General features: G+C 57.4%; 50 protein-coding genes and 1 tRNA gene (1 of these 51 only partly in view). 34 read left to right on the top strand and 17 right to left on the bottom strand.

Features of this window, described 5'->3' with window-relative positions; all coding sequences use genetic code 11:
• Positions 1 to 24: 24 nt before the first annotated feature.
• The 8 genes from VLM75_01475 (at position 25) to VLM75_01440 (ending at position 9350) form a co-directional block, all read left to right on the top strand.
• Positions 25 to 345: a hypothetical protein gene (locus VLM75_01475; protein HSV95583.1), complete on the top strand. Its 321-nt coding sequence runs from the start codon at positions 25 to 27 to the stop codon at positions 343 to 345.
• Between the two features lie 36 nt (positions 346 to 381).
• Entirely contained in the window at positions 382 to 1740 is a 1359-nt protein-coding gene (locus VLM75_01470; GenBank protein HSV95582.1) for a tetratricopeptide repeat protein, read from the top strand.
• A 15-nt stretch (positions 1741 to 1755) separates the two neighbouring features.
• Positions 1756 to 3582, top strand: a complete 1827-nt coding sequence (locus tag VLM75_01465) for a hypothetical protein (protein ID HSV95581.1) — start codon at positions 1756 to 1758, stop codon at positions 3580 to 3582.
• A 66-nt stretch (positions 3583 to 3648) separates the two neighbouring features.
• The gene (locus VLM75_01460; protein ID HSV95580.1) at positions 3649 to 4095 is read left to right on the top strand and encodes a hypothetical protein; all 447 of its coding nucleotides are present in this window, start codon (positions 3649 to 3651) and stop codon (positions 4093 to 4095) included.
• A 111-nt stretch (positions 4096 to 4206) separates the two neighbouring features.
• The gene (locus tag VLM75_01455; GenBank protein HSV95579.1) at positions 4207 to 4542 is read left to right on the top strand and encodes an STAS domain-containing protein; all 336 of its coding nucleotides are present in this window, start codon (positions 4207 to 4209) and stop codon (positions 4540 to 4542) included.
• A gap of 16 nt (positions 4543 to 4558) precedes the next feature.
• Positions 4559 to 6814, top strand: a complete 2256-nt coding sequence (locus VLM75_01450; GenBank protein ID HSV95578.1) for a hypothetical protein — start codon at positions 4559 to 4561, stop codon at positions 6812 to 6814.
• A gap of 26 nt (positions 6815 to 6840) precedes the next feature.
• Positions 6841 to 8409 carry a restriction endonuclease gene (locus VLM75_01445; protein ID HSV95577.1) on the top strand — a complete coding sequence of 523 codons (1569 nt, stop codon included), beginning with the start codon at positions 6841 to 6843 and terminating at the stop codon, positions 8407 to 8409.
• Between the two features lie 2 nt (positions 8410 to 8411).
• Complete coding sequence (locus tag VLM75_01440) at positions 8412 to 9350, top strand: ParB/RepB/Spo0J family partition protein (GenBank protein HSV95576.1); 939 nt, start codon at positions 8412 to 8414, stop codon at positions 9348 to 9350.
• Here the strand turns inward: VLM75_01440 and VLM75_01435 are convergent.
• The 7 genes from VLM75_01435 to VLM75_01405 all read right to left on the bottom strand — a co-directional run bounded on the left by VLM75_01435 (position 9347) and on the right by VLM75_01405 (position 17820).
• The gene (locus VLM75_01435) at positions 9347 to 10327 is read right to left on the bottom strand and encodes a bifunctional oligoribonuclease/PAP phosphatase NrnA (GenBank protein ID HSV95575.1); all 981 of its coding nucleotides are present in this window, start codon (positions 10325 to 10327) and stop codon (positions 9347 to 9349) included. The two genes, VLM75_01440 and VLM75_01435, sit on opposite strands and share 4 nt — an antisense overlap.
• Before the next feature lie 12 nt (positions 10328 to 10339).
• Positions 10340 to 11233 carry a glycine--tRNA ligase subunit alpha gene (gene glyQ, locus VLM75_01430; GenBank protein HSV95574.1) on the bottom strand — a complete coding sequence of 298 codons (894 nt, stop codon included), beginning with the start codon at positions 11231 to 11233 and terminating at the stop codon, positions 10340 to 10342.
• Between the two features lie 81 nt (positions 11234 to 11314).
• The gene (locus VLM75_01425; GenBank protein HSV95573.1) at positions 11315 to 12820 is read right to left on the bottom strand and encodes an HDOD domain-containing protein; all 1506 of its coding nucleotides are present in this window, start codon (positions 12818 to 12820) and stop codon (positions 11315 to 11317) included.
• Positions 12821 to 12967: 147 nt separating this feature from the next.
• Positions 12968 to 15898: a hypothetical protein gene (locus VLM75_01420; GenBank protein ID HSV95572.1), complete on the bottom strand. Its 2931-nt coding sequence runs from the start codon at positions 15896 to 15898 to the stop codon at positions 12968 to 12970.
• A 150-nt stretch (positions 15899 to 16048) separates the two neighbouring features.
• On the bottom strand, positions 16049 to 16627 hold the full coding sequence (locus tag VLM75_01415) for a class I SAM-dependent methyltransferase (GenBank protein HSV95571.1): 579 nt from the start codon (positions 16625 to 16627) through the stop codon (positions 16049 to 16051).
• A gap of 14 nt (positions 16628 to 16641) precedes the next feature.
• Positions 16642 to 17244, bottom strand: a complete 603-nt coding sequence (locus VLM75_01410; protein ID HSV95570.1) for an isoprenylcysteine carboxylmethyltransferase family protein — start codon at positions 17242 to 17244, stop codon at positions 16642 to 16644.
• Between the two features lie 144 nt (positions 17245 to 17388).
• Positions 17389 to 17820 (bottom strand): MarR family transcriptional regulator, encoded by a 432-nt coding sequence (locus VLM75_01405; protein HSV95569.1) that lies wholly within the window; start codon positions 17818 to 17820, stop codon positions 17389 to 17391.
• 235 nt (positions 17821 to 18055) lie between these two features.
• Between VLM75_01405 and VLM75_01400 the strand changes: the two genes are divergently transcribed.
• Positions 18056 to 20674 (top strand): penicillin acylase family protein, encoded by a 2619-nt coding sequence (locus VLM75_01400; protein ID HSV95568.1) that lies wholly within the window; start codon positions 18056 to 18058, stop codon positions 20672 to 20674.
• Positions 20675 to 21187: 513 nt separating this feature from the next.
• On the opposite strand, the gene VLM75_01395 is transcribed toward VLM75_01400, so the two are convergent.
• The 9 genes from VLM75_01395 to VLM75_01355 form a co-directional block, all read right to left on the bottom strand.
• Positions 21188 to 23626, bottom strand: coding sequence for a tape measure protein (locus VLM75_01395; protein HSV95567.1), 2439 nt, complete (start codon positions 23624 to 23626; stop codon positions 21188 to 21190).
• 6 nt (positions 23627 to 23632) lie between these two features.
• A complete protein-coding gene (locus tag VLM75_01390; GenBank protein ID HSV95566.1) occupies positions 23633 to 24883 on the bottom strand; it encodes a phage major capsid protein in 1251 nt (416 codons plus the stop codon).
• 669 nt (positions 24884 to 25552) lie between these two features.
• Positions 25553 to 26026, bottom strand: a complete 474-nt coding sequence (locus VLM75_01385) for a hypothetical protein (protein HSV95565.1) — start codon at positions 26024 to 26026, stop codon at positions 25553 to 25555.
• A complete protein-coding gene (locus tag VLM75_01380) occupies positions 26013 to 26807 on the bottom strand; it encodes a helix-turn-helix domain-containing protein (protein HSV95564.1) in 795 nt (264 codons plus the stop codon). The genes VLM75_01385 and VLM75_01380 overlap by 14 nt, the downstream gene beginning before the upstream one ends.
• Positions 26807 to 26968, bottom strand: coding sequence for a hypothetical protein (locus VLM75_01375; protein HSV95563.1), 162 nt, complete (start codon positions 26966 to 26968; stop codon positions 26807 to 26809). The genes VLM75_01380 and VLM75_01375 overlap by 1 nt, the downstream gene beginning before the upstream one ends.
• Complete coding sequence (locus VLM75_01370; GenBank protein ID HSV95562.1) at positions 26965 to 27180, bottom strand: hypothetical protein; 216 nt, start codon at positions 27178 to 27180, stop codon at positions 26965 to 26967. The genes VLM75_01375 and VLM75_01370 overlap by 4 nt, the downstream gene beginning before the upstream one ends.
• Positions 27181 to 27275: 95 nt before the next feature.
• The gene (locus tag VLM75_01365) at positions 27276 to 27914 is read right to left on the bottom strand and encodes a hypothetical protein (GenBank protein HSV95561.1); all 639 of its coding nucleotides are present in this window, start codon (positions 27912 to 27914) and stop codon (positions 27276 to 27278) included.
• A 322-nt stretch (positions 27915 to 28236) separates the two neighbouring features.
• Positions 28237 to 29376: a tyrosine-type recombinase/integrase gene (locus tag VLM75_01360; protein ID HSV95560.1), complete on the bottom strand. Its 1140-nt coding sequence runs from the start codon at positions 29374 to 29376 to the stop codon at positions 28237 to 28239.
• 87 nt (positions 29377 to 29463) lie between these two features.
• Positions 29464 to 29534 (bottom strand) — tRNA-Gly (locus tag VLM75_01355).
• Between the two features lie 279 nt (positions 29535 to 29813).
• Between VLM75_01355 and VLM75_01350 the strand changes: the two genes are divergently transcribed.
• The 24 genes from VLM75_01350 to glmS all read left to right on the top strand — a co-directional run bounded on the left by VLM75_01350 (position 29814) and on the right by glmS (position 55840).
• Positions 29814 to 30386, top strand: coding sequence for a cupin domain-containing protein (locus VLM75_01350; GenBank protein ID HSV95559.1), 573 nt, complete (start codon positions 29814 to 29816; stop codon positions 30384 to 30386).
• Between the two features lie 189 nt (positions 30387 to 30575).
• The gene (gene mraZ, locus VLM75_01345; GenBank protein HSV95558.1) at positions 30576 to 31007 is read left to right on the top strand and encodes a division/cell wall cluster transcriptional repressor MraZ; all 432 of its coding nucleotides are present in this window, start codon (positions 30576 to 30578) and stop codon (positions 31005 to 31007) included.
• Between the two features lie 40 nt (positions 31008 to 31047).
• The gene (gene rsmH, locus VLM75_01340) at positions 31048 to 32028 is read left to right on the top strand and encodes a 16S rRNA (cytosine(1402)-N(4))-methyltransferase RsmH (protein HSV95557.1); all 981 of its coding nucleotides are present in this window, start codon (positions 31048 to 31050) and stop codon (positions 32026 to 32028) included.
• Positions 32001 to 32297, top strand: a complete 297-nt coding sequence (locus VLM75_01335) for a hypothetical protein (GenBank protein ID HSV95556.1) — start codon at positions 32001 to 32003, stop codon at positions 32295 to 32297. The genes rsmH and VLM75_01335 overlap by 28 nt, the downstream gene beginning before the upstream one ends.
• Complete coding sequence (locus VLM75_01330; protein HSV95555.1) at positions 32287 to 33819, top strand: UDP-N-acetylmuramoyl-L-alanyl-D-glutamate--2,6-diaminopimelate ligase; 1533 nt, start codon at positions 32287 to 32289, stop codon at positions 33817 to 33819. The genes VLM75_01335 and VLM75_01330 overlap by 11 nt, the downstream gene beginning before the upstream one ends.
• Positions 33816 to 35204 carry a UDP-N-acetylmuramoyl-tripeptide--D-alanyl-D-alanine ligase gene (murF, locus tag VLM75_01325; protein ID HSV95554.1) on the top strand — a complete coding sequence of 463 codons (1389 nt, stop codon included), beginning with the start codon at positions 33816 to 33818 and terminating at the stop codon, positions 35202 to 35204. The genes VLM75_01330 and murF overlap by 4 nt, the downstream gene beginning before the upstream one ends.
• A gap of 5 nt (positions 35205 to 35209) precedes the next feature.
• Positions 35210 to 36295 carry a phospho-N-acetylmuramoyl-pentapeptide-transferase gene (mraY, locus tag VLM75_01320; GenBank protein ID HSV95553.1) on the top strand — a complete coding sequence of 362 codons (1086 nt, stop codon included), beginning with the start codon at positions 35210 to 35212 and terminating at the stop codon, positions 36293 to 36295.
• Between the two features lie 11 nt (positions 36296 to 36306).
• A complete protein-coding gene (gene murD, locus VLM75_01315) occupies positions 36307 to 37698 on the top strand; it encodes a UDP-N-acetylmuramoyl-L-alanine--D-glutamate ligase (GenBank protein HSV95552.1) in 1392 nt (463 codons plus the stop codon).
• Positions 37689 to 38849 carry a putative lipid II flippase FtsW gene (ftsW, locus tag VLM75_01310; GenBank protein ID HSV95551.1) on the top strand — a complete coding sequence of 387 codons (1161 nt, stop codon included), beginning with the start codon at positions 37689 to 37691 and terminating at the stop codon, positions 38847 to 38849. Before murD ends, ftsW begins: the two co-directional genes overlap by 10 nt.
• Positions 38846 to 39964: an undecaprenyldiphospho-muramoylpentapeptide beta-N-acetylglucosaminyltransferase gene (gene murG / locus VLM75_01305; protein HSV95550.1), complete on the top strand. Its 1119-nt coding sequence runs from the start codon at positions 38846 to 38848 to the stop codon at positions 39962 to 39964. The genes ftsW and murG overlap by 4 nt, the downstream gene beginning before the upstream one ends.
• Before the next feature lie 12 nt (positions 39965 to 39976).
• A complete protein-coding gene (gene murC, locus VLM75_01300; protein ID HSV95549.1) occupies positions 39977 to 41359 on the top strand; it encodes a UDP-N-acetylmuramate--L-alanine ligase in 1383 nt (460 codons plus the stop codon).
• 1 nt (position 41360) lies between these two features.
• Positions 41361 to 42074 carry a hypothetical protein gene (locus VLM75_01295; protein HSV95548.1) on the top strand — a complete coding sequence of 238 codons (714 nt, stop codon included), beginning with the start codon at positions 41361 to 41363 and terminating at the stop codon, positions 42072 to 42074.
• Positions 42075 to 42092: 18 nt separating this feature from the next.
• The gene (gene ftsA / locus VLM75_01290; protein ID HSV95547.1) at positions 42093 to 43322 is read left to right on the top strand and encodes a cell division protein FtsA; all 1230 of its coding nucleotides are present in this window, start codon (positions 42093 to 42095) and stop codon (positions 43320 to 43322) included.
• Between the two features lie 49 nt (positions 43323 to 43371).
• Complete coding sequence (gene ftsZ, locus VLM75_01285; protein HSV95546.1) at positions 43372 to 44547, top strand: cell division protein FtsZ; 1176 nt, start codon at positions 43372 to 43374, stop codon at positions 44545 to 44547.
• 152 nt (positions 44548 to 44699) lie between these two features.
• The gene (locus VLM75_01280) at positions 44700 to 45713 is read left to right on the top strand and encodes a phosphotransferase (protein ID HSV95545.1); all 1014 of its coding nucleotides are present in this window, start codon (positions 44700 to 44702) and stop codon (positions 45711 to 45713) included.
• The gene (locus VLM75_01275) at positions 45710 to 46633 is read left to right on the top strand and encodes an NDP-sugar synthase (protein HSV95544.1); all 924 of its coding nucleotides are present in this window, start codon (positions 45710 to 45712) and stop codon (positions 46631 to 46633) included. Before VLM75_01280 ends, VLM75_01275 begins: the two co-directional genes overlap by 4 nt.
• On the top strand, positions 46630 to 47796 hold the full coding sequence (locus VLM75_01270) for a DUF1343 domain-containing protein (protein HSV95543.1): 1167 nt from the start codon (positions 46630 to 46632) through the stop codon (positions 47794 to 47796). Before VLM75_01275 ends, VLM75_01270 begins: the two co-directional genes overlap by 4 nt.
• 241 nt (positions 47797 to 48037) lie before the next feature.
• On the top strand, positions 48038 to 48991 hold the full coding sequence (gene epsC / locus VLM75_01265) for a serine O-acetyltransferase EpsC (GenBank protein ID HSV95542.1): 954 nt from the start codon (positions 48038 to 48040) through the stop codon (positions 48989 to 48991).
• Between the two features lie 274 nt (positions 48992 to 49265).
• On the top strand, positions 49266 to 50027 hold the full coding sequence (locus VLM75_01260; GenBank protein HSV95541.1) for a hypothetical protein: 762 nt from the start codon (positions 49266 to 49268) through the stop codon (positions 50025 to 50027).
• 13 nt (positions 50028 to 50040) lie between these two features.
• Positions 50041 to 51285, top strand: a complete 1245-nt coding sequence (locus VLM75_01255) for an aminotransferase class III-fold pyridoxal phosphate-dependent enzyme (GenBank protein ID HSV95540.1) — start codon at positions 50041 to 50043, stop codon at positions 51283 to 51285.
• 305 nt (positions 51286 to 51590) lie between these two features.
• Positions 51591 to 53024, top strand: a complete 1434-nt coding sequence (locus VLM75_01250; protein ID HSV95539.1) for a hypothetical protein — start codon at positions 51591 to 51593, stop codon at positions 53022 to 53024.
• 97 nt (positions 53025 to 53121) lie between these two features.
• Positions 53122 to 53292, top strand: a complete 171-nt coding sequence (locus tag VLM75_01245; protein ID HSV95538.1) for a 4Fe-4S binding protein — start codon at positions 53122 to 53124, stop codon at positions 53290 to 53292.
• Positions 53293 to 53427: 135 nt separating this feature from the next.
• Entirely contained in the window at positions 53428 to 53988 is a 561-nt protein-coding gene (locus VLM75_01240) for a hypothetical protein (protein ID HSV95537.1), read from the top strand.
• A 22-nt stretch (positions 53989 to 54010) separates the two neighbouring features.
• On the top strand, positions 54011 to 55840 hold the full coding sequence (glmS, locus tag VLM75_01235) for a glutamine--fructose-6-phosphate transaminase (isomerizing) (GenBank protein ID HSV95536.1): 1830 nt from the start codon (positions 54011 to 54013) through the stop codon (positions 55838 to 55840).
• 6 nt (positions 55841 to 55846) lie between these two features.
• Here glmS and VLM75_01230 read toward each other — a convergent pair whose 3' ends face one another.
• Positions 55847 to 57139, bottom strand: coding sequence for an HD domain-containing phosphohydrolase (locus tag VLM75_01230; protein HSV95535.1), 1293 nt, complete (start codon positions 57137 to 57139; stop codon positions 55847 to 55849).
• A 338-nt stretch (positions 57140 to 57477) separates the two neighbouring features.
• On the opposite strand from VLM75_01230, the gene VLM75_01225 reads away from it, so the two are divergent.
• A protein-coding gene (locus VLM75_01225; GenBank protein ID HSV95534.1) for a VOC family protein crosses the window boundary here: on the top strand, positions 57478 to 57671 show its 5' portion. The gene runs 181 nt beyond the window's last position; 194 of the gene's 375 nt are visible here — the first part of the coding sequence; the start codon lies at positions 57478 to 57480; its stop codon lies off the right edge, out of view.

Genomic DNA, 57671 nt, shown 5'->3' with positions numbered 1-57671 from the left:
TTAACAGGACATTGAGGTGGGACGATGAGCGAGGACGTGGCGGGCCTGAAAAAGGAGATTGAGAACCTGAAGGGTGAGCTCGTGCACTACCGGAAAATGGTAAGCGGTTACGAAAACGTCCTCAAGCTCAACGAAATGGAACTCGACAACGCGCAGAAGATCATCTCGATGTACGAAAATATAGTGGAATACTCGCGCGTCGAGCTGAAGCTCGCGACCGAAACGGCCCGTGCGCAGGAAAGCGTCTCCCAGCTCGGCAGGTCGGAGCTCTTGGACGCATTTTCCAAGATCAGCGCGCTCGAGGAGCAGAACAGGCTTCTTCGCGAGCAGCGCCGGGACGCCTGAAGATTGACCGAAACAGCCAGGGTATAGATACCGACGATGATACTGACCTATGTGATGATATTTGTCTTTTTTATAATGCTCAGCATTTTCGGCCTTTACATCTTCAGCACCTACGTTTTCCCCCGCAAAATAGAAGAAATCGCCAAGATGATAGAGATGGGGCAGACGAAACTCGCCATTAAAAAGCTGAACGAGATTCTGGAAAAGGACGATCGCAACGCCTACGCGCATTACCTCCTGGCCGAGGCGTATATCAGGGAAAACAACCCGCAGTTCGCCATCCTTGAATACCGTCAGGTGCTCAAGATCTCGCGCTTTGACGACAAGGTGAGCGAGGTGGACGTGCGCTCGAAGCTCGCCAAAATATTCAGGGAGCGTAACGCCGTCGAGGACGCCAAAAATGAATATCTCATCCTGACAAAGATTGACCCGGTAAACTACGAAAATTTCTATCGGCTCGGCATGATACTTTTCGATTCCGGAGCGATGGACAAGGCGGCCGTGTACTTCAAGAAAAGCATCGCCAACAACAACCGTCACGACATGTCATATTATTACCTGGGACAGGTACTTTACCGCAACGCCTCCTACAACGAGGCCAAACAGATGTTCCTCGAGGCCATTAAAATAGACCAGGGGAACTACAAGGCGCATTATTTTCTCGGCCTGGTTCTCCGGCAGATCGGCGATTACGAGTGGGCGATCAAGGAATTCGAAACCGCCCAGAAGAGCGAGGACATCAAGGTAAAGTGCTTTCTCGCCAAGGGCACCTGCTATCACGAGAAGGAGCTTTTCCCAAAAGCGATAATCGAGTTAGAGAGGGGGCTCAAATTCGCCAAGCGGGGGAGTGATACCGAACTCAACCTGCGCTACTTCCTGGCCTCGTCGCAGGAAGGCGTGCGCGATCTGCAGTCGGCGATCGCCAACTGGGAACAGATCGCCTCGGTGAACAAGAATTTCCGCGACGTGCAGGAAAAGCTGCGCGCCTACTCCGACTTCAGGCAGGACGACCGCGTCAAGGACTTCATGATAGCGGGGCTCGCCCAGTTCGAGCACACCTGCCGAAAGATGGCCGAATCGCTGGGGCTCACCGTTATGGACATAGAGATAATCAGCGATTCGGAGATAGATATTCTCACCACCGAGACCGAAGGCAAATGGCGGAACACCCGCATGAGCAACAGGATCGTGCGCATTCTACGCACGACGGAAACGGTGTCGGACAAACTGCTTAGAAAACTCCACGAGAGTATGAAGCCGCGCAACGCCGCGCGAATCGTCGTCATCAGTACGGGTGATTACTCGCAGGCCGCGGCCGAGTTCGCGAGTACGCGACCGATCGATCTCCTTGGCAAGGCCGACATCGTCCGGCTGTTGAAATCCGCCGGAGCCTGAAAAGCGAAACGGCGAATGGATTTTATCGATCATATCCTGAGTGACATTCCCCTCTTCCGGCATTGCAGGGACGAAGAAATCAGGCTCCTCCGCGGTGCCGGGCGCGTTGTAAACGTAAAGCGCGGAAAGATTTTCGATCCCGGAAAGGACAACTCCTTCGGCGTAGTGATAACGGGTCTCTTCGAGATGGAAGCCCCCGGACGGGGCGAGGTCGTCTGCATGGCGTCGGGCTCGTTCTTCGGCGACATCCCCTTTACGCAGAACCGCCATCGCGGGCAGGTGCGGGCGCTCGTGGATTCATCACTCTTCGTGTTCGAGGTAAAAAGCATTTACCGTTTTTTCCTTAATTCCTACAAGGCCATGCGTGGATATCTGCGCGCCGTCGGCGCGATGGGATTCGAACCCTCGTCCGTGGCGAAAAAGTACGGCGGCAGGGCGGCGCGGATCATAACCGTTTTCGGCCGGACGGACGGTTCGGGGAAGTCGATTCTCTCGTCCTTTCTCGGCCTCTGCTGCGCCCGCGAGGGAAAGACGATAATCCTCGATGTGTCGTATACCGGCGACTCGGTCTTCAATATCTTTGAAAGAAAGATCACGACGGCCGTATCGCAGAAGGACGAGGAAGACCTTGCCGCCGATTTGTTTATTAACGAGCGTATCGAACCGGTCGATGACAACCTCTCTCTTATGAACATTGCCTTTGGATCCAGGGTGCGGGTCAATCCCGAAATACTCTCCCCGATCCTTTTCGCGCTGTCGCGGGAGTACCGGTTTATCGTCATCGACCTGTCCGGGCGCGACGACGCGCTGCGCGACAGGGTCTTCGATTTGTCCGACGTCATCTTCCCGATTGTTACGCGCCCGAAGGAGCGGCGGTCGCTCTATCCGCTGCTCGACTCCGGCCTTCGCGAGGGGCAGCGGGTGCTGTACACGCTCAACGCGTTCCACGCGCGCTCCGCGCGTTCATTCGAAGGCGGGATAATTCTCGAAGACCTGGGCGTTACGAAAAAGGTCCCCGCGCACGAGGCGCTGAGGGAGCGCATCGGCGGCGAGAACGCCGCGGAGTTCATGGAGTTCATACAGGGCAGGAAGCGGGGCATGGTGCTCGAGACGAGGCTCGCCGATTCCGTGGCCTATGCGGGTTTTCTCGCGGCCTTCCAGCGCTCCGGCGGGAAAGTGGACCTCATCTATTCATCCGGTATGAGCTACTGCCTTGCCGCGCTTTTCGCGTTGATGGAGAACGAAGAATCCTTCCTGCGGGCTGTGGAGTCTTTTTTTTCGGAGGAACGCATCAACGCCATGCTCGATATCACCTTCCCCGACGAGTTCGTAATCAAGAGCGCGGGAGCGGCCCGCCATGCCCGCGAACTGGCCGGTTCGGCCCGGATCGAGATGTTCAGGAGCCTGCCCGCGGCCATGCTGGCGGACGAGCGCGGGGAAGGCGTTCGCGTCTTCAGTACGGGCGGCCTTGCGGAATGTATAGCGGCCTCTTTTATGCTCAATCCGGTATGCGAATCGGTGGAGATTGCCGGGAGTCTGTATCATTCGGGCTTTCCGAGGAGAAGAGTGCGTCCCGAGGATCTGCTCCGTACCGACGTGGACGAGATACTCTCGGTTTCGGTGCGAAACAGGGGCAGGCTCCGGTTCCGCGACAAACGGGTTTTAAGATTTTACGACCGGTATCTGGACCATTGCTCTCTTTTGCTGCCGGAAGGCCATCCGGGCGGTATTCCATCGAAAAACATCGTGATTGAAATCGACGAAAGCGAGTACAATTTGAAAAAAATACTGGAACTTTCGGACGAGATTTCGAATAAATTGTTGAAGGAGCGCGGTTTGTAGTATAAACGGGGTGGCCGGCCGTTGCGGCGCGGTATTCGGTGCGGAAAAAGGATTAAGGAGAGGTCGATGCGTTCGAAGCTGACGAACATCCTGCAGGTGGTTATTCTGGTCAGCGGTGTGTTATATATCACCGCCGGCATCGCGTTTTATCTGTCGCCGCTTTTTCTCGGCTCACTCCTGGGTCTGCCGCTGGCCGAGGACTGGTTTAACCAGATAAAATACGACGCCTTCGTCGCGCCCCTTTATTTTGTCACACGGGGCTTCGCGGCGATGGTTTTTGCAGCGGGAGCGTCGATGGTGCTGCCGCTCTTCGACCCGCTCAGGTACAGGGGGCTGGTTTATTTCACGGGAATTTTGTTTCCGCTTATGGCGTCATGGGTTCTTATCAAAAACGGGCTGGAGTATCAGCATCCGCTGGCGGTGGCGCTGGGGGTGATGTTTTCGGTTGTGCTTGTCGTTACGGCGGCGGCGCTTGCGATTACGAGAAAGTTCGCCCGTTCGGGCGAAGAGTGAGCTAACTGCCGGGGATCACGAAAGCCGGAGAAACGGGTCCCCTGGACTTCGCCTGGGGAGTCCGGGTCGTTCCGGTTTCGCGGATGGCCGGTTGAAATCGGGGAGGGGTAAATGGATCTTAAAACCAGAAAAGTCGGTAACGTCATCGTAATTTATCTGCACGGGAAACTTGATGTCCATGTGTCCGCCGATGTGGAGAAGGAAATCAACAGGATAATCGAACAGGAAGCGCAGAGCAGCCTGCTCCTCAACCTGGGACAGGTGGAATACATGAGCAGTTCGGGCCTGAGGATCTTCGTTTCCACCATGAGGGCGCTCAAGGAATCGAAGCGCAAGCTTGTGCTCTGCAACATGAACAACTCGGTCAAGAAGATATTCGAGGTCGTGGAACTCATGGATATGTTCGAAGTGTACGAAACGGAGGAAGAAGCGCTCAGGCATTTCTGACCCGGGGTTCATTCAAATGAGCATTAAAGGGATTTTCCGGAGGCGCGAGAAGCCCCGAATCGCCGTCGGCGAGGGCTTCGCGGGTGACGTTCCCGCTTTCGTCGACCGCGACAAGCTCGTCTCGATGACGGCGGGTATCGGCGCGGGCATTCGGAATTATCTTCTCTTTCAGAGGTTTTCGTCGTACCGCTGGCCGTACTGGGTAAACCGGCTCGCGGACGGCGCTTCCATTTCAGGGAGCGGAATACTGCCGCCTCAGCTCGCCAATCATTCCAACAGGGACTGGTTGTATTTTACCAACTTTCTTTCGAGCGACGCAGTTCGGATCGATCCATCGGGCATGCTTTCCCCCACCTATGCCGGATGGTCGGTCGAAATCTGGGTCATCGCCCGTCGGCGGATATTCAGGCCGCAGGAGCTTGCCGGCGGGATCGCGCAGGAACGGGATCCGCTTACCTCCATTATTAAAACCGAGTGGAAGGAAAAGGAATTCAACCTGACACAGACGGTGTTCGGGGCGCGCACGGGTGTCGACGAGGCCATTGTCGCGCTCGAGTGCTTCCTCCCCCAAAAGTCCGAGGGTGCGATGCTCCTGGTGGCGTTTCGACCGTATGACACAACCACGCTTGGTACGGTCGGCGAAATCGAATACAGAAGGGACTCGCGAACGGTGAGGATAGACGGTTCAGAACGCGCGGTGATGGAGGCGAAGCCTGATTTCGTTACGACCGGCGCCGGCCACTCCGGCGACCTGAAGCCGGTCGAGGGCTCGCGTGATGCGTTTAAAGTTTCGTGCGAGTTCGGCATGGCGACGCTTGCGTTGGGGTACGTTCTTCAGAAAGGCGCGCGAAAGATCCACATCCGGATCAGTCTTTCGCGCAAAAATGCCATAGCACCTTCGCGGTTAAATTTCGCGCGCGCGGCCGAGGAATTCGCCGTTTTCGCCGGTCTAAGGATAAAAAGCGGGATCACCGTTTCCTTTCCCGAGGAGCCGGTTGTGCGCTGGCTTTACGCGGCCAAGCTTTCCCTGCTCAATGCTATCAACCGCGAAACCGGGCCGCAAAGACGCAATTTCGATACCGTGGCGATGAAGCGCCTGTGCCTCATGGTCTGTTCGTGCAACCGGATGGGGTACCATTCGGAGGTCGAGGGAATGATCCGTTCGGTCATGCCGCATTTTGAGGGGATTGCCGAGCCGTCGTTTGATCGGATTATCGGCGTTGCGTACCTTATTTCGGCGTTCGCGGACTGCTTCATCCATTCACGGGACATGGATTTCCTCCGAAAGGGTTATGCGGCGCTAAAAGCAGCGGCCGGATCCCTGTGCGATTATTCCAGCGGCATTAAATCGGTCTTATGGCGCGAGGGAGGCAACTCCCTCGGCTTTTATCTCTTGGCTTCGCCTCACCTGTACGACCTGGTGTTGATCTGTAACGCGCTTCGCCAGTATTCCTATCTCGCGCGCTGTATGGGACTTTTTGGCGACGAAAACAGGTTTGCGAAGGAGGTGAAACGGCTGGGCGGCATCATAGCCGTGGAGGTCCGCACAATGTTTCCCGGTGGAGAAGGAAAGCCCGTGTCCGGCAGCCACGACCCGCGCCTGGACGGCGGCGGGGCGGCCGGATATATGGCCGCGGCCGGCTTTCCCTTCAGGATTGAGGAACTCTCCGCGGACGACCTCGGCTCGATGGTCGGCGGATTGACAGAACTCTACGGCGGCGTGCCGCTCTATGTCAGGGCGCTCGGAGGCTGGGATTCGGTGCTGTCCTTCCTGTTCGCCTCGAACCTCATCTTTTGCCGCGACATGCGGTATTACGACCTTATGCGCGAATTTATAAGCAGGGGCGGGAAGCGCTTCTCGCTGCAGGAGATACTGCACCCCGGTTCGGGCGCCGGGTTAATGGGCGACGGCGATTCCGTCGAGGCGATGGCGGCATTCGCCCTGGCGCTGCGAAACATGCTGTTTATGGACTTCGAGAACCGGCTTGATGTGCTGCCGTCGCCGCGTGCGGAGTGGTTCCGCCCGGGGTCGGAGATCGTGGTGCAGGATGCTCCGTCGCGCTTCGGCCCGATAAGCTTCAGGGTTGTCTCCTCGGGCAGCGAGGTGCAGTACAGGTTCATCGATCTGCCGAAATTCGTACCGCCCGAGATCATGATCAACCTGCCATTCAGGGCGAAAATCAGGCAGGAGAGCGATTTCGTCATCAAAAAGGACTTCGGAAGCGCCGTAACTATCAACGGCTGGCCTACCATCGTGAAATTTTTTCGCTGAGCCGGGCGGAAACGGGTACCTGAAAAATGCTTATTACCTTCATCCTTATCATTCTCGGCGGTCTGGGTGTGGTCGGGTATTATCTGGTCTACATCAGGCCAAAATTCGATCCCGTTCGAAGGGCCGAGCTGTTTGAAAAGCAGGGGATGCTGAAGGAATCGGTCCTCGAATATCGGAAGGTTCTGGAAAACCGTCCCGGCGACCCGACAGCGCATTATCGGCTGGCCGGACTTTACATGGGGCTGAACGAGATAGACCAGGCCATAATCCAGTTCGAGGAACTGCTGAGAATAGGCAAGTTTACCTACGAAATAGAGCCGCTTGACGTTCAAAAAAAACTCGCCCATGCCTACTACCTCCGGGACGATGTCGAAAAGGCCTTCCGCGGGTATCTCGAAATACTCGGTCACTATCCGGCCGATGCCGAGGCTCTCTATCATGTCGCTTTTATCGCCATGGGGCAGGAGGAGTTCGATTTCGCCCAGAAGCATTTCGACCGCCTGGTTAAGATAAGCAGGGACGATTTTGAGGTTTTTTTCGGGGCCGGCATTACGAGTTATCAGAACCAGAAGACCAACGAGGCCATCAATTATTTCAAATCCGCCCTGGCCCTGCGTCCGAACTCCGATGCGGCGAACCTGGCCATGGCGTTCGCGCTGCAGAGAAAGAGGGACTTCAAACAGGCGATCCCCCATGCCTCCGCGATCGCGGACAGGGCCCAGGAATTCGAGGTGCGGTACGTAGCCAGACGGCTCCTCGCCTTCCTTAAGGCACAGTCTAAAAAGAGCGACGAGGCGGTAAAGTGCTTCGAGGAACTGCTGCAGACGGCCCGCGAAAACGATTCGCAGAGCGAGATCATGCTCGCTCTTTACGACCTTGGATACGCGTGCATCAGGGCCGAGCAGGTCAACAAGGCCTACGAATACTGGAATGAGCTGTACCGTATCGACAAGACCTATAACGAGATCAACCGTCTGGTGACCATGCTGCGACGGGAAATGGACAGCGGGTATCGGCAGTCCCGAGACGACTTCGAAGCCTCGGTAATGGACGGGGTGGATGACTGGATCGCCGGCGCATTTCCACCAAGTTTTATATGGGACATCTGCGGGTTGAAGAGCGACAGGCCCCTGGATATTAAAAGCATTATGGTTACGACGCGCATCGGCTTCCCGCGCGAGGGTGAAGGCGAGACGCGCCTGGCGGCGAGCACCGGGGACAGGCTCGAAAAGCTCGTGAAGCTTGATACGGAGAATTTCCGCATCATGGCGAGCAGGGTGATCACGAAGATGGGGTACCGGGTCGAACAGATACTGCAGACCTACCGCGAAGCGGACGGGGTTGATTTTATGGCCACCTCGAACGCAACGAAAGAGAAGGTGCTCGTCTGGTTCCGGCGCTGGACCAAGACCATGGTGGGCGAGATACCGCTCCGGAATTTCGCCCAGGCCATAAACGATTTCAAGGTAAAACAGGGCCTTTTCGTCACCACCGTCGACCTGACCGAGCCCGCCAAGAACAACCTCGGCAAGTTGCAGAAGGTCATGGTGGTGTATCCCGACGAGCTCGACGAATACCTGAAAGGAATACTCTGAGCATGGAGAGCGTTTTCGGCGCTGTCCGCCCCGTTTCCCTGGCCGGGGTCGATTTTCTAAACGCCACCTACCGCGTATCGCGGAAGCGCCCCATCGAGGGGCTTGTGAGATCAATAGAATGCTTCGGCCTGCTCGAAAGCCCGGTTTTTTTAAGGGAGGCCGGGCGCCTTGTTCCGGTTTTCGGTCACAACCGTCTTGCGGCGCTCGTGCGCGCCGGCATCGAAACGTTCGACGCGGCCGTCGTGGATGAGATAGATCCCGCGGCCTACAGGGCCCGTGCGGTGTTGAAATGCAGCCGCAATGAGGCGGGGCCCGTGGGCAGGATGAGGATGGCGGAAATACTCCGCATGCTGGGGCTTGGAGAAGCGGAACTTTCGCGGACGGTCCGGCACGGCCTCGAGATCCCCGTGGAGTTCGCCTCGGCCGAAACGGCCGGGTCCGTTATGAGACTCCCCCGGCGCTTGAGAGACTACATCGATCTTCGCGACATCGGCTTCAAGGTGATAAAGGGCCTCCTGGGGCTCCCGGCCGAGGCGCACGAGTTTCTGGCCGGCAGGGTCGACGACGCGGGCATTCGCGTCAACGTCTTCAGGGACGTCGTGGAGATGATGTCGGACATCCTGAGAAGGGACGGAACGCTCGCCCCCGTGCTCGCGCTGCCGGCGCCGGAGACCGGGGACCGCCGGAGGGACGAACAGCTGCTTCACGACGCCGTGTATTCCCTGAGATATCCGGCCTATTCGGAGATGAAAGAGAATGCCGGGCAAATTTCCGCGGAGATCGAACGCGGGGGCTGTTCGGTGAGTATTCCGCCGTACTTCGAAGGGGGGGGCGTGTCGCTTACCATACGGTTCGGTCGCGGAGACGATGAGGATTCCATACGCGGAAGGCTTTCGGGCATCGATGCCCGGAAGATTGAAAAGCTGATCGGTCTGCTTTAGTCCCGGAAAAACCCCTCCATATCGCCGATCGCCTTGCGGAAGGCCTCCTCGAGCGGGAGGACGGACTTGTAGCCCGCGGCGTTTTTGTGCCCGCCGCCACCGTTCGCTATGGCGATTTCCGCCACGTCGTAATCGCCCTTGGTGCGCAGGCTCACCTTTACGGGGCCGCTCGAATCCTGTTTGACCAGTACGCTGGCGACGACCCCGTGAACGGTGAGCGGCATGTTGATCGAAAGCTCGCCTTCCGAGAAGCTCGCCCCCGACCTGTCTATCATGTCCGGCGTAAGCTTCATCGCGATGAGCCTGCCGCCGTGATGAACCTCCATCGTCGAAAGGATCATGGCGCGCAGGGCGAAGCTGGCCAGCGAATTGTTTTCATAGATGTGCTCGTACGATTTGAACGGGTCGGCGCCGAGCTCGACGAGGCGCCCTGCGATCCTGAAGGTCTCCGATGTAGTCTTGGGATAGCGGAACGAGCCCGTATCGAAGAGCATGCCGGCGTAAATGGCCTGGGCGGTCTTGGAGCTCGGGGTCATGCCGAAATAAACGAAGAGGGTGTATATGATCTCGCAGGTTGACGAGGCTTCAACCTTGATGAAGTTCGATTCAAGCTTGTCTTTGCCGCCCTCGTGGTGGTCGATGATGAAGACCTCTTTAACCCTGTCCCTGAGCTTTCCGAAGATGGAGCCCACGTTGTCGAAATCGTTGGTATCCAGTACGAAAACGGCGTATTCCTCGAGCGGATACGTCAGGACGGTGGAATCGCCATACACATTGATTTCGTGTTCGGGGTCGATGAACGAAAACTTGTCGGGGACCGGGTCCGAATTCAGTATGACCGACTCCCTGCCCATCACGGTGAGTATCTCGCGAAAGCCGATCTCGGCGCCAAGGCCGTCGCCGTCGGGGCTCTCGTGCGTGGAGATGATGAACCTGTCGTGCCGGGACAAAAACCTCTCGAGATTGGCAAACCCCATGTGCATTGCCGTTTAGACCCGCGCGGCCCGGTTTGTAAGCAGCGGAAAGCCGAGTTCTTCCCTAATCTGGAGGTAGCGTTCGGCGCAACGGCGGGCGATGTTACGGACCCTGGTAATGTAACCGACGCGCTCGGTAACGGATATCGCGCCGCGGGCGTCGAGCATGTTGAATATATGCGAACACTTCAGCACGCAATCGTAGGCAGGAAGCACCAGCGGCGGATCGTTGTATTCGAGTACGGACAGGCATTCCTTTTCGAACAGGTCGAACAGCTTGAAATGGAGGTCCACCGAGGCGATGTGGAAATTATAATGTGAGAATTCCAGTTCGCTGCGATAGTGAACGTCGCGGTACAGGATATTCTCGTTCCATTTGATGTCGAATACGCTGTCGACCCCCTGTATATACATGCAGATGCGCTCGAGCCCGTAGGTCAGCTCAACCGGGACCGGGTCCAGTTCGAAGCTTCCGCACTGCTGGAAATAGGTGAACTGGGTGATCTCCATGCCGTCAAGCCAGACCTCCCATCCGAGCCCCGACGCCCCGAGGGTGGGCGATTCCCAGTCGTCTTCGACGAAGCGGACATCATGCTCCTCAAGCCTGATCCCCAGATGGCGCAGTGAATCGAGGTAGAGGTCCTGGATGTCGAGCGGTGAGGGTTTGAGTATGACCTGGTACTGGTAATAATGCTGCAGGCGGTTGGGATTGTCGCCATAACGGCCGTCCGTAGGACGCCGCGAGGGCTCGACATAGGCCACGTTCCACGGCTCGGGCCCCAGTGCGCGCAAAAAGGTCGCGGGGTTGAATGTGCCGGCGCCGACCTCAAGATCGTATCCCTGTATGATGACGCAGCCCTTTCGGGCCCAGTATTCGTTCAGCCCTGCGATTATATCCTGAAAATACATGAGCGCCCCCCTGTTTAAAGCTTCGCTTAATACGCGACAGGTGCGGGAATTAGTCAATTCTTTTTAGACCCTGATCCGCGGTCAGCGGGCGGCGGTATTCGCCTCGTAGGCTTCCTTGAGGACCTTGTGGAGCATTTCGAAGTTTTTTTTGTTGTTAAGGTTGAAATATTCCAGCACGTCCTCGTCGACGATCTCAAAACGACAATTACGGTTCTCTATCTCGTTGAAAATATATGAAAGATAGACCGTATAAGACAGATCGCGGAAGCGTTCGGGCGCCATGTGCGGGCGATGGTGGTACTCGATTGCCTTTACCAGCGCGTCGTTGAACTTCCATTTTTTGCAGATGAGGCTTCCCAGCGTGCTGTGGCTCACCCCGAGGGTTATCTCCTCGATGACGGCCGTATCCGCGAGGTTCTTGTTTCCGGTGATTTCGACGAGCCGGTTGATCTTGTCGGGGCTGATGGAGAGCAGGACGATCCTGCCGATGTCGCAGAGGAGCGCCGCGAGATAGGCGAACTCACTCATCTTGCTGTGCTTGATCTGCATCGCGATGCGCTGGGCGTAGAAGGCGGTTCTATAGGAGTTCTTCCAGATGGTTTCGAATCTCTTGTAACGGGAGTCGAGTACTTTCTGGACGCCGGTGGCAACAAGGAGCATGTTGATGCCCTTTGTTCCGATTATCTTCACCGCCTCCTCGATTGTCTCTATCTTCTTGATGGTGATATAACCGGCGGAGTTGGAGAGCTTTAATAGCGCCGTCGTGAGACCCGGGTCGCGCTTTATGCTGTCGGCAATCTCCCGTATGGTTGAATCGGGATTTGCGCAAAGACGCTGGATTTCTATGATGTTTTCCGGAAACGAGGGGATGTTCTCCAGCTCTTGTAAAATGCTCTCGGCGATCTTTACGCTGAACTCGCCGGCGTCGGGGCGCCTGGGGATGTTGATTTTGGCTATGGTGAGCTTGCCGTCGGTCGATATGCTGAAGGTTTCCGGCGGCAGGCCGATGTTCTTGAAGAGGATGAGCGCCATGGTTAGACCGAGGCCCGCGCCCTCGGAATCGTCGAGGACGTCGTCGAACGCGTCCGAGATGTCCTTGTAGGAGTACGCCTTTCTGACCCTCGATTCGATCTTAACGAGCTCTTCTTCGAGTATGGGGATGTTGTTGATGATGCTTATGCGGAGGTTCTCGGGAAGGACCTTGAAGAAGACGCGCACAACCAGCTTCGCCTCCGCCAGTTCTTTTAATATCGATGACTCGTCGGTGAATACCTCCTCCTTGAAGGTGTCCATGCCCGAGCGATATTCTTCCTTTTTACGTATATCCAGGCCCTTTTTCTTGAAAAAGAGCCTTTTGGCGTTGGCCTTGACGGCGTTGTTGATGAGCTCTTTAAGGACGGTGAGCAGCATGTCCTTCATGTAGAGGATATCATAGTTTTCGAGCTCGCGGTGGAGCACCTTGATGAGGTTTTCCTCGACAAGAGGGCTCATCAGTGAAAACTGAATGTAGAAATCCTCCCCATTCCGTATCGCTTCTTTAAAATTGGGAGGATTTAAAACAACCTGATTCTCTAAGGTCCCTTCCAAGGCCCGCTCCTGTCCACAAACTGATTTGTATCTCTGTATTCCGCCGCCGGGAGGTCTCATGGCGCCGGCGCGGCGGCATCACCGAATCCCTGCACGTCTCCGATGCCAACTATAAATGAACATGGTTCATTTAATAAAGCACTTTTTTTAAAGGTACGAGAAACGACGGTAAATATTTTTAAAAGCAGCCTCAAAAAACCCGTATACCCCGAAATACACCTGATCTTCGCCAAGCCGCCCGAAACCACGGGCATATCCGACAAAGGCGCGCAGATCCATCATATAACCGGCCGTGATCTTTATGTGGGCCTCCATCCCGGCCCCCGGCCTGAATTCCTCCATATCGGCCCTGCCATTCCAGGCGTTGCCGTATTCAAAGAACACCCGCGCCGAAAGATCGCGGAAATAGAGCGGAACCATTCTGAAGCCGCCCTCGCGCTGAAATACCGGGAAACGGTATTCCAAGGTGCCGGAGGCGAACCTGTCGGCGTACAGCGCTCCGGCCGGGTAGCCTCTCAGGCCGAACTCGTCCTCATCAGAGGCCGGCGGGCCGGTCTTTCCCCTTTCGAACCTGCCCAGCGGGTACGGCGAAAGGTACGCCGGGTTATTGAACGAAGCGCCTCCACGCAGTCTCACCATAAGAACGTTGTTGCGGGCAAGTCCTCCCATATATTGAGAAAACTCGGCGCGTACCTTCGAAAATGACAGATCGGAACCGATCGCTTCATTATACGTATCGGCAACAACGATGAAATCCGCACCATCTTCTTCGCTGATGGAATAGGGGTATTCGCTGGTTCCGGTGTACATCCATGCGGCGCTCGCTCGGGCCAGACGGTCCCTGTAGCGCGTAATATCACCTCCGAGCGGCTCGGAGACGTCCGTGATCCTCTCCTCGTACCGGTACGACAGCATCAGGCTATGGGCGTACAGAAAGCGGATGAATGGCAGCTCGATTCCGCCCGAGACTGCCCGCTCGAGCGCGCGCTTCACGCCGTAGGGAAGCGCGTCGGACCACGGGAAGCGGTCCTCTCCATAGAAAAGGGCCTCGTTCTCATAGCGGAACAGGAAATTGGGGTACAATCCCGCGTAAAGGTAGTTGAAGTCCACGACGGCGCGGCGCTGGATGTTGTAGAAATAGGCACTCAGTGAATAGAAATGCCGGTAAAGGGTGTCGCTGCCCGGAATGAAGATACCATAAAGCTGGTCGTATTTCCTGTCATATATCTCCGATGTCCCGAAGATCGGAAGCCAGAATGGCGGGAACACCGAATGGACGGGAGTGTATGGCGCTCCCGTGGTGGGGGCCGCTTCCTCCGGCGCTTCGGGTTTGAAAAAGTCGACGGCCAGCGCGACAGGCGCGGAAACCGTCTTTTCGGTTTTCGTCGCCGGATAGGGAATGAGCGCGATGTCGAAACCGCGCACACCGTATGCGGCGAAGGCGATCATTCCGCCGTCGGGCGACACATCTGGGTGAAAGGCCCCGCCGGTGAGGTTGCTGAGCCGCGCGACGGTCCCCGTGGAGGTATCCATCTCGTAAAGATTATACACTCCGCCGCGGTCGGACGAAAAGACCACGCGCCTGCCGTCCGGGTGCCAGGTGGGGCAGATGTCGTTATACGGATCGGAGGTGATGCGGCTGAAGGTCCCGCCGGGACCGCTCCAGAGCGCCAGGTCGGCGTTTCCGTTTCGGTCCTTAATGGTAAAGATCACGCGATTCTCGTCCGGGGAGATTCGGGGGAATGAAAGCTGCACATCGCTCTCAGCGATGATGCGTTTTTGGTCGGCGAACGATGCGTCCGAGAGCACCAGCGAATAACGGTCCCGCTCCTGTTGTACAAATACCGCGCGGCTTCCATCCCGGGAGATGTCAACGTATACGCCCCGCAGGGCCCGGGTCAACCTGCGGTACCCGTGTCCATCATAGACATAGGCCTCGTTATAAAGCGAGAAGGAACGGTGGTACTCGGGGTCGGAAATGTATACCGGCCCGTCGGTGACGCTGATCGAACCGGGATCATGAACCTCGCAGAGCTCCTCGGTTTTCCCCGTGCCGATGGAGCCGCGCATGAGGGCGGTTTTCCGGTGTGCCGTGGAGCGTACATAATAGACGAAGGCTCCGTCGCGGGAGAAACGCGGGAGTGACGTCTGGTAGCCGCTTGCGGTGAGGAAGCGCACCGGAGTAAGGCCCGCGGACTCTATCGAATCGAGCTGGCGTCGGTAGCGGACCCCGAGATAGCGCTCCCACTCTTTCCAGAGGCGTATTAGGCTTTCATCGTATACGTCCTTCGCGTTCTTGTCCGCCAGGTAGGGGATGATGTTGTCGGTGTTTTCCTCCATCACCAGGGAAAAGCTGTTCCTGCCGTATTTCTTTTCGAGGAAATCCACGAACAGGCCGCCGTAGAGATAGGGCGTGCTTCCCATGGGCCATTCGCGCGGGAAGTGCGATGACGCGGCGATCGACATGAAACGGTTTTCGGCGAAGGCCGCGCGCATCACCATGTCGGTATAGGTGCTGTTGTTCCTGCCCGGCGCCAGCGGGGAGCCGGGCGACTTGCGCGACTCGTAGTAGACGGCATTCCCCTCGAGCATCCACATGGGCAGAAAGATATTGGGGAAGCACACCCTGCCGAGGGTATAACGGCTGATCGAAGGAATGCCGCTTATCGCGTCGAGGTTCAATGTGTGCGTGTATTCGTGCGTGAACACGAGCCGCTGCCAGTCGTCGAAGTTCGAAAGCGTCGAGTCGGGGCGCGGCCGGGCGACGTAGAGCTGAACGCGGTTGAACGGATATGGCGTGGAAAAGCCGTTGGCGTCGTCGGTGCTGTCCACAATGATGACGTCCGTTCGAAAAAAGGGCGTCCAGCGGTGAAGCGGCGAGAGTTCCCGGTGCAGCTCCTCGGCCTTTATCGCCAGGCGGGCCGCCTCGGCCTCGAGCCCCCGATGGTAGTGGATGCGGAAATGCTCGGTCTTGATCGAGCGCCATTCGAGGGACGGGTCGAACATCACCGCGCCCCGGGCGGCCTGGGACGAGAAGAGGGCGAGAGTGAGGCATATCGTTCTGATAAGGATTTTCATGGGAATGCATGATACAGGTGATACGCCGGGGTGTCAAACATCTTGCGGCGTGCGGTATAACGGATGGGTGCATACAGGGCCGGGAATGATGCTCCTTCCGGGCGAACGATTAAGCGCCCGGAAGGTAACGAGTCCGGGATGATTCGCGCCCTATTCCTTGACGGCCGCGTATGTCCCGAAGCCGAGCAGCCGTTTTTTTTTCTTGATGACAAAGCCCGCGCGGATTATTTCCTTCTCCAGTTCGGCGAGGGTGAAGCCGCGGACCGGATGGCCCCACTTGAAGACCATGTCCCAGACGGATATGAGCCTGCCGTCTGGTTCTTCAAGAAACAGGCTTCCGCCTTTATCGAGCACGCGCCATGATTCCTTAAGCACCTTCCTCCACTCGGGGATGTGATGCAGGATGCCGAAGACCACCACCGTGTCGACGCTTCCGTCGGCGAAGTACGAAAGGTCGGCGGCGTCCATGGTCATGAACGAGCAGCCGGGGACCTCGCGCCTGATGGCGAGGTCGATCTGCTCGGGCATGATGTCGATTCCCGCATACCATGCAGGCTCGAGCTCCCGAAGGAGCAGGGCTCCGTATCCGGAGCCGCAGCCGATCTCGAGAATTCTCTTCCCCTTTCCGGTGAGCCCCATGCCCTTGAAACGCGGAAATTCAAATCGGCGTTGTAAAAATCTCCTGAACGAATTGTTCATCGCCCTGAATTCGCGTACGCTCAGTTCCATGATAGTCCCCCCTTCTATAGATATCGTCGTGTGCGCAGTAAGTATTCCGCGTACGCGCCGCCATACTGCTTCGACAGAAATTTTTCTTCCTGTTTAATCTGGAAATGGATGCCCGTCACCGTGGCAAGCGCGCAGGTCAGAAAGAAGGGGTTGCCGTAGATGAGAGCCGTGCCCACGAAATAAAGATCAATGAATAGAAATATCGGGTTTCTCGAGATGGAGAAGGCTCCGTGCGTAATCAGGTCGCCCGGCCGCCGTGTGTCTATCCCCACGCGCCATGATGCGCCGAAAGAAACGAGCGCCCATATAAAGACGATAAACCCCGCGCCTATCATCACCGCTCCCGCGATGGAGAGCGCGGGGTGCTCGATTACGGGTACGTACAGAGTCTCGGGCAGAAGCCGTGCTTCGTGACCGAGCGACTGGGCGACGACCTCCCAGCACCATGCGCACAACCCCGCGAGAAACACGACCTCGAGCACGGCGCCGAAACCGCTCTTGCCCGTCCCCAGTACGATTACCCTGGTTCCGCGAATGCTCATGATGGCCGTCCTCCCCCCGAAAACAAGCAGGAAGAGGCCCATCATCGTCAGTTGGAAAACATCAAAAAAACTCATGTGAAACCTCCGGTATTTTATTGACGCGTTTATCATCGACTCCCGTTTCCGCATTCTTCGCGTTGGCGGAAATGCCGGGTTCGGGTATTGGTGTATGGAGGATTATATTTAGTTCATATAAACTAATTATAATCCTTAAAAAAATTACTTTTCCAGCCCCCGCACCACCTTGTTGAGCAGGACAACGAGGTCGCGTGTCTCGCCCTTTTGCAGGTGCCTTGCCAGCAGGTCGGCTATTCGCTGATGGATGGAGTCGTGCATCCGTGTGATCTTTTCCCCGCTTTCCGTAAGATGGAGATGAAACGATCGCCGGTCGTCATCGGATTGCGTTTTTCGGACGAACCCGAGATTCGAGAGCTTTTCAATGATCGCGGAGATGGAGGGCTTGCTGAGGCCAAGCCTTCGGGATAGCTCGACCAGATTGGGGTTCCCCAGTTCCTTTACCGCCTCGAGATAGTTGACCAGTTTTGCCGTGAGGCCCGATTTTTCAAATTCCCCAATGATCTCCTCCTCGTAGCTCCCGATGAGCCGGGTCAGTATTTCGACCAGTTCGATAAGGGTGTAGTTTCGGGCCACGCGTGCTTTCTCGCGATTATGGTTAGTTAGTATGACCTAAATATAATACGGTTGGCGGGATTCGTCAAGAAAATAATTCAGTTTTATTTGCACGGGAGCGCGAGTTGACGGTGCCGGCATCAAATGAATGGGAAATACCCGATCGACTCCTTGTCGCCTGAATTGAAACCCGTCACCACCCTCCCATGCTTGACAATGCAATCACAAGGGCATAGACTCAAGGAACGATCGCATCATGCCGTACCATGAGGAGGGCATAGTGATGCTCAAGGGAAAGCTCGGTAAAGCGGTTAAGGTCGCATGTCTTGGCCTTCTGGCAATCATCGTACTGCTCTTCGGCGGCGGGTTTATCTACTATCAGGTCATCGCTCGCGCGCCGCTTCCGCAAATCGACGGTGAGCTTTCGGTAAAGGGCCTGAAAGACAGGGTGGAGATACTCAGGGACTCCCATGGCGTTGCGCACATCTACGCGAAAAACATGCACGATGTATTTTTCGCGCAGGGCTATGTCCAGGCCCAGGACCGCTGGTGGCAGATGGAATTTTACCGTAAGACCTGCGGCGGCAGAATAGAGGAGCTTACGGGCAAAAAGGCCGCTCTGGTGTCGGCCGATATTTATCTTCGCTCACTCGGGCTCTATGGAGTCTGCAAACGAGAATACGAAAGCTATACTCCGGCCGAGCGTTCGCCGCTCGACGCGTTCGCCGCCGGTGTCAACGCGTATATAACCGGCAAAAAGCCGCGCCAGCTTTCGGTGAATTACGCCCTGCTGGGGCTGACCGGGGTGAAATTCAACATAGAGCCCTGGACGCCGATCGATTCGCTGATGTTTTCGAAAATAATGGCATGGGACCTCGGTCTCCGGCGGGATCCGGAAATATTGCGTACGCGGCTTTACGAAAAACTCGGGGCGAAGATGGCGGAAACGTGGCTGATACCGCCCTGGCCGATCGGGGAAAAGCCGACCACCCTGACCGGGGAGGATGTCAGGGCCCTGCTCGGCGGCACGGTCGCGACGCGTCCCCAGGGCGAAGGACGTCCGGCGCCGGCGCATTATACCGGGAAGCCGATTTCAGGTAACGATACGCCGGACTTCGGCTGGATGGGCGGCGGTCACGACGGCGTGGGAAGCAACAGCTGGGTGGCCACGGGAAAGATGACCAGGAGCGGCAAGGCCCTCCTGGCAAACGATCCGCACCTCGGCATCCAGATGCCTTCGATATGGTACGAGGTGGCCCTGCATGCCGCGGACGACGGCACGGGCCGGCCCTTCGACGTTCAGGGATTCACCTTTTCCTCGAACCCTGGCGTGGTCGTGGGGCACAACGCCGACATCTCCTGGGGCACCACCAACGTCTATCCCGACGTCAACGACCAGTATATGATCAAGGTGAACCCGAAAAACCCGCTGCAGTACCGGTGGAACGGCTCGTGGCGCGATATGTCCGTTCGTAAAGAGACCATTGTATTCGGCAACGGAAAACCATCGATCGAAATCACCGTGCGCGTAACTCATCTGGGCCCGATCATCAACGACAACAAGTACGATCCCGAAACCGACACGCTCGCCGGGTTCAATAACGAGGACCCGCGCGCGCTGAGGTGGACCGCGCTCGAGCCCGGCCGCATAGCTCTGGCCATCATCGGCCTCAATAAAGCGAGGAACTGGAACGAGTTCCGCGCCGCGCTGAAGAACTGGGACGTGCCCTCGCAGAGCATCATCTACGCCGACACGAAAGGCAATATCGGATTCCAGATGCCCGGTAAGATACCCATCCGCCCCGCGGGCCTTGCCGGCCAGGTCCCCACGCCGGGCTGGGGTTCCGAGTACGAATGGAAGGGGTATGTGCCCTACGACCTCATGCCGCGCGCGTTCAATCCGGCGAGGGAATTCATGGTCGCCGCGAACCAGGAGGTGGCCCCGCCGGAATACTATGCGGCCCTCAACGCGAGGCTTGGCGGCGCGGTTAATGCGAATTTCGGCAGCAGGTATAACAAGTGGATTTACGGGTATCGCGCCCAGCGCATAACCGAAATGATACGGCAGAGCGCCCCGCACACCCCGGCCACATACCGGGCCATGCAGAATGATGTGGTGAACCTGAGCGCGGCCGAGGTGCTTCCCTATCTTGAAAAGCTGGAATTTAAAAACGGCGATCTCGCCGCGGCAAGGGACTGGCTGATGCAATGGGACCGGCGTTTCAGCGAGGAGAGCCCGCAGGCCGTGCTGTACGCGATGTTCTGGAAGAAGCTGACCGGCCTGGTCTTCCAGGACAAACTGGGAGATGTCGCGAAATCGGATGCCGCCGACAAGGAGATGTTGGCCATGACCCTCCTGCTCGCGAACCCCGGTGACGCGTGGTGGGACGATTCCACGACGAAGGATAAAACCGAGACAAGGGACGAGGTCCTCGTCCGCGCGTTCCGGGAGGGGCACGAGGCCGCCGTAGCCGCGCTCGGAAAAAACCGTTCGAAGTGGCGATGGAGCGATCTGCACGGGGCCACGTTCGTCAGCAACCCCCTGGGCGCCAGTAAAATCGGATTGCTCGAAAAACTGGTCAACCGGGGGCCCGTGCCCGTGGGCGGCTCGACCGAGTGCGTGAACAACAACATGTGGGACGCCGGAACGGGCGATTTCTCCGTGCGAATGATCCCCTCCATGCGCGTTATAATCGACATGAGCGACTTCGGCGGGAACGTCAGCATCAATTCAACGGGGCAGAGCGGGCACCCTAAAAGCCCCTGGTACGGCGATATGATCGAACCGTGGCGAAAAGGCCTGTATCGCCACATGCTCTGGACGAGGCCGCAGGTGGATAAGGGCGCAAAGCATACGCTGGTGCTCAGGCCATAGGCCGGTCGCCCGATTCGCCGCTTCTCGGGCCTGGTCCCCGTATCCGGGGAGCGGCCGTAAAGACGATAAAAGAACCCCGGACCTGCCGGGGTTCTTTTATGAGCGGGTGATGGGAATCGAACCCACGCTATCAGCTTGGAAGTTCGGGAAGCCTATTCCGCTTAACGCGCTTTTCTACTTATATTTATGTCTTTGTGTGAGGGATTTTGTCAAGTCTTTTTGCTTTTCGTGTGCCTCTGTTTTGCTCTGTATTTTTAAGTTTACTCACTTTTTTTCCGCAAAAGTTAATGTCGCCTAATTTGCAAATCGGACAGCGTGGCCGTTTTGACTTCTGCAAATTCCGCATGCTGCGGTTTCTGTTTCCAGCAAATTATGGACATTCCGACATTTGTAGGCCTCCTGCAAATGTTGCACGTTGCAACATTTAATCGCATAAAAGCAATTTCCCCGGGTAGAACCATTCCCGGGGAAATAAAATGCGCCTGCGTCGATTCTGGAAAGCCTGGAGGGCTTTTAATTTAACTTCTTCACGCTTCCAGAATGAATGAGAAGCAATCCATTCGCGGTTGCTTGCTGTATGTCATCATAAAGCGTCTCGCTTCCGAGATTCACTATGACGTGAAAAAGGTTGCCGGGTGCCGAAGGCTCCGGAACGATCGTTGTCTCAGGCGTGCGCGATGAGGCCGCGTACCTGTACAGGCCCTCGGGGATCTTCGCCGCGATGGCGGCCGCCAGGCGCTCGACCGCGTCGCCCTTAAAGGGGACGACATACTCGTCGTACCCGGCCTCGGCACCGATAAACGGCACCCCGCCAGGACGGGAGAGCAGGAGACCACCTTCCGCCAGCGTCGGGAGCGGCTGAGCCTTTATGAGCGCGATCTTCGCCAGCCCGAAGGCGGTGGTTAATCCCGCCATAATGCCGGCAAGGACCGGGCCGCCTACCGGCGGCGGGAGGCGGAACCCCCACCACCAGGCGCTCGTTGCTGCTTGGGCCGTGGTAATAGTAGTGTCGACGATGGCGATCGCCTGGTGCTGTTTTGCCGCTTCACGTTGAATTTTGCGCTTCTCCTTTTCGCTTTTCTCGGAAAAAGCCTTCTCCTGGCGTGCGCGCTTCTCGTCCAGGGTCTTGAGGGCCGCGTCGCGATCCTTTTTATTCGTGACGGTAGATTCGATAAGGGTCTTTTCCTCTTCGTACTGAACCCGAATCTGTTCCATCCGCCGGGTCTGTTCGTTCTCGATCTCCGCTATCCGGTTATTCGCGTTCATCTGGAGGAGGCCACCGAGATCGTTGACAAACCCTCCCAGCCTATTCAAGGCTTGTTCTCGCATTTGCCTGCGCTTCTCCTCTTCGGCCCTCATCATGTCAGTCACGTTTTTTTCGTGCTGCTGGCGAAGAACCTCGGAGCCTTTAAGATATTGCGCTTCGGTTAGCTGACGGGCTTTAAACTGGGCGAAGAGCTCACTTTGAGCCCGGGCGTGCCTCATCTCCTCGAGCTGTTGCTCGTTTTTGCCGTGCTCCTCGAGAAGTTTGATTATATCTGCCTGGGCCTTCTTGTATGCCTGCACCCATTTTTCAATTTCCTGCTTCCTCTTCTCCATGCGCTGCGAATCCTTTCGGGCCGCGTTTTCGGCCGCCTGTGAAGCCTTGTTCGTTTCGTCGGTGACCTTCTTTATGCCATCGGCGGCGGTAGCGGCTTCGGCCTTTGTCCCGGAGAAGAAGTTTTTCACCCATTCCCAGGCCTCTTTGATCTTCGCGATAACCTTATCCCAGTTTTTCACCATCCAGATAATCGCTGCGACAAGAGCGCCGACCGCCACAATCACTATCCCGACAGGATTAGCCGTCAGTGCGGCGTTCAGAAGCCACTGGGCCGCCGTGGCGGCTTTTGTCGCCACCGATGCGGCAATCAGGGCGACCTGGTTCGCGACGAAAGCCGCTGTACTCGCGCCGCCGGCGATCGCCTGGCCGGCCCATCCAGCCGATAAGGCGGCCTGAATGATTATGAAGGCCCGATATGCGGCGATGAGCTTTCCGGCAACCATCAATAACGGGCCGATCGCGGCGACCACAAGTGCGACGCCAGCGATCATGTTCTTCGTCCCGTCGCTCAAGCTGTTTATAGCCTCAAGCCATCCGGTTATCGTCTCGATCGCCCCCTTCACGGCTGGGATGAACAATTGCCCGAATGAAACGGCGAGCTGCTTGACGGTATCGATCAGAGTCGACCATTTACCCGTTGTGGTTTCCGATGCTGTTTCCATGCCCTTGTAGAACAGCCCGCCCTCCGAGGTCATCTTCTGAAAGGCGGCTTTCAGCACCTCGCCGGTAATCTCTCCTCTCTCGGTCATTTCCATGAGCTCGGCAGTGGCTCGACCGGTGGAAAGCTCGAGCTGCTGGAAGATGGGCACGCCGGCGTTGATGAGCTGTAGCATATCCCGTCTATCGCCCTTGCCCTGGGCGGTGACCTGGCCGTAGGCAAGGGCGATAGACTGGAGCTTCTGGCCGTCGCCCTGGGCGGTGTCGCCCAGCATCTTCACCACGTCGATCACCTCGTCCGCGGCCACGCTGAAACCCAAAAGCGTCTTCGAGGCCGCGGCGATGTCCTGCGTTTCGAACGGGGTTTTCGCTCCCAGCTGCTGAATCTGGTTGAGCATCTCCTTCGCTCGCGATCCATCGCCGAGAAGCGTCGTGAACTGGGCCTGCATCATCTCCATGTCCGCGGCGGTTTTGATCGCCGCCGCGCCGATTCCGAGGATGGGCAAGGTGAGGAAAGTGCTGAGATTGCGGCCGGCGTTGCCCAGGCCCTCGGCCGTGCGCGACATGCGCTCGGCCACCTGGTCGAACTGCTTGCCCATGCCGGTCAGCTTGGCGTTGGCGTCGAGGATCGCCTTGTTGAACTGGTCGAGCATGAGACTGAGCTCGACGGCTATCTTTCCTGGCTGTGTGCTCATGTTGCCTTACACAGACACATCAAGTTTGGCGAACGCTTCCGAAATCCTGAGCGCCATATCGCAGTCAAGAAATGCAACTATGCGGATTCCACCCGATGTGGCGAGAATGGAGCGATCGATGTTGATTTCGATCCCGGCTCCCCAGATGGCCATTATAAGCTGTGAGAAATCACCGAAAATAATATGGCTGTTTCCGGTGTCATAGGGGATTTGAGACGTCGCGAAGGTTTGACAGCCATTCAGGATTTCCAACCCATCCTTCCTGGTCCAGAGCGGAGTGGAGCCGTAGGTGTCGTTCAAGAACATCGTTTTTAATTTTGCTTTCACTCTCGGATGGGTGACGTAACAACATAAATTTTCTTCAACATTCCGGGTCGTTACCGCCGTCTCCATGTCGACAATAGTGCCATAATTCAAATCCGCCGGAGTTAAATCCAGGACGTCATCCGCATTGAGTATCCCGGTTGGTTCGTCGGAACTGGAGGATCCGCAGAGAGCCGCCTTGTCGAGCGCAATGGCGAGCACATTCATCAAATCGGCGCGGACAAGCTGATCGACCGCAGGAGTGGCCTGCAACAGCATTTTCCGCGAAATATCCACGTAAGCCGCCACGGTCTTGGGCTTGAGTTCAACCTTCCCGAAGGCCGGTTGGCTCTTCGTCGGGGATCCTCCCTCCGAAACCCATTCCGCAGTTGTTGCACCAGTCTGGGAGGGGATGGCTACATCCCCTACAAGGTTATCCAAAATACGAGCGCCAGCTGCCCGTACAACCATTTTATTCCGGAGGATATCGATGAATGAGGCGGCTTTATGATCGGTGCCAACCAGGTTGCCTCCATTCGCGGGAGTGCCTTTTGTGAGGTCCCGGGCCATCATGCTGAACGGCACGACGGCTCCGAGAATATGCCGGGAATGCTGTTTTTTGTAATGCTCGGAAATTTCGATTTCGCGACGGCAATCTTTCGCGTTGAGATCTACCAGCCCTCGGACCAGGTTTAGGAATCCGTAATCACGGAAATCGCTTTCGTTTAGCGGAACGAACGGATCCTCTTTGAATCCAGTTACCCAGCGGCGATAGGAATGTGTCTTGCGTGCTTCCTCAATCTGCCGAAGGGCATCACTTGCGTCTATTTTAACAATTTGAACTGACATTTTATTATCTCCTCTTAATTTATTTGGATGACGGCGGTATGCGAGTATAGCGTCACGTACATCATCCTCATTACTACACAGTCTCGAATTGTCATCCACCATCATCTTTGTCCTCTCGTTGCCTCCTTACTATTCCCTTCCGTTCCTTGGAAGTATCCTCCGGGCCTTTCCAGGGGCCCGGAGGCAAATGAAAGGAGAAGCGATCAACCAAGTGGCTATGCCATGCCGGAAGGAACCACCCCACGCCGGCCCTCAGGCCGCCACTTTTTTATATCATCAGCGAAGTGTCCTTCGCGTAATGATCCATCAAAACTGAAACCAAGTTATGTCACATCACACAATTTTTCAATAACTTTCCGAAACGAATCCGAAGCGTCCTCTAAAATCTGGTACCTAGCCAATTGCCGGGGTTTGAATTACCCTCGAGAGCTTTTCGTCTGGAAGGACCCGTCACCATTTTATCCCTGTTAAGGTAATTTCGTATTCTGTTCAAGCTGTGACCCCGCTTCGGTTTCGATGTTTAAAATATAAACATTTCCCCTTGATTCTTCAGCTTTGATACTGCTGAAAAAACACGTTATCCGGGCGAATTTTATGTGTTATACACATACCTAAACCGAAGCGGTCATTTCGCATCATTACATTTCTCGTCCGCCCTCTGTGCGAGATCCAGAAGTACGATCCGGCGCGGGTCTGTTGGTCGCCCGCACTGGGGGCATTCCTCATCCCAGGGCTCTATTACCGGGAATCCGCAGCATGTGCAGGGGTACTCCTTCACGCTTTCGCTCCGATGTATGTTTTGTGCGCCAGGTACACCAGTTTTATCCCGTACCGCAAAAGCGCGGCGTTGAAGTCCACGTTCACCGCGTCCCATATCTCGGACACCTGAGTATTTTCTCTCCCCGCCGGCGGATCATAGGTGAGGCCAGTTTGCGCCGCGTACGCGAGGAGCCCTTCGCCCAGGCTTGGGGTCTGGTATTTCGGAGGCCTGAATACGTTGCCCTTGCGGTCGATCTCCTCGAGGTCCGCGAGGAGCGGGAAGGGAACTGTCGATGTTGGCCGGAAGGACCGCTTTACGAGCTCAACAAAATCGGCCGCGGCCGACTGGTTGTCGCCGAAACGACCGTTAAACCATCGGACGAGCTCGGTTATCCGTGGATTCGGGATGCGCGTCTCCCCGGCCTCCAGCAGCGCCGGCTCACGGAAGTAAAACGCGAGGCCGGCCGCGAGCGTCTCATGATTCGCCAATGTGTTTCACCTCCGGTTGTGATCGTACAAATTCATCAATCATTTCTTGCGGGAGGCTATCGAGGAATGGATCGCGCGCCCGGATCAGCGGTGCGGACCGCGCGGCGTCCTCGCGTTTCGCGACGATGTTGGACCAGGTCGACAGCACCTGGGCCGGGGTAATGGGCAGATCCCGCCAGAATTTTTCGTTGGTCGCGACCAGGCGCGAGAGCTTCACAGCGGTGGCTTCAATGGATTTGAGGCTGTGGTTTTCAATCAGATATTGAATGCTTTTGGCTTGTTTGCCGTCGTGATGGTATTGGGGATTTATTTTTTCAAAGAGGGAGCGCAGCGTAGCGTGCGCAATCTTTTGGTCTTTTGCTTTTTGGTCTTGTAAGTGGTCTTTTATATATGATGTGCTACTTTCTTGCACTTCAGGGGTGTTATTTTTCTGCACATCATGATGTGCAAGTTTTCCGCACATCACCCCATCTCCTTCATCATCGAGAGCATCAACATAAACCATGCAAATGTAAATATTGGTCAGCGTCCGGCCGCGGCGCTTCTTAACTATCCATCCCGTCTCTGTGAGATTTTTAAGGGCGTCAATCACCGCGCGATCCGAGAGGCCGGCGCGTTCGGCTATCACCGGAATAGATGGATACGCGAAATCCTTCGTCCCCTGAAAAGAGGAGAGGGCGATATAGGCTTTGACCCCGTTCGGCTTGACTCTATCATCCTGGAGAATCTTCACCGGAACGGCGCCGAATATCCCGAGACGACCATACAACTTGCCCTTCATCAGCTTTCCATCTCCCGATCGATGACGCCCTTTTCAACGCGCTTGACGGTCCCCTGGTGGATGATGAGCTTCACTGATATTTCGCCGAACTCGACCCGGCCGGCCTGTTGTTCGAGCCAGCTTATGATTGTGAAAACCTGACTTTTAGATATCCTGGTCATGCGGGCCTCGCCGGGTTCATGCGCTCACGGATGAAGGCGTCGATCGCGTGCGGATCGTATTTGATGAGCTTTCCAATCCGGAGGTTGGGGACCAGGTTCTCACGTCCGAGGCTGCGCGCTTTATCATACGAAATCCCCAGACGTTCCGCGAGCCACTTTGAGTCCCTCAGTTGATCAGTAGTTTCTCTTTTTGTAGGTTCAGGTTTTGGCATACCTACACCCCCTAATTATTGTTTAATTAAGGGTAAGCGTATATTCCCTTGTCAGTCAAGGTGAAGTGGGGTGAAAAAGGGTGAAGCGGGGTGAATTAAAGCTGTTTCACGATATCGTATTCAGGTAAGTTTTGGGGTATGAAATCAGAATCGTTTTTTGGGAAGTATTCCAAATACATTTTTGACAAGCGCTTTGGTGTTAGTTTTATGATCGTCCCATTTCGGGAACGGTATAGCACCCATTTGGCAAATTCTTTCCGAGGATTTACAAGGTCAGAAATATATCCTCGCTCCGTCCATACTTTATAAAGTGAAATAATATACTCTGCATGTCGTTTTTTCATAACGACTATTCTTCCACCTTTTTCAATTTCTTCGTCATCAAACCATATTATTTTTTCATCTCTTAGGGATTCGATATGATCTATGAATTCATTTTTCATATCGTTTAAAATTCCCAGTGATTTAAAAATGTCAGTGCGGAAAAAAGAAGAAGGGCCGATTTGAAGTATCACGCTTACCTGGTTTGTTGGTCCAATTGTTGTCCTTGCCCAGCTTCCGGATTCAATTTTAAGTGAGGAGAAGTGCTTAGAGGTGAGTTTAAGAATTTCATCAACTTTAACTTTAATTTCGTCGGGTATTGGATTTTCATGCACCTTCATATTTCCCCCATGTCTCCCATGCCTGAAAGATAACCGGGAAACCCGCATGGGGTGGGCTTTCGGCGGGATCATGACTTCCCACCTATCCCGGTTCCTGCATTATACACGGCGATAATGCCGTTAGTCAACTACTCTGCTATGCAATCGATCGACGATCTCATCATTCAGACCTTTTGATAGTTTTTTCAATAGCTCGTAAACCTCTGCCCGGAGAAGTTCCCTTTGCTTGATCAATTCTAAGCGTTCCGATTCTTCTTTTGTGAACATATCGACCTCCTTACTTCTGCCGCACTTTTCGGGTCAATGGCTTCGAGTGCTGATAACATCGTTCGCAGTAGTCTCTTTTTCTTGACTATGAGGCTTTCCTTCTTTTTTTTCATGTGCCACCTCTTTATTATTTTCTCCCGGTTCCCCGGGTAAAGATGCTCTGCTGAATGAGAAGTACGTCGGCCATATCGTCGAGCTGGTAATAATGCTGGCTCATCTCCGGCGTAAGGTGCCCGGTGATGCTCTGAATCTTCTGGAGGGGGATTTTCGCATTGATTAAAAGGCTGTTCAGCCAGTGCCGCCACGAATGGAAGGTGATGTTCCGCCGGCGGCGCTCCACGTCGTCGATGCCGATCCGCGCGATGGCCTCATAAAGCGCCCGGATAAAGGCGTTCCCGTCCATCGGCCGGTCCGCGCGGTGGCCGAAGAAGAGGAAGGCTTCGGGCCCCGCGTCCGTGTAGGGGTTGAGGTCGCGAATCCGGGCGAGCTCCTCCTTTACGGCCTCCGGAACGAAGATATTCCGGGCCCGGCCGGTCTTGGTGGTCTCGTTCATCAATTTTAGCCTGGTGTCCCACGACCGCCGGACGTGGAGAAAGCCTTCATCCAGGCGGACGTCCGCCAGGACCAGGCCCATGAGCTCGCCCAGGCGAAGGCCCGTCGTCGCGGCGAGGAGGTTCCCCGCGTAGGCCCGGCGGTCGCTCCACTCGATCGAGAACACCTTCTGGACCTCCTCGATCTCGAGGATCCCCTTGTGCTTCGGCCGGTTAGCGGCGCGATCGATCCGCGGCGCCTGGCGGATGAGGCCCTCGTCCTCGGCGGTCGCGAGGATCGTCTTCAGGCATGAGAGAACGTGGTTGATCGTTCCGCCGGCGTAGCCGCGATCGTGGAGGCCGTTCCTGAAGGCCTTTATTACTCCCCGGTCGATGTCCAGAAAGCGGCGGTCCCCCAGCTGGGGAAGGATGAAGCGCCGCATGAGGTCCTCGCGCTCCCGGCAGTGTCGCGGGGATACCCGGAGGCCCCGGACGCGCTTGTCAGTCGCCCACGCGCCATCCCAGGCGAAGAAGCCGCGGGTATACTCTTCCAGGATGAGGAAGCGGCGGGTGATGATGGGCCCCGCCGAAAGCTGCTCGATGCACCAGCGCTCGGCGTCGCCCTTGCGGGTCAGCTTGGTGGTGCGGGCGGTGGAAAATTTCCCGTTCGGAAGGCGAAACTGTGCGTAATAGAAGCGGCCGCGCTTGAAAACGGAGTACGGTTTTCCCGACGCCATCTCACACTCCTCTCACATTCGAGTGTTTGAAAAGCGCCGGTTGACCGGTGGCTTTTTCTAAGTCCTGAACTTTCCAGGGCTTTTATGAGCGGGTGATGGGAATCGAACCCACGCTATCAGCTTGGAAGGCTGAAATTCTACCACTGAATTACACCCGCATATACGTACACGTAATAACTGCGGAGGACATCGTCAAGAAAAAAATATCCGCGTCCGGCCGCCGTCATGATGAAGAAATGCCCCGGTATCGCCGATGTTCATTTTTTTTATTGAAATTTTTTCCCCCTTTGTTAGAATACAAAAAAATGTGCTTAAAATTGACATTTTATGCTATGAATAATTCGGTATTTTAAAACCCGGACGGAAACCCCCGGAACGGATTTTCGAGGCGTTCCGGTAAAAACGGCTTTTGAATCCCGCTGATTTCAAGAGGCTCGATGGACGAACTCGTACTCAATATCGGAAAGAAAATACAGTACTACCGCAAGAAGAACGAGATCACCCTGAAAAAGCTCGCGGACCTGATTCACGCGACGCCGAGCCTGATAAGTCAGATAGAGCGGGGCAAGGCCAATCCCTCGCTTTCCACGCTCAAGTCGATCGCCGATGTTTTCGAGATCCCCATCGGCCTGCTTTTCGAGTACGAAACGAAAAACCCGGCATCCCCGATCATTAAAAAAGGCACCCACAAGAAGATCATCACCGAGGGCAACGTGCGCTACAGCCTGCTTACGCCCGGGGCGCAGGACATGGAGGTCATCATCATCGAGTTTCCTCCCGGAAGCTCCTCCGGCGAGCGAATGTACGAGCACGAAGGCCTGGAATGCGGCTATTTGCTCAAGGGCGAGCTCGCCATCGATATCGAGGACGTCGCCTATGTTATGCAGCCCGGCGACAGCATCAGCTTCGAGAGCTACAAGCGCCATCGTATGACCAACCAGCGCGAAGTGACCGCGATTGCCGTCTGGGCCAACGTGGTCCCCTGGATATTCATCAACAAAAAGCCATGAGCCGGGGAATACGGCCCCCATCACGCCTTCCCATCACATCAAATCTTTAAAAAAACGCTCCCGTGCAGGCGGCATATATTTTTTTTCTTGACAATTATGTCACATTGTGGTGCTCTTGTGGGGATAAGTGGGGATTTGTGTTGATTATGGTCTTGAAATCAGCATGAAAGGGGTGTTTTTCGGGTGTTCATGGGGGAATATCATCCGGCGCTTGATGAGAAGGGAAGGGTGGCCATTCCGGTGCGGCTGCGCAAGGCCTTCGGCGAGAACGCCGTCATAAACAAGCTTATCATCACCCATGGCTTCGACAAATGCATCATGGCGTTCCGGGAGGAGGACTGGAGCGAATTCGTGGCGAACAGGCTCCAGCCGCTTTCCCAGGCCGACCCCATGAACAGGATGCGCCTTCGCTTTCTGATGGGCGGCGCAAGCGAGTGCGAGCTTGACAAGCAGGGCAGGATCATCGTTCCCGCGTATCTCAAGGAATATGCCGAGATCGATAACGAAGTTACGATGTTAGGCCTGTGCAACAAGATCGAGATATGGGGCAGCGAGGTCTATAACAGATACAGGCCCGACGGCGAGGCGCTCAACGCCTTCGCGAAAGACCTGGGCTTTTAGTCGTGTCGTGACGGCTTTCGGGGGAGAGCCGCAACCGATAATGAGACATAATACAGACGACGATCCGAGCGGGCCCTTCGCCCACACCCCGGTGATGCACCGGGAGGTGATGGAATACATCGCCGGCATATCCGCGTGCGATGGGAGCGTGGTGGTGGACTGTACGCTGGGCGAGGGGGGGCATTCCGAGCTCATCCTCAGCGGCTTTCCGGATCTGAGCGTTGTGGCTTTCGAGCGAGATCCGGAGATCCTGGCCATTGCCGACGCAAGGCTTTCGGTGTACGGGAACCGGTTCGAAGTGATAAACGACAATTTCGCGAACGCAGGTGAGAATATGGCGGGCATGGAGGGGCGCGTGCGCTGTTTCCTGTACGATTTCGGAATTTCGTCCTTTCACCTGGACAAAAGCGGCAGGGGATTCAGCTTCCGGAGCGACGAGCCGCTCGACATGCGGCTGGACCCGCGCCTCGAAACGGACGCGGCGCGCATCGTTAATACCCGGCGGGAAAAGGAGTTGACAGATATCCTCCTTGGATATGGAGAGGAGCGTTGGGCGAAGCGGATCGCCAGGCGTATCGTCGAGCGCCGGGGGGCGGGACCGATCACAACCACCGGCGAACTCGCGGAGCTGGTGCTCCGCGCTATCCCGGTGCGGTACCACGTGCGCAACATCCATCCGGCAACCAGAGTATTCCAGGCGCTCCGCATCGCGGTGAACGACGAGCTTGCGGCGATCCGCGCGTCCCTGCGCGACGCCGCCCGTCTCCTCGCGGAAGGGGGCAGGATCATCGCCATCTCCTTTCACTCCCTTGAGGACAGGGTCGTGAAAGACTCGTTCCGGAGGATGGCCGCCGGTTGCAAGTGCGGCGAAGAGCCCCGCCACTGTCGGTGCACCGGCTCGCCGCTGCTGAGAATATTGACGAAGAAGCCGCTCGTGCCGGGCGACGCGGAGCTTACGGAAAACAGGCGCTCGCGCAGCGCGAAGATGCGGGTATGCGAGAAGATCGGGAGGGCGTCATAAAATACATCGGCATAGTTACGGGCGTCATCCTCTTTGTGGTGCTGTACGTCTGGCAGAACATCGAGGTCATGAAGATGAAAATGGCGTACCGCGAGAACATTGCGATCGAAAAGCGCCTGGTGAAGGAGAACGACCGCCTGCGTGCCGAAATCGAGCGATACCGGCGGGTGGACGTGGCCGAGCGGTACGCCCGCACGCAGGGGATGCGCGAGCTCACTCCGGCGGATATTATCGTATTGCTGGACGGGAAGAGGAATAATGGGAAGTAAGTCTCCACGGCGGATGATGGCGCTCTCCGGGCTTGTCGATAAATGCGCGCCGTTCGTATCGACGGCCTCCGGTGATGCCGGGTGCGTGATATCTTCAATAGAGTACAATTCCTCGAAGGTCGGCAAGGGCTCGCTCTTCGTCGCCATCGAGGGGACGCAGAGCGACGGCCATACGTACGTCCGCGACGCCCTCGAGCGCGGCGCCTCGGCGATTGTCATTTCCGAAGGCAGGCTGGACGGGTTCGGCGATCTCGCCGGGAAAGCGACCGTGCTTGTGTCGGCCGATACGCGCAGGGCCCTTTCGATTCTTTCGGCCGCGTTTTACGGCTTTCCCTCGTCCGGGATGATGGTGATCGGCGTTACCGGCACCAACGGCAAGACCTCCACCACCTACATGCTCGAATCTATTTTAAAGACGGCCGGCCGCGAGGTCGGCGTTATCGGAACCATCAACTACCGCTGGAAGGGCGGTCTGGTGCCGGCCCCAAACACAACGCCCGAGTCGAGGGACGCGCAGGAGATCGTTCGCGCGATGGCCGATGACAAAGTCGATGCGCTGGTCGTGGAGGTGTCGTCGCACGGACTGAAACTGGGGCGCGTCGACGACGTAGAGTTCGATGCCGGAGTATTTACGAACCTTACGCGCGATCATCTCGATTTTCACCTCACTTTCGAGGACTACTTTGCTTCCAAACTCAGGCTCTTCGACCTCCTCGATCGTTCGGGAAAGCCCCGGCGCGCGGGGATCGTCAACTGCGACGACGAATACGGCAGGACCATCTACAACGGAAAGGGGTCCCGATCCTATCCGCTCTTCGGGTTCGGCGTCTCGGACGACGCGGACTACCGGGCGGATAAATCGAGCATCAGTAACTCCGTAGACGGCGTTTCATACCGCATAGACCGCCCGCGGCCCGGCGCCGCGATCGATCTTCGCCTCGCCGGCGGTTTCCATGTCTGCAATTCACTCGCGGCCTTCGCGGCCGCGCACGCGATCGGCATTGCGCCCGAGGCGATCGCAGCCGGTCTTACGGGCCTTTCGGCCGTTCCCGGCCGGTTCGACCGCATACGCTCCGACGAAGGCTTCGGCGTAGTCGTGGATTACGCGCACACGGACGACGCGCTCGCCAAGCTCCTCCAGTCCGCCCGCGAGCTTTCGCCGAGGAGAATCATCACGGTGTTCGGCTGCGGCGGCAACAGGGACAGGACGAAACGGCCGCTCATGGGTGAGACGGCATCGAGGCTTTCGGACGTGGTGATCGTGACGAGCGACAATCCGCGGAAGGAGGAGCCCGGCGCCATCATAAACGACATCCTTGCCGGCATGAAGGGCGCAATCTTCGACGTGGAGCCCGACCGCGAGCGCGCGATAGCAATGGCGATCGCTCTGGCGGGCGAGGGCGACATCGTGGTCATCGCCGGCAAGGGACACGAGGACTACCAGATCATCGGCGAGGAAAAGCGGCACTTCGATGACCGCGAGATCGCGATGAAATACATCGCCGCGGGGGCGAAGCGGTGAAGGTATCCTTTCAATCGACCATGGGTGCCATCGCGGCGGCATGCGGCGGAAGTCTTGTCGCGGGCGACCCTTCCGTTATGGTGGAAACCATCACCACCGATTCCCGCAAACTCGGCGCGAAGAACCTTTTTGTCCCGATCTCCGGGGAAAAGTTCGACGGCCACGATTACATTTCGTCGCTGGCGGAAAACGGGTCGCTTGCCGGGTTTCTCACCGCACGCGAATCGGACCGCGCCACGGCCGGGCGTTTCGGGACGGCCGCCATCCTCTGCGACGATACGCTCGCGGCCTACGGCCGGATCGCGACGACGCACCGCGCTTCGATGAAGGCCAGGGTTATCGGTATCACCGGCACGAACGGCAAGACCACAACAAAAGAACTGGTATACGCCGCGCTTTCAGCAAAATATACATGCCTGAGGAACGAGAAGAACTATAACAACGAGGTCGGGCTTCCCTACACGCTGCTGCACCTTCGCCCCGAACACGAGGTCGCGGTAGTCGAGATGGGAATGAACCATGCCGGCGAGATCGGGCGGCTTTCGCGCATCGCCAGACCCGATATCGCACTGATCACCAATATCGGAGAGGGCCACCTCGAGTTCCTGGAAACGGTCGAGGGTGTGGCCCGGGCGAAGGCGGAGATTATCGAAGGACTTGCCCGGGGGGGGAGGCTTTACCTGAACCAGGATACGCAGTGCTTCGACATACTCCGCGAGGCCGCGCGCGCACACGGGTGCGAGGTCGTCACCTTCGGGCTTTACGCCGGCGCGCTTGTTCACCCCGAGGATTATTCGCTCGGAACCGCTGATTGTTCGATCATGTACCAGGGCCAGACATACCGGGCGCCGCTTTACGGCATTCACAACCTTTACAACCTGCTGCTTGCCGTCGCCCTGGGCAGGGAGCTTGGAGTGGAGCCGGAGCTGATAAAAAGCGGGCTTTCATCTTTCAGAAATATCGATAAGAGGTCGCAGATCATCGATAAGGATTTCATCCTGATCGACGATACCTATAATTCCAACCCGCTCTCAACGCGATACGCGATCATGTCGATCGTCTCGATCTATCCCGCCCACCGCAAGGTCGCCGTCCTCGCCGACATGAAGGAGCTCGGCTCCCTGTCGGCCGCCTTTCACGAGCGGGTGGGACGCATGGTTGCCGAATACGATTTCGACCTGCTCTGCGCCTTTGGAGACGACGCGCGGCACTATGTCAGCGGGGCGCTCGCCGGTGGCATGAAGAGCGAAGCCGTGCGTCATTTCGGGAGCAGAGAGGAGATAGCCGATTTTCTGAAGGGCTGGCTGGCGGCGGGAGACGTGGTGCTCGTCAAGGGTTCGCGCTCAATGAAAATGGAGGAGGTAACGGACGCGCTCGTCCGTTAGGGGCCATGTTTTATCATTTGATACTCCCGCTGCAAGAGTACCTCTCGTTCCTGAGGCTGTTTCAGTACATAACATTCCGCTCGGCCTATGCCGCGCTCACGGCGCTCATGCTGGTGCTCTTGCTCGGAAACCTGGTCATTTGGTGGCTGAGGAGGATGAAACTCGGTGAGGAGATACGCGAGCTCGGGCCGGAGAGCCACCGGTCCAAGGCAGGAACGCCGACCATGGGGGGACTGCTCATTCTCGGTTCGGTGCTGGTTTCCATCCTGCTGTGGGGAAATTTCAAAAATCACTACCTCATCGTGCTCGCCATCGCCACACTCCTTCTCGGCGCGCTCGGTTTCATCGATGATTACACGAAATCCATTTTAAAGAACAAGAACGGCCTGCCGGCGCGCATGAAGCTGTTTTTCCAGTTCGCCATCGCCCTCGCGGTGGCGTTTGTCATCTATTTCTATCCGTCAAGCGGCGAACACACCACGAAGCTCTTCATCCCCTTCTTCAATGAAGCGGTGCTCGACCTGTCGTATTTCTGGATACTGTTCGCGGTCCTCGTAGTTGTGGGAAGCTCCAACGCCGTAAACCTCACCGACGGTCTCGACGGCCTGGCGATCGGTTCGGTGATAAGCGTGGCGGTGAGCCTCGGCATCATGACCTATCTCTCGGGGAACGTGAAGATCGCCGCTTACCTTCGCATCCCGTACATTCCACACGGCGCGGAGCTCACGGTGTTCCTCTCCGCGCTCGTCGGCGCGTCGCTCGGTTTTCTCTGGTTTAACAGCAACCCGGCGTCGGTTTTCATGGGCGACACCGGCGCGCTCGCACTTGGCGGCATCGTGGGTATGGTCGCCATCATGATCAAGAAAGAGGTGTTCCTGTTCATCGTCGGCGGCGTGTTCGTCGTCGAGGCGCTGTCGGTCATTCTGCAGGTGGCCTCGTACCGCCTGCGGAAAAAACGGATATTCAAGATGGCGCCGATCCACCATCACTTCGAGCTTTCAGGATGGCCCGAACAGAAGGTGGTGGTCCGCACCTGGATTCTCGGAATAATACTGGCGATACTCGGGTTGAGTTCGCTCAAGATACTGTAGGATTTTTCGGTATGATGGAAATCGGTCCCCACACATCGGTACTCGTCGTCGGCCTGGGATACAGGTCGGGGCTCGCCGCCGCGAATTTTCTGGCGGCGAAAGGATGCCGCGTGCTGATTTCGGACGTCAAAACCCGGGAGGAACTCGCCGACACGATCGCGCGCCTTGATAAGCGCGTGGAGGTGTTCGCAGGGAACCAGGACCCTTCGCTCCTCGACAGGGGATTTGATCTTATTGTCCTGAGCCCGGGGGTCCCCGCGGTAATCCCGCTCGTCGCCGAGGCGCGCCGCCGGGGCGTTCCGGTCATCGCCGAGGTCGAGCTCGCCTTCCGCTTCCTGCGCGGGCGCATGGTGGCGATCACCGGCACCGACGGCAAGTCGACCACCACGAGCCTGGTGGGGCACGTGCTCCGCTCGCTGGGCTGCAGGGCGCTGGTCGGCGGTAATATCGGCATTCCGCTTGTCTCGCTCGTCGAGGAGAGCATGGACGATACGGTAAGCGTAATCGAGCTTTCGTCATTTCAGCTCGAAACGGTCGAGCGCCTCAGGCCGGACGTCGCCGCCATCCTCAACATCAGCACCGATCACCTGGACCGCTATGCCTCGATGGACGAGTATTTCCGGGCAAAGTTACGCATTGCGATGAACCAGACGGCGGACGACAGCTTCGTTTACAACATGGACGATCCGATGCTCAACGCGGGGGTCGGTGGCGTCGCGGCCCGCCGCCTCGGCTTTTCGATGACAAACGCGGACGCGGACGCCTTTCTCGGAAAAGACACGATATTCATTCGCGACGCCGGGGCCGTAAAGGGCGTCCTTGATCTGTCGCGCATGAGGCTTATCGGCGTGCATAATGTGCAGAATGCCATGGCCGCGCTTCTCATGGTGGTGTCGCTCTTCCGGAAGATGGGGAAAGAGCCCGATTACCCGCTGATGGCCGAGGCATGTTACTCCTTCGAGGGGCTCGCGCACCGCATGGAGCGTATCGGCGAATTAAAGGGGCGTCTGTTCGTCAATGATTCCAAGGCGACCACCATCGGAGCGGTCGAGATGGCGCTTAAAAGCCTTTCGGGCGGGATCGTGCTCATACTGGGCGGCCGGACCAAGGGTGACGATTATTCCAGGCTGCGCGGCCCGGTAGCGGAGAGGGTCAAGTTTCTGGTGCTGATCGGAGAGTCGTCGCGGGAGTTCGCTGGAATTTTCGCGGGCGTTCCCGGCGAGACGGCCGCCGGTATGGACGATGCGCTGGCCAGGGCCATGCGGGCGAGCGCGGAGGGCGACACGATACTGCTCTCTCCGGCGTGCGCGTCGTATGACATGTTCAGTAACTTCGAGGAAAGGGGCGAGGCGTTCCGGGACTCGTTCGCGCGGCTTTCCTCGGGGGAGATATCGTGGACCTGAAATCGGTAATCGACACCCGCAGGCGCGGCGAGCCCGATATCGTACTTTTCATCATCATACTTCTGCTCGCGGGTATCGGTATCGCCATGAGTTACAGCGCGAGCGCCGTCGTCGCGGCCAGGACCTTCGGGGACTCCTTCCATTTCCTCAAGAGGCAGACGGCATGGTTCGTGCTGGGCTTCGCCGCCCTGTTCCTGATGCAGCAGTTCGACTATCGCAATTTAATCAGATATACCAAAATAATGCTGCTCGTATCGCTGGTTCTCCTCGTTCTGGTGCTCATCCCCGGCGTGGGACACAGCGTGAAGGGTTCGGCCCGCTGGCTGGGGACCGGTTCCATCGCCTTCCAACCTTCGGAATTCGTTAAAATATTCGTCGTCATATATCTCGCGAAGGTCTTTTCGTCCGAACCCGAGGGAAAGGGGAACCAGGTGGTTCAACTGCTCGTTCCGGTCGTTGTCGTTGCGCTCATCTTCATCCTCGTCATGATGCAGCCCGATTTCGGGACGGCCATAGACCTTCTGCTCGTTTCAGTGCTCGTGCTCTTTGTTTCCGGATTCCCGTTTTTCTATATCGCGGCGCTGTTCGTGACCAGCATACCGATGTTCTACCTGCTGGTCTACCAGGTCGGGTATCGAAAGGATCGCATGCTGGCCTATCTCGATCCGTGGAAGGATCCCTATGGAATCGGATACCACGTCATTCAGTCGTTCACCGCGTTCAGTCGCGGGGGCTTTTTCGGGGTCGGCCTCGGCTTCGGAACGCAGAAAATCAGGCGGCTTCCCGAGCCGCATACCGATTTCGTCTTCGCGGTCATAGCCGAGGAAACGGGGCTATTGGGGACCGTTCTCGTGGTGGCGCTCTTCTGCGCGCTCTTTTTTAAGGGCATGCGGATAGCGCAGGGCGCTCCCGACGAATTCGGGCGCCTGCTCGCCATGGGGCTCACGCTGCTGATCGTGCTCCAGGCCTTCCTCAATATCGGGGTCGTTACCGGGAGCCTGCCGACGACGGGCATTCCGCTGCCGTTTATCAGCTATGGAGGGTCGTCGCTGATTTCCTCGTTGATCGCGATGGGGATTTTACTGAATATTTCACGATACAGAGAGGTCGTTCAGGAAGAATCGAAGCTCTCTGAAGAGGTCTGGAGATGAAATTAAAAACGATACTCATCGTCGGCGGCGGGACCGGCGGGCACATCAGCCCCGGTATCGCGCTGTACGAGGAATTCAGGGCCGCGGGAGTCGATCTCTTTTTTCTCACCGGGAAAAAGGACGCGCGTTTCTCCTCTCTGAAAGACGTCGCGGCGGATGACCTGCTCAGTTACCGTGCCCCGGCGTTCACTCGAAATATCATCAAGCTGCCGTTCTTCATACTCGGTTTCGCCGCGGCGGTTCTTAAAGCACGGCTCATTATCCGGAAGAAGGGGATTGCGGCGGTGATCGGCATGGGGGGGTACGTTTCGGCGCCGGCGCTCATAGCGGCCGGGATCGCCGGCATACCCCTGTATCTCTGCGAACAGAATACGGTGCCCGGCAAGGTAACATCGTTTTTCGCCAGGTACGCCGCGGCGATCTTCACGACCTTCGAGTCGACCCGGGAGTATATGAAGAAAGAACTGCACGGCAGGCTCGTGCTGGTCGGAAACCCGATCAGAAAAAAGGTGCTCGGCGCGCCCGACCGGGACAGCGCGCGGAAGGCCTTTAACCTGAAGCACTGCAAAAAGGTGATCCTCGCCATTGGGGGAAGCCAGGGAGCGCTTACGATCAACGAGCTGGTGCTGGGCCTCAAGGCCGGTTACCCTGGCGAGTTCAAGGATGTCGGAATCATCTGGAGTACGGGGGGCCTGTTATACGAAAAGTACAAGCAGGCCGTACAGCGCACGGGCGACGCCGGCTCTCTGTATCTTTCGCCCTTCATCGACGAGGTTGGGGCGGCGTATATGGCGAGCGATATCGCCATCAGCCGTGCGGGATCGGGCGTGATGGTGGAGCTTGCCGCCATGGGTATTCCGTCCATTCTCATACCATTTCCGTACGCCGCGATGGACCATCAGGACAGAAACGCCGACGAGTTCGTAAAGGCGGGCGCCGCGGTAAAGATCGCGAACGCGGACGCAGTGCCGGAAAAGGTGTATCCCGTGCTTTCGGAACTCCTGGGCAATCCAACACGGCTCGCCAGGATGTCCGCGCGCGCGCGGGAGGCGGCGAAACCGGATGCCGCGGCCGCCATCGTTAAATCTGTTATGGCGAATCTTTCGGATAAATAAGCGGGGCGGGACGTGTTCAGAAAATCGAAAAGAATGCACTTTATCGGGATCGGCGGCATCGGCATGAGCGGGATCGCCGAGATACTCATCAACCTCGGTTATGAGGTCTCGGGTTCGGACCTGCGCGAATCGGAACAGACCAGGCGGCTCGCGGTGATGGGCGCCAGGATATTCATCGGCCACTATCCCTCGAATATTGAAGACTATAGCGTGGTCGTAACCTCGAGCGCCATAACCCCCTCCAATCCGGAGATCATCGAGGCGCGCAACCGGCGCATACCCATCATCCATCGCGCTGAAATGCTTGCGGAGCTCGTTCGCCTCAAACATGGTATCGGTGTTGCGGGGACGCATGGCAAGACAACGACCTCATCCCTGCTGGCCTGCCTCCTGTATTACGGGGGCGTCAATCCGACAGCCGTGGTGGGCGGCAAGGTGCTCAACTTCGGCTCCAATGCCAAGATCGGTCAGGGTGATTACATCGTCTTCGAGGCCGACGAGTCGGACGGATCGTTTCTGAAGCTTCTGCCCTCCATCGCCGTGGTGACCAACATAGACGCCGATCACCTCGACCATTACCGCTATTTCGAGGGGCTCAAGGACGCCTTTCTCCAGTATATCAACGCGGTTCCCTTTTACGGCTATTCGGTACTCTGCGTGGACGACCTCACGGTCGCGGAACTCCTTCCCCGCGTGGAGCGGCCCTACGTCACCTACGGGTTTTCGGAAAACGCGGATTTCCGCGCCGTCAATGTCAGGGTCGAGAACGGCACGACGAGGTACGAATGTCTGTACAAAGACAAGTCCCTGGGCGAGATTTCCCTGGGGATACTGGGACGGCATAACGCGCTCAACTCGCTATCGGCCGTCGCGGTGGCGATGGACCTCGGGCTCGATTTCAAGACCATCCGCGAAGGGCTGTCGACGTTCCGGGGAGTGGGGCGCAGGATGGAGCGCGTCGGCGAGGAGGGCGGCATTCTGGTGATGGACGACTACGGGCACCATCCCACCGAGATCCGGGCGACACTGGACGCGCTCTCGAGCCTTGGCCGCAGGCTGGTGGTGGTGTTTCAGCCGCACCGTTATTCGCGGACCAAACTCCTGTGCGAAGAGTTCGGCCAATGCTTTTCGGACGCCGACGCGCTCTTCCTGACCGAGATTTACCCTGCGGGCGAGGAGCCCATGGAAGGGGTCTCATCCGAGCTGATCAGCCATGCGATTTTTAGGCATACCGGTCGCGACGTGAGAATACTTCCCCGGTTCGAGGACATTGCCGCATCCGTCGCCGCCGAGGTGCGGAAAGGGGATGTCGTCCTCACGCTCGGCGCGGGCGATATTTACAAGGCCGGTCCGGCGGTGATGCAGTTGTTGAAAAAAAGGAGCACGGGCGGGTAAGATGCGCTGTGCGGTAAAAAAGGCATTCGCGGCGCTGGCATGCGCGATCATATCCGCGGCCGTGCCCTTCGGGAGCGCCGAGGCGGCGCGCGACATCCGCAAGGTGAGGGGGATCGAATTCAAGGGTCTCTATTATCTCAGCCGCTACGAGGTGCTCAAACAGGTGGCATACCGCGTGGACGGCGATGCCCTCGTCATCGATCTTGGAACGCTCAGGGAAGGCCTGGACAAAATGGCCCTCATAAAGAAATACTCGATAAACGAAGAAGGCGACAGGCTGACGGTGGTCATAGAGGAGAACGTCCCCGTGTACGTTGTGGTGCTTGACAGAGATGATGCTCTTGTGCCGGTCGAGCTTGACGCCGGGTTGAGGGTGCTTTCAACGGGGACGATACACGCGGCCGAGAGACCGATCATCGTCGCCTCGGCCGGCGAGTTGGCCGGGGGAAGGCCCTCGCCGCGTTTGCGGAAAACTCTCGAGACGCTTTCGGAGTTGGAGAAAAACGGAATGCCGGTTTTGCGGGAGATCGAGGAGATCGACATGATCGAGTATCCGCGTCTGCGCGTATTGTTAAAAGGCAGGCGCACCGTCCATACGCTCGAGATCGACCGCGGGAGCTTCCATACCCTGAACGCGCTGGTCGGATACCTGGACGCGACGCGATATTACCCGGCGCGTTCGGAGGTCCGTCCCGGCGCGGCGGTACTGAAGTAAAATGCAAGGAGCCCAGTGATGGAAGATACGATCGTCGGTCTTGATATCGGTACAACGAAAACCTGCGCGGTGATCGGTTTCGTCAACGAGAACAACCAGATAGAGGTCACCGGCGTCGGGATCGCGCCCTCGCGCGGACTGAAGAACGGCGTCATCATCAACATCGACAATACCGTCTCGTCGATCGTCAAGGCGATAGAGGATGCCGAGCTCATGGCCGGAACCGAGGTCGGTGCCGCGTACGTCGGGGTTACCGGACAGCACATTAAGGGCGAAAACTCGAAGGGTGTGGTCGCGGTCTCCAACCGACAGAGGACGATCACCCCCGTGGAGATAAAACGGGTCATCGAAGCCGCACAGGCGGTGGTGATTCCGGTCGACCGCGAGATCATACATGTGCTTTCGAAGGAGTTTTCGGTCGACGACCAGACCGGCATCAAGGACCCCATCGGCATGAGCGGCGTTCGGCTGGAGGCGGAGGTCCACATTATAACCGGCTCAACGACGACCATACAGAACCTTTTAAAATCGGCGAACCGCGCGGGTTACCAGTGCTCGGACGTCATCTTCGCGCCGCTCGCGTCGGCCGAGGCGACGCTCTCCAGGGACGAAAAGGATCTGGGCGTGGCGCTGATCGATATCGGCGGGGGCACCACGGACATCGTGGTGTTTATCGAGGGCGGAGTGGCCTATTCATCGGTCCTGTCGATCGGCGGAATCCATGTAACCAACGACATCTCGATAGGCCTCAGGACGCCGATCGAATCGGCCGAGGTCATTAAGAAAAAACACGGCGCCTCCGTTGTCGACCTCGTCGATGCGTCGGAGACGATCGAGGTGCCGTCGGTCGGCGGCCGGGCGCCCAGGCGGATATTTCGTCAGGAGCTCGCGCAGATCATCGAACCGCGCATGCTCGAGATAATGGAGATGGTTGACCGCGAGCTCGCCCGCAGCGGGAAGAAGGAGATACTGGCGGCGGGGATCGTGCTCACCGGCGGCGGCGCGATGATCGAGGGCTGCGTTGAGGCGGCCGAGCGAGTCTTCAACATGCCCGTAAGGGTGGGGATCCCGCGCGACATCGCGGGGCTCAAGGACGTGGTGGCGACGCCCCAGTACGCAAACGGCGTGGGGCTGCTCAAATACGGCATCAAGATGAACCGCTTCCGCACAAAATCGAAATCGGACCGCTCGGGCGGGATGGGTACGTTCGGAAAGAAATTCAGGAAGTTCATGGATAATTACTTTTAGCTCTTTTTTTCCCGATAATGAGACATAACACAAGGACAGGGGGGGAATGATGTTCAGATTGGAAGAGGAAAAACCGTTGAACACCATCATCAAGGTAGTCGGCGTTGGGGGCGCCGGCTGCAACGCGGTCAACCGCATGATCGCCACGGGCATGGAGGGCGTCGAATTCATCGTATGCAACACCGACGCCCAGCAACTTCGCGAGTCGCTGGCGCCGGTGAAGATACAGATCGGAAACAAGCTCACACGCGGGCTGGGGGCCGGCGCCGACCCGGAAATCGGGCGCGAGGCCGCCAACGAGGATCGCGACAAGATCCTGAAATCGCTCAAGGGCGCGGACATGGTCTTCATCACCGCGGGAATGGGGGGCGGGACCGGCACGGGTGCGGCGCCGATCGTGGCCGAGGTGGCCAGGGAGCAGAATGCGCTGGTGCTCGGGGTCGTCACCAAGCCGTTCCGCGTCGAGGGCAAAAAGCGTTCGGAGCGTGCCGAGGAAGGGATTCGCAACTTGAAGGACAAAGTTGACACGCTCATCACCATCCCGAACGATCTGTTACTGAAGATCATCGACCGGCGCACGCCTATCGACGACGCGTTCAAACTTGCCGATGATATCCTCCGCCAGGGAGTCCAGGGCATCTCTGACCTCATCATGATAACCGGCCTGGTCAACGTCGACTTCGCCGACGTCAAGACCGTCATGAAGGAGACCGGCGACGCGCTCATGGGTGTTGGGCTGGGCAGCGGCGAGAACAAGGCGCTCGAGGCGACGCAGATGGCCATCAACAGCCCGCTTCTCGAGGAGTCGAGCATAGAGGGCGCGCGCGCGGTACTCATCAACATCGCCGGCGGAAACGACCTGTCGCTGCACGAGGTGAACGAGGTCACCGATCTCATCAACCGCCAGGTCGATCCAGATGCCAACATCATCGTCGGCACGACGATCGATCCAGTCCTCAACGAGAAGGTCAGGGTGACCGTCATCGCGACCGGCTTCGACAGGAAAAGAAATTTACTTACCAAAAAGACCGACGCGGAACTGGGCCACAAGACCGGCGCGGCGCTTACGCTCATAGAAGGCAAAAACAGGATAGAAAAAAAAGTGCCGGCGAGCATGCAGACCTTCTCGCTCGATTACGAGCGCCGCAGGCTAAAAGATTACAGCAGGGATCACAGCACCGAAGACCTGGAGATCCCGGCCTTTCTGCGGCGTCACATTGAATAGCCTTTCCCCCCTCGGTCCCGACCTGCCCCGCGAAGGGGCAGGTCGCCGTTCGAAGCGCGGTATGCCGTGCCGTTTTTCCCCGGCACGCCGCGCTTCGAACGGTATGCGCGCACATTCGACATGCCGTCCCTGACGGCGGAGTACGTATCGATATGACAGTGGAAAATCCGCTCGAGGCGGCCATACGGCATTTCGCCCGGGTGCATGCGGGCGATTGCGGCGGGATGGCGGAACTTGCCGGCGATGCGTCCGTGCGCCGATATTTCCGTGTTTACACCAAACGGGGACCGTATATCGTCTGTTTCGACGAGACTCTTGCCGGCGCGCCCGACGGAGAGCACCAGTTTCTTGTTATGCATTCCCTGCTCGAACGAAGCGGCGTTCCGGTCCCTGGCATTGTCGCGGCGGACCGGGTGCTCGGCCTCCTTTTACTCGAGGACCTGGGTGATGAACCGCTCGAGGACCGGTTTTCCGGACTCGCGAATGATGGCGCGGAAAAGCTATACGGAGAGGTGCTCGACATCCTCGCGCGTATACAATCCATCACCCCGGATTCTTCCGCCGTTCCCTTCGGCCGTTCGTTCAACATGGAGAAGCTAATGTTCGAGTTCGATTTTTTCATCGAACACGCGGTGCTGAATTACTTTTCGTTCCGCGCACCGGAGTCGTTTTTCCGCGAACTGCGCAGCGAATTCCTGAAAATCGCCGAGGCCCTGCAGCGGCCGGAACTTTTCGTGCTCAACCACCGCGATTTTCATTCACGAAACATAATGCTCCGCGGTGATGCACCCTTCGTCATCGATTTTCAGGACGCGCGCATGGGACTTCCGCAGTACGATCTCGCCTCGCTCCTCAGGGACTCATACCTGCGACTCGACGGCGCGCTTTTCAAACGCCTCATGGGCCGTTATTATCTGCTTGCGCGCGATCGCGGGATTCACCGCATGGGCCGGAGGGAATTCGACCGGCTTTTCGATCTCTCGGCTTTTCAGCGCAATGTGAAGGCCGTCGGCACCTTCGCCTATCAGTCGCGGGTGCTCGGGCGCCGGAGGTACGAGCGCAACATCGTCGCCACCCTCGCGTATCTCGGCTCGTACGCGGAACGGAGCGGCGAGCTTTCCCGCGCGTGCGCGCTCGTGGCCGAGTGCGCCGGAGGCCCCGCGTGAAGGGATTCATTCTCGCCGCGGGATACGGGGAGCGCCTGCGGCCGGTGACCGACGTCTTCCCCAAGCCGCTCGTTCCGGTGGCGAACGTACCGTCGATTTGTTATGCGATATCGATACTCGCCCGCGCCGGGATTTCGAGCGTAATCATAAACCTGCACTACCGATCCGATAAGATACGGGAGTTCTTTGACGGGCACGATAACTTCGGTCTCGATATTTCGTTCTCGTACGAACCGAAGATTCTCGGCACCGGCGGCGGGGTGATGAAATGCAGGGAGATGATAGGCGGCGACGACTTCGTCCTGATCAACAGCGACGTCATTATGGATATGGACCTGGCCGCGGTGCTGCGGCGCCACCGGGAGAGAACCTCGCCGGGAACCGTCGTGCTGTATCGCGCGACGGACGCCGCGTCGATCGGCCAGGTTGGTGTGCGGGAGGAGCGGGTGATCGATTTTAAAAACTTTCTTGGCACCAACGTGCTCTCGGGTCTTATCTACGCGGGGGCCGCGGTACTCTCGCCGGCCATTTTTCAGTATCTTGAAGACGGGTTTTCGAGTATCGTGTACACGGGTTATACGGGGCTTATTGTGAATCGACGGCTCGACTATGTCGAACACGACGGGCTCTGGCTGGATATAGGCACTGTCGCGTCGCTGCGGGAAGCGTCCATGCGGACCGCTGCGACCGGCATGGCACAGGCGGTCGCGGCGATATGCGGTCTCGAGTCGGCGCCCGTTGCATCCGACGCGCAAATCGCGGCCGGGGCGGTTGTAAGGGATTCGATTATCGGAGCCGGTAGTATCGTGGGAGCGGATGCGGAGGTACTCGACTCGCTGCTTCTGCCGGGTTCGCGTGTGGAGGCGGGGGCGCGTATTTCGAGGGCCGTGGTGCTCCGGGAGGAGATAATTCGCCCATGAAGGTGCAAACGGGGCTCGATGTCTTTTTATCCGACGCGGACCGATACGCAAACCGGTCCGTCGCGCTTATCGCAAACCAGACCTCGGTTACGGCCTCACTCGAGTATTCATGGCACGCGTACGCCCGATCGGGGCTCAAACTGAAACGGATATTCACACCTGAACACGGACTCTTCGGTACGGAACAGGACCAGGTGCCGGTGACTGACCAACCCACTGCGGGCCCCGAGACGGTAAGCCTTTACGGTGATTCGGCCCGTACGCTCAGGCCGCTTGACGATATGCTCGACGGAATCGACACGGCGCTCTTCGACATGCAGGACGTCGGTTCACGCTATTATACCTACGTCAACACCATGGCGATGTTCATGGAAGCGCTCGCCGGGCGCGATGTCGAATTCATCGTCCTCGACCGGCCCAATCCGCTCGGAGGCATCGCCGTAGAAGGCCCCGGGCTCGAGCAGGGATTCGAGTCCTTCGTGGGGTTGTTCCATCTTCCCGTCCGTCACGGATTGACCGCCGGCGAGCTTGCGTTGTGGTATCGCGAACGGCACCGTCTGGACGTTAAACTGACTGTCATAAGGATGATTGGATGGCGCCGATCGATGCTCTTTCCCGAAACCGGGCTGCCCTGGGTGCCGCCGTCGCCGAACATGCCCACGCAGGATACGGCGCTCGTATATCCGGGGACGTGTCTGCTCGAAGGCACGACTCTCTCGGAGGGCCGTGGAAGCACCATGCCGTTTCAGATGTGCGGCGCGCCCTTCATCGGGCCGGAGGAATACGCCCTCCTGCTCAATGCGCAGGGCGTTCCGGGAGTTTTTTTCCGCCCGACCCATTTCAAGCCGACATTCAACAAATTCGCCGGCGAAAATACGGGAGGAGTGTACCTGCACGTTACCGATCAGGCGGCCTTTCTCCCGTTTCTTGCGGGCGTTGCCGTGGTATGGGCGGCCCGGAAACTGTACGGTGAGCGGTGCGCTTTTCCGCAGGGCGTCTATGAGTTCAATTCGGCGCATCCGGCCTTCGATCTGCTGGCGGGGAGCGCGACGATACGGGAGATGATTGATGCGGGTAAGGATATGGATACCATCAGCTCCTCATGGAAGGACGTCGAGGCGAGATTCTCGGCGGAGAAGTCCCCGTACCACCTGTACGAATGAAAGCATCGTCCGAAAAATGTAATTGAATTATTGTTCGAAACGGGCTATATACAATCAGAACGGCTATTCGGATTCAATACGGCCTTCCGTTTGCCGCGGGGGGAGGGAGAGACGGGTTGCTGCTGTGTTAGGTTCCCCGGCGTGTGGGCGGTAAGTCTCCATCGACCACCGTTGTCACGGCCCCTCCCGGACATTCCACAATACAACGGCGGTATACGCGATAGCAGAGGCGGTTGCTTTTATGGAAAAATCATGTCGAAAAGACGCACCGAAACGCGCGCCTGAATTGAATAACGGGCGTAACGGCCACTACGATACACTGCTCGACGGCGTCGTCGGTGAGCTTTGCCGGCCGGAATCGTACGAGCCGGTTTTCCACGGCGCTCACCACGAGGTCGCCATGCCCTCGATCGATGCGTTGACCGAAACGGTCGATCTTCTGCGAACGGTGATTTTCCCCGGTTTCTACGGCCACTCGGAGCTCAAGCCGGGGACCATGCGCTATTACCTCGGCTCCGCCATCGACAGGGTATTCATCCTCCTGTCCGAGCAGATAAACAGGGGCCTCTGTTTCTCCTGCGACGACGAGGAGGCGCTCGACTGCGTTATCTGCGAAACGAAAGCACGCGAAACGACGCTGCGCTTTATCGAGCGACTTCCTGAGATACGGAGAATGCTGGCCGGAGACGTCCGCGCGGCCTACGAGGGCGATCCCGCCGCCAAGAGCCCGGGAGAGGCCATATTCTCCTATCCCAGCATCACCGCGCTCACCAATTACCGCATCGCCCACGAGCTGTACCGGCTCGACGTGCCGCTCATCCCGCGCATCATCACCGAAATGGCGCATTCGACCACCGGCATAGACATCCATCCCGGAGCGCGGATAGGTGAACACTTTTTCATTGATCATGGCACCGGAGTAGTGATCGGGGAGACCTGTATTATAGGAAACAACGTGCGCCTGTACCAGGGAGTGACACTCGGCGCCAAGAGCTTTCCCCTCGATGAGGCCGGGCGGCCGATAAAGGGCATACCGCGGCACCCTGTCGTCGAGGACGATGTAATCATTTATTCCGGGGCGACCATCCTCGGGCGGATTACCATAGGAAGAGGGGCCGAGATCGGCGGAAACGTGTGGCTTACGCGAGACGTACAGCCCGGGACCAGGGTATACCAGGGCAGGGACACGGAATAGCGATTCCACCGTCCCCGTCAGACGGTCAGGGCCCTGTTCCGCTGATAATGCCGCCCGGAAATCGCAGGACGTTTCCGGCGGAAAAGCGCTTTATTTGGATGCAACCGGCCGACCCATGCAATCCACCGGAGACGGGGGATTGCCGTGTGCCCGGAGAGGTGCAAATAATTACAATATATCGGCCATATTTTAATTGACATATTATCGGCACATCCTATACTGAGTAAGTGCTCACTCACTTCGGGTGATACCTTTCCGCGAAAAGGAGCCGGTTATGAATATGGAACTGGTAAAGGCGCATCTCAATCTCAACGCGGTGCTCGTCAATCTCGAAGACCTCGTCATCTACGACAAGGAGATGGCGGCGCTGTCGAAGGGCTGGAACCTCTCGGTTCAGTTTATCGTACGGAAGGGGCCGAGCGCTTACATTCTGTTCGAAAACGGCACGTGTACGGTGCGGCGGGGCCGGCGGAAAAAACCGTCGATCATTCTCTACTTCCTTTCGCCCGCGCACCTGGTTAAAATGTTCGACGGCAAGGCGCAGCCCGTATTGCTCAAGGGTTTTACGAAGCTCGGTTTTCTCATGAAAGACTTCCCGAAACTCACCGCACGCCTCGAGCACTACCTCAAGCCGACGCCGGAGCTCCTGGCCGATAAAAACTACCTTGCCATCAATACGCGCTTCACCATCACCACGGCAGCCTTTGCAATACAGGAACTCGGTCTGGTCGACCCCGTCGCGCGAATGATTTCGTCCCACATCCATAAAGGGGTGACGCTCATAAAGGTCATGCCGGAAGGCCCGTCGGCCATGCTGAGGTTTGATAACGGCGCCATCGAGGCCGCAAAGGGCGATTTCGAAAAGCCGATGTCTGCCATGCTGTTCCGCAACCTCAAGGTGGCGAACGACATCCTCAATCAGAAACTCGATGCCTTCACCGCGATCGCCACCGGCGACCTCATGCCGCGCGGGCGGATAGGGATGGTAGATTCCGTAAGCCTGCTTCTCGACAGAATTCCACTGTACCTTGGTTAAAGGGAGGGACTCCATGAAGACCTACACGTATAAAAAATCCGTCGCCCTTTTCAAGCGGGCGGCAAAGGTGATTCCCTGCGGGATTTACGGGCATCTGAGCCCGGCTCCGCTCGTGCCGGCGACCGATTATCCCTTTTACGCATCAAGGGCGAAGGGCTCCCGTTTCTGGGACGTGGACGGGAATGAGTTCATCGATTACATGTGCGCATACGGCCCGATGGTGCTCGGCTATAATCATCCCAAAGTGGACGCCGCGGCACAGAAGCAACTTAAAAGCGGGAACTGCATCACCTCTCCGGCCCCGATCATGGTCGAGCTCGCCGAATACCTCGTCGATCTTATCAGTATCGCGGATTGGGCCTTCTTCGCCAAAAACGGCGGAGATGTGACTTCCTACGCCATCATGACGGCCCGCGCCGCCACGGGAAGAAAGAAGATCATACTCGTGCGTGGCGGATACCACGGCGTAGCGGCATGGGCGCAGGCCCCCGGCCATCCGGGCATCCTGGAGGAAGACCAGTCGAACATTCTCCGCGTGGAATGGAACGACTACGAGGGCCTCGAACGGCTGGTTAACGCGCATCACGGCCAGATAGCCGGCTTCATGGCATCGCCCTATCATCACCCGACCTTTGCCGACAGCGAAATGCCCGCTCCGGGTTACTGGAGCAGGGTTGAGGCCCTGTGTAAAAAGAACGGCATCGTCCTGATAATCGACGACGTGCGCTGCGGTTTCAGGCTCGATATGCGCGGGTCGAGCGAATATTTCGGTTTCAAGCCGGACCTCGAGTGCTACTCCAAGGCGATCGCGAACGGTTACCCGATATCGGCGCTCGTGGGCACCGAGGCCCTCAAAACCGCGGCGGCGCGGGTCTTCTATACGGGAAGTTTCTGGTTCTCGGCGGTTCCCATGGCGGCGGCCCTTGCCGCGCTCAAGGAACTCCGGCGGATCAACGGGCCGGCGCTCATGCTTGCCAGCGGGAAAAAACTCCTGAACGGCATGGCCGACATCGCCCGGTCGTACGGGTACACGCTTAGCATCACCGGAGCGCCCTCCATGCCCTCGGTCTACGTCACGGACGACGAAAGCCTCATGCTGCATCAGGACTGGTGCGCGGAGTGCACCAAGCGCGGCGCGTTCTTCGTCTCGCACCATAACTGGTTCATATCCACGGCCCATACGGACGCCGATATAAAAAAGACTTGGAATGTGGTGGACGAGGCGTTCAGGGTGGTAAAAAAGAAGCACGGCGCCTGAGGTAACGCGCTCACCGTCGCTGGTGCGAAGCAGCCCAGTCTCCTCGCTGTTGATGGGCGGGCCCGCCGGGAGGTCCGCGTGGTATTGTGCGTTCAGGGGCTGTTTTCAATAAACGAAGACGGTCCCGAAGAAATGGTTGACGCGCCCCCTCACTAAACCTACCATAAGCGCTTTCTGGAACATCTTAAAATCAGACTCGACGCGAATCTTGGAAATGCCGGATTTTCCCCCCGCTGCCGGCGAGGGAAAATCGCCTTATTTCCCGGCTATGCAACAATTCTAATATAATCGGACAGCGCTCAATTATGCCGGAAGACAAGAAAGTACAGCACGAGATTATCGCACTCAAGGTGAAAATCAACCTGCCACGCCAATCTTCGTCGGGATTGCTGGTGGTGTATGTCGACGCCGCACGGATTAATTACCTCGGCAGCTTCTCGATAATCGCCGTGGGTCAGGACCTTGAGAGGGAGAAGTTGGCGCGGCCCCACGGAGAGCTTGTTAAGGCGATAATGCAGGGCATTTCGCGTCTCGAGCTCAATGTTGATCTGCACGGTAAGCTGAAAACAAATATCGACGGCGTCATAACGCCGGAAATGATTCGGGCCGTGGTGGGGAACATCCAGGCCCAGGACATCGGCACCGCCGAAAACTACGTGAAGAAGGCCATTGAGAAAGCGCTGTCGCTCGATAAAACCGAGACCCAGCTTGATTTCGAGCCCGTGAACTACGGGCAGTACGCCGAGCTCATGGTCGAGGACGAGGTCGAGAAGATGACCTTCGCCCAGAAGATAAAACTGGTTATGCCCTATGTAAACCACAGGAACGATATCGCGGAAAGCGTGGTGAAGGGCGCAATCAATGATATCGCGCTCATCAAGTTCGCCTTCGAACGGGGGGAGCGGCTGTTCGGCCTCGGGCTCATCATTTACAGCATGGTGGGCAAAACGGTCAATAGCGTCTTCATCGCCGCGGGCTCGAAGAGCTCATTTAAAGACGGCGATGTCCAGGCGCCCATTTCCGATTTTTTCGACGGCCTCGAGTCGTTGATGGACGCCGGCGACTTCGACGACGCCGCGGCAATGAAAATCGAGAGCGCGCTTCGACGGATGAACACGGCGCCGCTTGCGGAGGCGGCCTCGAAAAGTGACAGGGTCGTTCTGGGCCGGGCCATTACCGCGCTTCTCTCGGTTGGGATAGGGGAGGGTGTCGCCGCCGAGGCGGATTCCATATTGATGAATTCACTCAGGATGGAAGTGTTGCTGAAGCCCGGGACCAGGGCCCGCAGACGAGAGAGCCAGGAACAGAGCGTCCCGGAAAAGGAAGCGGCGCCCGGCGGCATTAGGATGCTGAACGTCGACCTCATCCTGTCGCCCACGAAGGGACGCAATATCTCAAGCCTGAGACCGGGCGATCACGTCCAGGTGATGCTCGACAGCACCAGCCCCGTCGCGTACAAGATACTTAAACAGCTCAATCTGATCACCGGCGACAAGGTCAAACCGGTGGGCGCGACCGTATACTCGATTAAATATCACCCCAAGGAGGGGTACAAGGTTTTTGTCCAGATAGCCAAAGGCATCCTTGGCAGGGCGGACGAGGAGCAGGACATCCGGATAAAAACCGGCGACCCGGTCGTTGAGGAGACGATGCGACAGGCTTCGAACAGCATGATGATCGGCATCATAGCCGGCGTCGTTGTGCTGCTTGTCGTATTACTCTTATTTCTGTTGCTGTAGCGAAAAAATCGCCGCGTCGGCGAACCGGCGATGCGGTAATTTTAGTTTGACTTTTAATTTGCCGGTTATAGTGTGGGAAACTTTTTTGGAGGAAGCCATGGCTTTTAAAATCACCACCGACTGCACCATGTGCGGGGCCTGCGTCGACGAGTGCCCGGTCTCCGCGATCAAGGAAGGAAAGGACACCTATGTTATCGACGGGGACACCTGCACCGATTGCGGGACCTGCGTGGATGCATGTCCCGCCGAGGCGATAGTCGGGGCATAATTCCGGTAAGCATAATTCTGATGGTGCCGGTTACGGCCGCGGTGGAAACGGATTTACGGCCGTTACTCCGCGGCTGAGCCGTACCGATTGGACAAGCGACGAGGCATTAAATACCTGGAGATATACCGGCCGTAATTGAAAAACCGTATAAATCTTTCCCTCATCCTGGCCACCGCACTGTTGTTGTCCCTGTTTCCCGGAGAGAGCCCCCCCGTGACGGGCGCCGAAGGGATTGCAACCGTCGATTCCGCGGCGCACCAGGTGCGCAGGCGAGCGGAGGTCCTTTACCGTAGGTGGGACGACGGCCTGTTCGGAAGCAGGCGGTTTTACCGGCGGGAGCTTCAGGCCCACCTGGCGGACGGTATCGGCCGGAGCTTCGCCACCGGATACGATTATCCGCTCATTTTCCCGGAGGTACTGACCGAGCGCCGATTCCGCTGTCGATTTCGATACGGTTCCTGGCTCGAGATAAGCGGAGAGATCGGCACCGCCGATCTCGGGACGCTGTCGGGGGGCGACCTCCCGAAGCCCTCGCAGTGGTGGCGCGGCCCGGTGCTGGTTTCGCTCGAGGGAAAGCTGAGGCGGTTCAGGCTCGATGACGGACCGCCCAGGGCGGTGGTCGTCGTGCTGGAAGATATGCGTCCGGTATTATCGAAAGGGCCCGCGCCGACCACGGGGGAGATGCGGGACCGATGACGGATGAAAAGGAGCACATGCAATGTGTGGAATAATAGGGTATGTAGGTAAACGAAGCGCCGCTGAAATCATCGTGCGCGGCCTGAAGCGGCTCGAGTACCGCGGTTATGATTCCGCGGGAATCGCGCTTGTTAACGGCGGGATGTATTACCGGAAGAAAAAGGGGAAGATAGCGGAACTCGAGGGGATCCTCGATTACCCATCGCTCGAGGCATATCGGACCGGAATAGGGCATACCCGGTGGGCGACGCACGGCGCCCCCTCGGACCGTAACGCGCACCCGCACCTGTGCTGCGCCGGAAAGATCGCGCTTGTGCATAACGGAATAATCGAAAACTTCGCGACGATTAAAAAAACACTCATTGATAAGGGCCACACCATTTTAAGCGAGACCGACACCGAGGTGATCGTCCATCTTATCGAGTATTATTACTCTGACAACACGCTCATCGATTCGGTGATGAAGGCGCTCTCCAAGGTCGAGGGGACTTTCGGAATCGCCGTGGTCTCGAACGACGAGCCGGAAAAAATAATCGCCGCGCGGCGGGGAAGCCCGCTCATACTCGGCGTGGGCGAGAACGAGATGATCCTGGCCTCCGACGCAAGCGCCATCGTGGAGCACACGCGCAGGGTGCTCTATCTCGAAGACAACGAGATGGTCGAGATCACCGGCGGCGAGTATCGTACCTATGACCTAAACAAGAACAGGAAAAATAAAACCGTCGAGGACATAGACTGGGACATCGCCCTGATCGAAAAGCAGGGATACGACCATTTCATGCTCAAGGAGATTTTCGAGCAGCCGGATACAATACAGAACGCCTTTCGGGGCAGGATTCTTCAGAACATGGGCACCTCGCGTCTCGACGGCCTCCGTCTTTCGGAGGAAGACCTCAACGGCATCGAGCGGATCATCTTTATCGCCTGCGGGACCTCCTGGCACGCGGGGCTGGTCGGCGAGTATCTCATCGAACAGTACGCGCGCATACCCGTGGAGGTCGAGTACGCGTCCGAGTTTCGCTACCGGCGTCCCATTCTCCGAAAGGGAGACCTGGTAATAGTGATCAGCCAGTCGGGCGAGACAGCGGACACGCTCGCGGCGCTGCGCGAGGCGAAGGCGCGGGGGGTAAGGGTCCTGGGGCTTACCAACGTGGTGGGCAGCACCATCGCGCGCGAGAGCGACGGCGGAGTGTACATCCATGCCGGTCCCGAGATCGGCGTCGCATCCACCAAGGCCTTCACTTCGCAGATCACGGTGCTCATCCTCATAACGATCCTTCTCTCGCGCCGCAGGGACATGACCGCCGAAAAGGGAAGGGCGATTATCGAGGATTTGATAAAAATCCCCGAGTACGTTCAGAGAATCCTCGACGATAGCGACGCGATCCGGGAGATAGCGCGCATCTACAGCGAGAGCAGGAATTTTCTTTACCTTGGCCGGGGCATACATTTCCCCGTGGCGCTCGAGGGGGCGCTAAAGCTGAAGGAAATATCATATGTCCACGCGGAAGGCTACCCCGCGGCCGAGATGAAGCATGGACCGATCGCCCTCATCGACGAGAACATGCCGGTGGTCTTTATCGCGCCGCGTGACGAGGTGTACGACAAGATCGTGAGCAATATGCAGGAGGTGCGCGCGCGAAACGGCCGGATCATAGCGATAGCGAACGAGGGCGATGAGGAGATACGGTCCCTCGCACAGCACGTCATTTATGTGCCGGCGACCAAGAAGATCGTTTCACCGCTCCTGACGGTCGTGCCGCTGCAGCTCCTGGCGTATCACATCGCCGTCATGCGCGGCTGCGATGTGGACCAGCCGCGCAACCTCGCCAAAAGCGTGACGGTGGAGTAGGGTCGCCTACACCGTGCGCAGCGAGAGCATGTGCGTGTCGACCGAGGTTTTGTCGAGGATATTGGCAATGTAGACCGAGAAATCGTTTTCGAGGTCTAAGACAATCTCCCGTTTATGGGGCTGGAGCTTTTTGTCCGTGAGCAGCCTCACGACCGGATTGAGGGAATTGTTTCTTCTTAGTTCAAGTATCCTTGCGATCTCGCCCGTGTTGAGGCGAATCATTTCCTCGGCGTCGAATATGTAGTCGCCCATGTTGATCATGAAGCCGATCCCCTTGATGAAATCGCGAAAATCATCGTAAATGAACTGGGAGTGTCTCTTGAAAGAGGCGTGCACTCCGTTCTGCATGATGCGGAGGGCACGCTTGTGCGTGTAGGCGGGTTTGTAGGCGCGCTCGGTGGTGAGGGCGCTGAACGCGTCGCATATGCTGATCAAGCGCACGTCTCTCGGCACCCTGGCGATGAAACTGTGAAAATCAAATCCGAAGGGATATCCCATTCCGTCGGGGCGTTCGTGATGGAGGAGAATGGCCTGTTTCTGGAACCTTGTGATGTTACGGTTGTTCTCCGAAATCTTGTAGCCGTAATGGGGGTGCTCCATGAGGTTTTTTATCTCTTCAACGGTCAGCTCGGTCGGCTTGTTGACGATTCGGAAGCCGACGATCGCCTTGCCGATATCATGGAGCAGCCCGCCGACCCCGATCTCTATGGTCCGGTCGCGGCTGTAGCCCAGACGCACCGCGAGAGTCGAAGCGATCACCGCGACGTTCGCCGAATGTACGAACGTGTACTCGTCGTAGTTCTTGAGCTCCTTGAGCGTAACGAGCACCGCGTCGTCGTTCTGGGCGACCTCGTCGATGATTCCCTCGATGAGCTCTTTGGACTTGCTGATCTTCACGCGCGAGATGTCGATCTCCTGGCCCATGTGAAGGCGCTCGGCGATTTCCTCGAGTATGGCCTTTGACGTTTCCCGGGCACGGGCCTGGGTCGCGGAGGAGACGGCGTTTTTGGTCAGGTCGAGACCGGCAGGATTCGATCCCGCGTCGAAGGATTTGCTGTAGTAGAGGTAGCGAAGCCCGCGCTCGAGGCGGGACCGTATCATCTCGTCGGTGAGCGGGGAGTTGGCGGCGACGATCTGGACGCCGTATTCATCGTATACATTATGGCTGTAAACCGCCCCCGGCCTGACGCTTTTTAGGTCGACTTTGATGCCTTCAACGTGGATATTTTCGGGTATGAGGTTCTTTTCCATTGACGCCTTTATCGTTTTATCAGAGAAACAGGATCCCGATGCCTTCATTTTCGCCGCGAAGGCCTTGTCCACGGATTGGCTTTAAATAGACATATCCGGGAGACAATGGTAGAAGGTAAATGGACAGCCTTTATTTTTCAATTAAAATATTCATGCTCCATATCCAATGCATTGATGCCGCCCATGTCGTCATATTGCCACGGCGTGATATGATGAAACTTTTTGAGGGCGGGCACTAGATAATGATTGACATAAAAAATTACGGAGTGTATCTGAAAAGCGGATACGATCGGATATCCGGCACCGCCGGTTGTCTGTCCGTGTGCACGCGCGGCGTCCTTCGAGGCCCGGAGCGGGGCGCATATTCACCGAACTGAGAGGGAACGATGATAGTAATTGAAAGTATAGACCATATCGGGATTACGGTCTCGAATCTCGATCGCTCGATAGAATTCTATCGCGAACTGTTCGATTTCGAGGTCGTCGAAAAAATGAGTAACTCGCGCGAGGCCTTTATCAAGGTGGGAGAGATCATGATCGGTCTTTTCGAGATAGAGGGATACGAGAACCAGCAGGGAAC

This window comes from Spirochaetota bacterium (assembly GCA_035477215.1).
Lineage (GTDB): Bacteria > Spirochaetota > UBA4802 > UBA4802 > UBA5368 > MVZN01.
This window is presented reverse-complemented; position numbering and strand designations above follow the sequence as displayed.

What these genes read in the sequence shown, in the direction of transcription:
- VLM75_01230 (HSV95535.1), bottom strand. Translation starts at nt 57,139, where the DNA reads ATGAAGGCATCGGGATCCTGTTTCTCTGATAAAACGATAAAGGCGTCA.
- glyQ (HSV95574.1), bottom strand. Translation starts at nt 11,233, where the DNA reads ATGTATTTTCAGGATATAATCGCAGGGCTGAACGAATACTGGGCCCGA.
- VLM75_01435 (HSV95575.1), bottom strand. Translation starts at nt 10,327, where the DNA reads ATGGGGTTTGCCAATCTCGAGAGGTTTTTGTCCCGGCACGACAGGTTC.
- mraY (HSV95553.1), top strand. Translation starts at nt 35,210, where the DNA reads ATGTTTTATCATTTGATACTCCCGCTGCAAGAGTACCTCTCGTTCCTG.
- murD (HSV95552.1), top strand. Translation starts at nt 36,307, where the DNA reads ATGATGGAAATCGGTCCCCACACATCGGTACTCGTCGTCGGCCTGGGA.
- VLM75_01350 (HSV95559.1), top strand. Translation starts at nt 29,814, where the DNA reads ATGGACGAACTCGTACTCAATATCGGAAAGAAAATACAGTACTACCGC.
- VLM75_01390 (HSV95566.1), bottom strand. Translation starts at nt 24,883, where the DNA reads ATGATGGTGGATGACAATTCGAGACTGTGTAGTAATGAGGATGATGTA.
- VLM75_01410 (HSV95570.1), bottom strand. Translation starts at nt 17,244, where the DNA reads ATGAGTTTTTTTGATGTTTTCCAACTGACGATGATGGGCCTCTTCCTG.
- VLM75_01440 (HSV95576.1), top strand. Translation starts at nt 8,412, where the DNA reads ATGGAGAGCGTTTTCGGCGCTGTCCGCCCCGTTTCCCTGGCCGGGGTC.
- murG (HSV95550.1), top strand. Translation starts at nt 38,846, where the DNA reads ATGAAATTAAAAACGATACTCATCGTCGGCGGCGGGACCGGCGGGCAC.
- ftsA (HSV95547.1), top strand. Translation starts at nt 42,093, where the DNA reads ATGGAAGATACGATCGTCGGTCTTGATATCGGTACAACGAAAACCTGC.
- VLM75_01360 (HSV95560.1), bottom strand. Translation starts at nt 29,376, where the DNA reads ATGGCGTCGGGAAAACCGTACTCCGTTTTCAAGCGCGGCCGCTTCTAT.
- VLM75_01375 (HSV95563.1), bottom strand. Translation starts at nt 26,968, where the DNA reads ATGACCAGGATATCTAAAAGTCAGGTTTTCACAATCATAAGCTGGCTC.
- VLM75_01260 (HSV95541.1), top strand. Translation starts at nt 49,266, where the DNA reads ATGAATATGGAACTGGTAAAGGCGCATCTCAATCTCAACGCGGTGCTC.
- VLM75_01450 (HSV95578.1), top strand. Translation starts at nt 4,559, where the DNA reads ATGAGCATTAAAGGGATTTTCCGGAGGCGCGAGAAGCCCCGAATCGCC.
- VLM75_01400 (HSV95568.1), top strand. Translation starts at nt 18,056, where the DNA reads ATGCCGTACCATGAGGAGGGCATAGTGATGCTCAAGGGAAAGCTCGGT.
- glmS (HSV95536.1), top strand. Translation starts at nt 54,011, where the DNA reads ATGTGTGGAATAATAGGGTATGTAGGTAAACGAAGCGCCGCTGAAATC.
- VLM75_01370 (HSV95562.1), bottom strand. Translation starts at nt 27,180, where the DNA reads ATGCCAAAACCTGAACCTACAAAAAGAGAAACTACTGATCAACTGAGG.
- VLM75_01335 (HSV95556.1), top strand. Translation starts at nt 32,001, where the DNA reads ATGCGAGAAGATCGGGAGGGCGTCATAAAATACATCGGCATAGTTACG.
- VLM75_01365 (HSV95561.1), bottom strand. Translation starts at nt 27,914, where the DNA reads ATGATCCCGCCGAAAGCCCACCCCATGCGGGTTTCCCGGTTATCTTTC.
- VLM75_01250 (HSV95539.1), top strand. Translation starts at nt 51,591, where the DNA reads ATGCCGGAAGACAAGAAAGTACAGCACGAGATTATCGCACTCAAGGTG.
- VLM75_01255 (HSV95540.1), top strand. Translation starts at nt 50,041, where the DNA reads ATGAAGACCTACACGTATAAAAAATCCGTCGCCCTTTTCAAGCGGGCG.
- VLM75_01295 (HSV95548.1), top strand. Translation starts at nt 41,361, where the DNA reads ATGCGCTGTGCGGTAAAAAAGGCATTCGCGGCGCTGGCATGCGCGATC.
- VLM75_01245 (HSV95538.1), top strand. Translation starts at nt 53,122, where the DNA reads ATGGCTTTTAAAATCACCACCGACTGCACCATGTGCGGGGCCTGCGTC.
- VLM75_01470 (HSV95582.1), top strand. Translation starts at nt 382, where the DNA reads ATGATACTGACCTATGTGATGATATTTGTCTTTTTTATAATGCTCAGC.
- VLM75_01415 (HSV95571.1), bottom strand. Translation starts at nt 16,627, where the DNA reads ATGGAACTGAGCGTACGCGAATTCAGGGCGATGAACAATTCGTTCAGG.
- VLM75_01475 (HSV95583.1), top strand. Translation starts at nt 25, where the DNA reads ATGAGCGAGGACGTGGCGGGCCTGAAAAAGGAGATTGAGAACCTGAAG.
- VLM75_01420 (HSV95572.1), bottom strand. Translation starts at nt 15,898, where the DNA reads ATGAAAATCCTTATCAGAACGATATGCCTCACTCTCGCCCTCTTCTCG.
- mraZ (HSV95558.1), top strand. Translation starts at nt 30,576, where the DNA reads ATGGGGGAATATCATCCGGCGCTTGATGAGAAGGGAAGGGTGGCCATT.
- VLM75_01330 (HSV95555.1), top strand. Translation starts at nt 32,287, where the DNA reads ATGGGAAGTAAGTCTCCACGGCGGATGATGGCGCTCTCCGGGCTTGTC.
- VLM75_01280 (HSV95545.1), top strand. Translation starts at nt 44,700, where the DNA reads ATGACAGTGGAAAATCCGCTCGAGGCGGCCATACGGCATTTCGCCCGG.
- VLM75_01465 (HSV95581.1), top strand. Translation starts at nt 1,756, where the DNA reads ATGGATTTTATCGATCATATCCTGAGTGACATTCCCCTCTTCCGGCAT.
- epsC (HSV95542.1), top strand. Translation starts at nt 48,038, where the DNA reads ATGGAAAAATCATGTCGAAAAGACGCACCGAAACGCGCGCCTGAATTG.
- VLM75_01460 (HSV95580.1), top strand. Translation starts at nt 3,649, where the DNA reads ATGCGTTCGAAGCTGACGAACATCCTGCAGGTGGTTATTCTGGTCAGC.
- VLM75_01455 (HSV95579.1), top strand. Translation starts at nt 4,207, where the DNA reads ATGGATCTTAAAACCAGAAAAGTCGGTAACGTCATCGTAATTTATCTG.
- ftsZ (HSV95546.1), top strand. Translation starts at nt 43,372, where the DNA reads ATGTTCAGATTGGAAGAGGAAAAACCGTTGAACACCATCATCAAGGTA.
- VLM75_01270 (HSV95543.1), top strand. Translation starts at nt 46,630, where the DNA reads ATGAAGGTGCAAACGGGGCTCGATGTCTTTTTATCCGACGCGGACCGA.
- VLM75_01445 (HSV95577.1), top strand. Translation starts at nt 6,841, where the DNA reads ATGCTTATTACCTTCATCCTTATCATTCTCGGCGGTCTGGGTGTGGTC.
- rsmH (HSV95557.1), top strand. Translation starts at nt 31,048, where the DNA reads ATGAGACATAATACAGACGACGATCCGAGCGGGCCCTTCGCCCACACC.
- VLM75_01380 (HSV95564.1), bottom strand. Translation starts at nt 26,807, where the DNA reads ATGAAGGGCAAGTTGTATGGTCGTCTCGGGATATTCGGCGCCGTTCCG.
- VLM75_01395 (HSV95567.1), bottom strand. Translation starts at nt 23,626, where the DNA reads ATGAGCACACAGCCAGGAAAGATAGCCGTCGAGCTCAGTCTCATGCTC.